Source organism: Pseudomonas sp. NFACC39-1, from assembly GCF_900110355.1.
In the GTDB taxonomy this organism is placed as follows: Bacteria; Pseudomonadota; Gammaproteobacteria; order Pseudomonadales; family Pseudomonadaceae; genus Aquipseudomonas; species Aquipseudomonas tehranensis.
Genome location: NZ_FODL01000013.1, coordinates 57,672 through 115,342 on the forward strand (window position 1 = coordinate 57,672; position 57,671 = coordinate 115,342).

Sequence of the window (57,671 nt, forward strand, 5' to 3'; positions counted from 1 at the left end):
ACTCGCTCAAGACCAAGGGATTCAGCCGCAGAAACCAGGAAAATCAGCAGAACGAACCAGTAGACGATCTTGCCGACCAAGGTCGAGATCGGCACCTGAATGCCACCGCGCGACAGCAGCTTGGTCAGGCCGGTGCCGCCCATCAGGCGGTCGAGCCCCAGTTTGGCGAGCAGTTTTGAAAGCAGGGTGTCCAGCAGCTTGGCCACCACGAACCCCAACAACAGCACCACCAGGGCGCCGAAGAGGTTGGGGATGAAATTAGCCACCTTGGTCCACAACGCGGTCATTGCCGTGACGAGGCTCTGGGTCCAGAGATCAAGTTCCATATTCAATCAGCCTTATCAGCGGTGCGAGTAACAGGTTTACGACGGGAAACCGGCGAAACATGGGCCGACCCGTTATTCAGGGCAATCATCAGCGCGGGCAACCAGCGGCCCAGCAGGCTGAACAGATCGCCGGCGCCAACCTGGCGGTTGGCGGTTTTCAGTACACGTCCCAGGCATGCATCGTCGTCCCGGCTGGACGGCGAAGCCTTGAGCATGTCGCGCAAAGACTGTTCAAACGGATCGTGCATACGCACCTCTCGTGATGTCTGTGAAAGACGCGATCAAATTTCGGCAGGTCACATGGCGCCCCGTCACACCCAGCGCAAACGGCGGAACAACCACCACTGCCCGAGGGCCACGCCGACCATCAACAGGCATGCAACCAGGAAGCCATAAGGGCTTTCGGAGAACGGAATACCGCCGACGTTGATGCCCAAAAGACCGGTGAGAAAACTCATCGGTAGAAAAATCCCGGTGATGATGCCGAAGCGGTACATGGTGCGATTCATGCGCACCGACAGACGCCGGTCCTCGGCCTCCAGCACAAGCCCCACGCGCTCTCGGGTCAATTCCAGCTCTTCGAGGTAGCGGGTCAGGCTGTTGTTCAATTCATTCCAGTAATCGCCATCATCCTCGACAAACCACGGCAGTTTGAGCCGTGTCATCTGGCCGAAAATATCCCGCTGGGGGGCCAGGAACCGCTTCAACCCGGCCGCCCTTCTGCGAATGTGCAAAATGGCATCATGCTCGGGGGTATACCGTTCGTCGGTATCAATCTTTTCTTCTTCGCTATCGACGATTTCCGAGAGCTGGGTGACCAGATCCTGCACCTTATTGGTCAGGTACTGCGCCATATAAAGGATGAGTTCCGACGCGGTCCTTGGCCCCTCGCCTTCGGCCAGTTGCGTCAACAGTTCATCGGTGGCGCGCAACGGACGCAGGCGCAGGGAGATCACTCGCTGGGGGGACGCGAAGATCCGCACCGACACCATGTCCTCCGGTTCAGCGCCCGGATTGAGGTTGACGCCCCGCAGAAACAGCAGCAGTTCGGCGTTGGGCAGCGGCAACAGGCGCGGCCGGGTGTTCTCCTCCAGCAGCAGGTCGCAGTTGAATTCGCTCAAGCCACTGGATTTGCGCAGCCAGGTGTGGGTTTGCGGATGACTGCGATCCCAGTGCAGCCACAAGCTTTCGTGGGCCTGTAACTGCAAATCGTCGAGTTCTGTCCGGGCTATCGAACGCGCGCCACCATTACCGTCCAGCACCAGGGCATGCACCAGCCCCCATTGCGCGTTTTCTTCCTCGAACATCCTCATCCCTTATGGCTTTGACGCTTCATTCAGGCATTTTCAGCGGGCTAGGCGAAACAATCACGCCGTTGTTGTCCGCATAGACATACTCGCCTGGACGAAACGTCACGCCGGCAAAGGTCACCGCGACATTGAGATCGCCGATGCCACGCTTGTCGGTTTTCATCGGATGGCTGGCCAGGGCCTGGACACCAAGGTCTGTCTGGGCGATGACGTCGACGTCGCGGATGCAACCGTAAATCACCAGCCCTTCCCAGCCGTTCTTCGCCGCTTTCTCGGCCAGCATGTCACCCAGCAGTGCCCGGCGCAGCGAGCCGCCGCCATCGACCACCAACACCTTGCCGTTTCCCTTGAGTTCCACCTGCTCCTTGACCAGGGAGTTGTCCTCGAAGCACTTGATGGTCACGATTTCGCCGCCGAAGGAATCGCGGCCACCGAAATTGCTGAACATCGGCTCCAACACTTGCACCAACTCCGGGTAGGCGTCGCACAGGTCGGGCGTGAGGTAATGGTTCATTGAACAACTCCTGTAGAGGCTGGAACGTCAGGCTGAGTGAGCAACCGTTTGTGACCGGAACCGCGTATCGCGTCATATCTTAGCCGCAAGCCGACAAGAGCGAAATGCCCTTGTCAGAGCCTTCGCTTCAAACCGCCTCGGCCAGCCTGGATGGATCCGCCAGTAGCGGTGCATGCTGATCTGCCAGCCAGCGCGCCACCAGCGGCCAGACCTCAGCATGGGCCGCTTTGCTGACCAGCATCTCGACATGGCCGAAATCGTCGGTAAAGCCCTGCTCCCGGCCCAGGCAGACAAACTGTTTGTGCGCAGAGCCGACCTGCTCGAAAAGTTTGCGGCAAGCCCAGGTCGGGTCCTGCTGGTCGCCGGTCGCGCTCACCGCCAGTACCGGCACCTGCACATCGGCCAGCCCCGCCCACCAGTTCTTCTGCGCATCACCGAAACGCCCGAACAGGCCATACCAGCGCATGCTCTCCAGCGCCAGGCCGATGGGCTCGTCCTCCGGGCCGCGCTTGAGCCGTGAACCGGACAATTGAGCAAAACGCTTGAGAATGAAACGTCCGCTCCATTCCACCGGTGGGATCTTCAGCGGCCAATAGGTGCGGCTGACCTGGGTGCCAAAAAACGCCGCCGAAGCCACAGCCGGCTCGCCCAGATAGTGGCCGCCCAACGCGGCCGCCAGGGTAATGCCGCCCAAAGAGTGGCCGATCCAGTGTGGCACCTGCCCGCTCTGCTCACGCACGAAGGCGCCGATAGCCGGCAGGTCGTAACGAGCGTAATCGGCCACGCGGTTCTTGCGGTAGTCGTGATTGCGCTGGGACAGGCCATGGCCACGCATTTCGGGAATCCACACGTCAAAGCCCAGCCGCGCAAGATAGGCCCCCAGTCCCAGGCCCTTGGGCGAATACCAGAAGCGCCGGTTGGAAAAACTGCCGTGCAGCAGGATCACGGGAACACCGCGAACCTCGCTGCCGTCGGCCATGCCCAGTCGGGTGACGGCCAGTTCAACGCTGTAGTCCGGGCTATTGCCGGGCTTCAGACGATAGACATCTTCGCTCAGATCACCACGCCGCTCGGCGCTGATCAGGGCGACAGGAAAAAGGTTGCTGCTGCTTTGCATAATGCTCTTGCACAAAAAAGGGCGGCATCCGCCTGGAGCCCGCCCTACTTCAATCAAAAGGGGCCTATGGGTCAAGCCGCGCAACCTGTGGGAGCGAGCCTGCTCGCGATTGCGGCGGGTCAGCAAAATTAATCTTGGCTGACACTCCGCGATCGCGAGCAGGCTCGCTCCCACAGGGGCTTCGCTTAACTGACCGGTATTAATCGGTCAGGCCCCTTCACTCGATCAGACCGCAGCCTGACCTTCAGCCAGGAAGAACCAGGTCTCCAGCACGGAGTCGGGGTTCAACGAAACGCTTTCGATGCCCTGCTCCATCAGCCACTTGGCCAGGTCCGGGTGGTCGGATGGGCCCTGACCGCAGATGCCGATGTACTTGCCGGCCTTGTTGCAGGCGGCAATGGCATTGGCCAGCAGCTTCTTGACCGCCGGGTTCCGCTCGTCGAACAGGTGCGCGATGATGCCGGAGTCACGGTCCAGGCCCAGGGTCAGCTGGGTCAGGTCGTTGGAGCCGATGGAGAAACCGTCGAAGAATTCAAGGAATTCTTCAGCGAGGATCGCGTTGGACGGCAGCTCGCACATCATGATCACGCGCAGGCCGTTGTCACCACGGGCCAGGCCGTTTTCCGCCAGCAGGTCGACAACCTGGCTCGCTTCGCCCAGGGTGCGCACGAACGGCACCATGATCTCGACGTTGGTCAGGCCCATCTCGTTGCGCACACGCTTGAGGGCGCGGCACTCGAGCTCGAAGCAGTCACGGAACGATTCGCTGATGTAACGCGAAGCCCCACGGAAGCCCAGCATCGGGTTTTCTTCTTCCGGCTCGTAGAGCTTGCCGCCAATCAGGTTGGCGTATTCGTTGGACTTGAAGTCCGACAGGCGCACGATGACCTTTTTCGGCCAGAACGCAGCCGCCAGGGTGCTGATGCCTTCCACCAGTTTCTCGACGTAGAAACCGACCGGATCGTTGTAACCGGCAATGCGCTTGTCGACGCTGTCCTTGATCTCCGGCGGCAAGCCGTCGTAGTTCAGCAACGCCTTGGGGTGCACGCCGATCATGCGGTTGATGATGAACTCCAGGCGGGCCAGGCCCACGCCAGCGTTCGGCAACTGCGCGAAGTCGAAAGCACGATCCGGGTTGCCGACGTTCATCATGATCTTGAACGGCAGGTCCGGCATGGCGTCCACGGAGTTCTTCTTGATGTCGAAGCCCAGTTCGCCTTCGAAGATATAGCCGGTATCGCCTTCGGCGCAGGACACGGTGACGCCCTGGCCGTCCTTGAGCAGTTGAGTGGCATTGCCGCAACCGACCACGGCCGGGATGCCCAGTTCACGGGCGATGATCGCCGCGTGGCAGGTACGTCCGCCGCGGTTGGTGACGATGGCGCTGGCGCGTTTCATCACCGGCTCCCAATCCGGGTCGGTCATGTCGGAAACCAGCACATCGCCGGCCTGGACCTTATCCATCTCCGAGACGTCCTTGATGATCCGTACCTTGCCGGCGCCGATACGTTGGCCGATGGCACGGCCTTCCACCAGCACGGTGCCGGTTTCCTTGAGCAGGTAGCGCTCCATGACATTGGCCTGGGTACGGCTCTTCACGGTTTCCGGACGGGCCTGCACGATATACAGCTTGCCGTCGTCACCGTCCTTGGCCCATTCGATGTCCATCGGGCACTTGTAGTGCTTCTCGATGATCATCGCCTGCTTGGCCAGCTCGCTGACTTCGGCGTCGCTCAGGCAGAAGCGCGCGCGCTCGGCCTTGTCCACGTCGACGGTTTTCACCGAACGACCGGCCTTGGCTTCGTCGCCGTAGACCATCTTGATGGCCTTGCTGCCCAGGTTACGGCGCAGGATGGCCGGACGACCGGCTTCCAGCGTGCCTTTATGGACATAGAACTCATCCGGGTTCACCGCGCCTTGTACGACGGTTTCACCCAGGCCGTAGGCGCCGGTGATGAATACCACGTCACGGAAACCCGATTCGGTGTCGAGCGTGAACATTACCCCGGCGGTGCCGGTTTCAGAGCGGACCATGCGCTGCACACCAGCAGACAAGGCGACCAGCTTGTGGTCAAAGCCCTGGTGCACGCGGTAGGAAATGGCACGGTCGTTAAAAAGAGAGGCGAAGACTTCCTTGGCGGCACGGATGACGTTTTCCACGCCACGGATGTTCAGGAAGGTTTCCTGCTGGCCGGCGAAGGAGGCATCCGGCAGGTCTTCGGCGGTGGCCGAAGAGCGCACAGCGACGGCAATGTCGGGATTGCCTTCGGACAGTTTGGCGAAGGCCGTGCGGATCTCGGCGTTCAGCTTCTCGGGAAATTCGGCTTCCATGATCCATTGGCGGATCTGGGCGCCGGTCCTGGCCAAGGCGTTGACGTCATCGACGTCCAGGGCATCGAGCGCGTCGTGGATCTGTTTGTTCAGGCCGCTGAGTTCCAGAAAATCACGATAAGCCTGAGCTGTCGTGGCGAAGCCACCTGGCACCGATACGCCGGCACCGGCGAGGTTACTGATCATCTCGCCCAGGGATGCGTTCTTGCCCCCCACATGCTCTACATCATGGACGCCGAGCTTATCGAGGGAAACTACGTACTCTACCAAGGTGATCTCTCCACTAACTGTGTTGGAAAAGCTCAAGGCACCGGCGGCTCCAGGGGAGCAAATACCGGCGATATGGCCTGGACCTGGAAAATAAGTGAGAATGCGGGCCACTGGCGGCCAGCAAATCGCGCCTATCATATCCAAGAATCGTCACTCGCTCACTAGGGCCCAAGGCGCAAATGAAACGATCTGCTTTCTTTATCTCCGACGGCACCGGCATCACGGCCGAAACACTGGGCCAAAGCCTGTTGGCGCAATTCGAAAACATTACCTTCGCCAAGTTCATACGTCCGTACATCGACAACGTCGACAAAGCGCGGGCCATGGTACAACAAATCAATAAAGCCGCCGAAACCGACGGTTTTCGCCCGATTATCTTCGATACCATCGTCAATCAGGACATCCGTGAGATTCTCGCAATGTCCAATGGTTTCATGATCGACATTTTTTCTACCTTCCTGGCACCTTTGGAGCAGGAGCTGAGCGAGCATTCCTCCTACTCGGTCGGCAAGTCCCATTCCATTGGTCACAACTCCAACTACATGGAGCGCATCGAGGCGGTCAACTTCGCCCTGGACAACGATGATGGCGCCCGCACGCATTATTACGACAAGGCCGATTTGATCCTAGTGGGTGTGTCGCGCTGTGGTAAGACGCCGACGTGCCTGTACATGGCGATGCAATTTGGTATCCGCGCGGCCAACTATCCGCTGACCGAGGACGACATGGAGCGCCTGCAACTGCCCAGCGCCCTGCGCGCCCACCAGCACAAGCTGTTCGGCCTGACCATTGATCCGGATCGCCTCACTGCGATCCGCAACGAGCGCAAGCCCAACAGCCGCTATTCGAGCTACGCCCAGTGCGAATTCGAAGTGCGCGAGGTAGAAAACCTGTTCCGGCGGGAGAACATTCCCCACATCAACTCCACGCATTTTTCCGTGGAAGAGATTTCGGCGAAGATCCTGGTGGAGAAAGGGGTGGAGCGGCGGTTCAAGTGAACCCGTAACAACACAAAACCCTGTGGGAGCGAGCCTGCTCGCGATTGCGGTGGATCAGCAAAGTTGATGTTGGCTGACACTCCGCTATCGCGAGCAGGCTCGCCCCCACAAGGGATTTGTGGTGCTGCTGGCTACTGCGCCAGACGCTCAACCAACGCCTGCCCCACCGCCAGCGCCGAGGCCGGATTCTGGCCGGTGATCAACTCCCGATCCGTCACCACATGGGACGTCCACGGCGAGGTGTTGCTGCTGTATTGCCCACCGGCCTGCTCCAGCGCGGTTTGTGGATAGAACTTCATGCTCCCGCCGCCCAGCAGCCCCTTGGCCAACTCTTCTTCCTGATTGCTGATCACCGTCATCTTGTACCCGGCATAGATCCAGTCGGCCTTGGCCGAGGCCTGGCCTTTGGTAGTCAACTGGCCAACGAAGCCCTTGGCATCAGGCAGGGTCGACAGCAACGCGATCGGCCCGTGGCAGACCAGCGCGGTGGTCTTGCCCTTGTCATGGAAGTGCGTCAACACCCGCCCCAGCGGTGCGCTCGTGAGCAAATCCTGCATGGGCGCATGCCCGCCGGGAATGTACAGGGCATCGAATTGTTCCAGACCGATCTGCTCGACACGAGCCAGGCTGATCACCGGTGAGTCCTTGGCCGAAGTGATGTTCAGTTGAACCAGCAACGCCTGGTAGCGCTCCAGCTCCGCCGGGTCATTGTTGAAGTACATCTTGTCCACCGAGGACCGGTCCAGCGTCGGCGCCCTGCCCTCGGGGGTGGAGAACGTCACGTGGTGACCGGCATCCAGCAACAGCTTCACCGGTTGCAGCAATTCGTTGAGGTAAAACCCGGTGGAGAAGACCTTGCCCTTGTTCAGATCCAGATGATCGGAATCCGACAGGACCACCAGCACGTTATCGGCATGGGCCGCGACGCCAATACCCGCCAGAACAACAGACGTTGCCAAGGTCGTGAGCTTTTTCATGATGACTCCAGGATGTTTCGATAAAAGATGCGCTCACTGTATTGATGCGCTCACCGGCGATAAACTGGCGCACCGGAACATCACTTGGCCTTTGGAGGCAACAATGGCCCGTCGATTCGATTATCTGGCCGACGTGGAAGCCTTCGTCACGGTCGTGGAAAAAGGCACGCTCAGCGCCGCAGCCGTGGCGCTGGGCACCACGCCTTCGGTCCTGAGCCGCGCCATCTCCCGCCTCGAAGCCCGGCTCGGGGTGCAACTGTTGCGACGCACGACCCGGCGGCTGAACCTGACCGATGCCGGCACGTTGTACCTGGAACAGTCGCGCTCGGCCTTTGCCCTGATTGACAACGCCGAGCGGCGAATCCAGGGCCAGGACGGTGTCTTGACCGGTCGCGTGCGCTTGAGCGTGCCGACCACCTACGGTCATTACCGCCTGCCATCGCTGCTGTCGCGTTTCGCCGAGGCTTACCCGCAAGTTCGGGTTGAGCTGAGTATCACCAACCGCAATGTCGATTTGGTGGCCGAGGGGTATGACCTGGCGATCCGCCTTGGGCCGCTGCCGGACAGCGGCCTGGTCGGGCGCAAGCTCGAGGACGCCCGCCTTTGCCTGGTGGCCGCGCCGCATTACCTGGAGCGCGCCGGAATACCCCGGCACGTCGATGAACTGGCTGCCCACGCCTGCCTGCCTTTCGTAATGCCCAGCAGCGGACGCATCGCACCCTGGCTGTTTAGCGACAATCATGAAGACCGGGAATGGCTGCCGGCTGGCAATGTGCAGGTGTCCGATGATGTATTGGGCATCGTGTCCCTGGCACAGGCCGGGATGGGAATCTGCCAGACCTATGAATTCATTGTCCGGGAGCGAATCGAGCGCGGGGAACTGGTGGCTTTGCTGGAGGACTTTGCCGGGCGCAGTCGACCATTTTCAATCATCTACCCGCCCCATCGGCAATTGCCGGCGGCGGCACGGGCGCTGATTGATTTTATGGCAAGAGCGGACGCCATCTGTAGGAGCGAGCCTGCTCGCGATAGCATCACCTTGGCCTGACTGGCAGACCCAGTTGCCTGCATCGCGAGCGGGCTCGCTCCCGCAACGTCCCCGGCCTACTGCGTCAATGCCGCCTGCTCGTCCATTTTCTTGCGCAGGCTCAGCGGGCGCATGTCGGTCCAGACTTCTTCGATGTAGGCCAGGCACTCCTTCTTGAAGCCGCTTTTACCGACGGTACGCCAACCCTCGGGGATGGCCTTGTAGTCTGGCCAGATCGAATATTGCTCTTCGTGGTTGACCACGACCTGAAAGACGATGTCCTCGCGGTCGAATACTGAAGTCATGGGTGTCTCTCCATCTTTGCTCGAGGTTCGCTGCGTCACATGCGCAGCCAGGATATGAAAGGAACGTACGGGGTCGGGTGAAAATTAGCTGTCTGTGACCGCCGCATGCAGGGCTCGCCCGAAAATCTCGGCGACCCGGTCGATTTCGGCCCGGGTGATGATCAACGGTGGCAGGAACCGCACCACGCCGCCCTGGCGACCGCCCAGCTCAAGGATCAGCCCGCGCTTGAGGCATTCGCGTTGCAGCCGTGGCGCCAGCTGTGCATGCACCGGCGGATGGCCCAGGGCGTCCGGCTTGCCCGCCGGGTCCACCAACTCGACACCGAGCATCAGCCCGCGACCACGGATATCGCCCAATTGCGGGAAGTCCCGCTGCAGGATGTGCAGGTGCTCACTCAGGCGTTCGCCCATGGCGGCGGCATGGGTCGGCAGGTCGTGTTCACGCAGGTAGCGCATTACCGCGGAACCGGCGGCCATGGCCATCTGATTGCCACGGAAGGTCCCGGCGTGAGCACCCGGCAACCAGGTGTCGAGCCAGTCGCGGTAAACCACTACCGCCAGCGGCAGGCTGCCGCCAATGGCCTTGGACAACACCACCACGTCCGGGATGATGCCGGCATGCTCGAAGGCAAACATTTTGCCGGTGCGGCCGAAGCCGCTCTGGATTTCGTCGACGATCAACGCCACCCCTGCCTGCTCGGTGATCCGCCGCAAGCCGCGCAGCCAGTCCAGGTCGGCGGGTATGACTCCACCCTCGCCCTGCACCACTTCGACGATGACCGCCGCCGGCAATTGCACGCCGGCCTCCGGGTCGTTCAACAGGTTTTCCAGGTAATGCAGGTTGGCCCTCACGCCCTCGACACCGCCCAGCCCGAACGGACAGCGGTAATCGTAGGGGTACGGCATGAACTGCACGCCGCTGCTGAGCAAGGCGCCCAAGGGTTTCTTCGGCCCCAGGCTGCCCATCAGGCTCAGCGCGCCCTGGCTCATGCCGTGATAACCGCCCTGGAACGACAGCACGGTGCTGCGTCCGGTGGCGGTGCGCACCAGCTTGAGGGCGGCTTCCACCGCGTCGGTACCGGTGGGGCCGCAGAACTGAATCTTCGCCTCGGCGGCCAGCTCCACCGGCAACAGGCCGAACAGGTCCTGGACGAAGCGATCCTTGACCGGCGTGGTCAGGTCCAGGGTATGCAACGGCAACTCGTCGGCCAGCACCTGCTGGATCGCGTCGATCACCACCGGGTGGTTATGCCCCAGCGCCAGCGTGCCGGCGCCGGCCAGGCAATCGATGAAGGTGCGGCCCTCGACATCCTCGACATACAACCCCTTGGCGCGCTTGAGAGCCAGGGGTATGCGCCGTGGATAGCTGCGGGCATTGGACTCCTGCCGACTCTGGCGAGCCAGCAGCGGCGACTCATTGAACTGGTAGAGCGTCTCGGCCGGCACGGGGCTGACCCGGGCCGGCTGTGCTTCGATAAGGCTATTGGCGACTGACATCTCTCGACCCCGCAGTACGTAGTGACCCAAAACGACACACCGGGCAGGTGCGCATCCGGTCGGGGCGCACATGCAGGTTTCCTGTTGTGGAAACGCATCAGCTGCGGGGGGATTTACTCGCGGGCAGCACTTTCTCCTGCGGCGCGATCAGTGGCTTGTGCATCGCAATGGCCTTGACCCCGCCAATAGCGAAGGCGTCAGCGCTTTGCTCGAACCCCAGGTGTCGATAGAACGCCTGGCTGCTACGGGTGCTGTTGAGGCGCACTCGGGCCACCCCGCGCCCGCGCAGCCAGGCCTCGATGTCCCGCACCAGCGCCTGGCCGACACCGCGGCGGAAGGACTCCGGCTGTACGTAGCAGAAGGCGATCCGGCCACTGACCGAGGCCATGGCGACACCCGCCGGCCGTCCCTGCAAACGTGCCACGGTCAGACGCAAGCGTGGGTCGACCAGCCAGGGGCGGATATGCGCGAGGGTGTTGTTGCTTACCCAGGCGGCGACGACAGTGGGATCGTTGCGGTGTTCGGCGGCACACCCGACCCGGATGGAGCGTTCGGCGATCCGGCTGATGATGCCGGCATCGCTGGGGGTGGCCGTGCAGATTTCGATGAAGGTGTCCATGGCGCGGTTTTCCTCAGTCCTTGAGTCGAGCTGAAAAAAACATAGACCCGGATAAGGCCGGGGCGCCAATGACAGGTCGTTACAGCAGATGTACAACGATCTCCCGCTGGGTGCGCCCGTAGGAGCTGACGAGTGCAACGAGGCTGCGATCTTGTCCCAGACAGTTAAATCTCAAGATCAAGATCAAGATCAAGATCAAAAGATCGCAGGCTTCGCCAGCTCCTACACAGCGGTTGCCTGCACCGGCATCGTCAATTCAACCCGCAATCCGTCCGCACGGCTGTCGAAATGCAGACCGCAACCACAACGCTGGACGATGGCCTGGACGATCGCCAACCCCAGTCCGCAGCCGGTGCTCTGGCCGTTGCGCCAGAAGCGCTGGGTCAGGTGCTGGATATCGTCGGCGGCGATGCCCGGGCCGTGGTCGCGAACCTGGAAACGCACGCGCTGGCCGATCATTTCCAGGCGCAGCTCCACATCGGTGTCATCCGGGGTATGTCGCAGCGCATTGTCCAGCAAATTGCGCAAAGCAGCGATGGAAAGCACTGCCGGCATTTGCACCGGCGCGTCGGACAGCTCGGCCGGCACGTGCAGCTTGATTCGCCGGGGTTCGCCACTGGCCGCATCCTGGATTGCCAGCCGCGCCACCTGCTCGGCGTTGCATTGCACGCCATCGTCGAACGACAGGCTGCCTTCGACCCGGGCCAGCAACAACAATTGTTCGAGGGTGCGGTGCAAGCGGTCGGCGCCCTCCTCGGCCCGGGCCAGGGACTGATCGCGGGCGACGCCTTCGGTCATGCGCGCCACTTGCAGGTGAGTCTTGATGGCCGTCAAGGGGCTGCGCAGTTCATGGGCGGCATCGCCGGTCAGCCGGCGCTCGCGCTCAATGGTCTTGCCGATACGCTGGAACAGCTGGTTCTGGGTCTCCAGCAACGGCCGCAGTTCACTGGGCAGCGGATGGATCTGCAAAGGTTCCAGGGAGTCGGCATTGCGTCGCATCAACGCATCGCGCATGCGATTGAGCGGTGCCAGGCCCTGACCGATGCCCAACCACAACAGGCACAGGCAGCCCAGCAGCGCCACGCCGACCGGCACCGAGGCCGCCAACAGTACCGACATGTTCAAGGCTTCGCGCTCGATCTGACGGTCGGCGGTGGTGATGCGCAAATCCCCTCGGGCCAGGGTAAAACTGCGCCAGGGCGCGCCGTCGATCATCTGGTCATGAAAGCCCAGTTTCTCGGCCTCCAGGGTTTGGTCAGGAGTGCCATGGCTGCGAGCCAGGATCTCCCCCCGCAAGGAGCTGACCTGGCAGGCCATGCCCCCCGGAATGCTCACGTGCTCGGTTCTCAGGTGCGTGCCTTCTCCCTTGCTGGGCAATGGCGGCATCTGCTCCAGCAGCCCGGCAACCATCCGCGCCGAAGCCACCAGCCGCTGGTCGAGGGAGAACATCATCTGGTTGCGCAGATCGCTGAGCATCCACGCCGCCGCCAGGGCCCAGATCAGGGCAAAGGCCGCACCGAGGGTCAGGCTCAGGCGCAATCGCAGGCTCATCACTTGGAAGATACCCCGTCGTCGGCCGGCCCTAGCCGATAACCCAGCCCACGGACTGTCTCGACAATGCCATTGCCGAGTTTGCGCCGCAGGTGATGGATATGAACGTTGAGGGCGTTGCTTTCCAGTTCGTCATTGAACCCGTAGACGCTGTCCTTGAGTTGCTCGGTAGACAAGACCCGACCGCGACTGTGCAACAGCGCCTGCAGCAATGACTGCTCACGCCGGGAAAGGTCCACCGGCTGTCCGCCGAGGGTGGTTTCGCGGCTGCTGGGGTCGTAAGTCAAACGACCGTGCTCGATCAGATTGACACTGCGCCCTGCCACGCGCCGCAGCAAGGTATGCAGGCGCGCCGCGAGTTCACGCAGATCGAAGGGCTTGAGCAAATAGTCATCGGCCCCGGCCTGCAAACCGTCGACCCGGTCGGTCACCGAGTCCCGGGCGGTGAGGATCAGCACCGGTATCTCCAGACCTTGCTGGCGCAATTGGCGCAACAATTTAAGGCCGTCCTCGTCAGGCAGGCCCAGGTCCAGCACCATGACGTCGAACCGGGCCACCCCCACCATCGCCCGCGCCGCCGACGCCGTGGCGACGTGCTCGACGGTCAGGCCCTGGGCCGTGAGCCCGGCGACAATCCCGCTGGCGATCAACTCATCGTCTTCGCAGACCAGTACGTGCATGGTAAGCCCCGTGGAAAAAGGTACATTAGGCCGCCGGCCGATTAAGCCGACATTATGCGACGAGTACGGCAAACATGGGCGATCATTGCTGCCTGCCGATTGTCGCCGGGTTAATCGACGGTTAATCGCCATTCGCCATCGTGCATTCCACTTGCTCCGTTCTAAGGCTTTATCCATGCGTCGATTGTTTTTGCTGTGGCTGCTCCTGATCTCGGGCCTGGCCCAGGCCGCCAATCCCTTCGAGACCAAAACCGATTTCCTACCGGTGGAAAAGGCGTTCGTGTTTACCTCCGAACGCCTGGACTCCGGTGAAACCCAGTTGTTCTGGCAGATTGCCGACGGCTACTACCTGTATCAGCAGCGACTCAAATTCGACGGTCTTGCCGAGGCGCAAAAGCCGCAACTGCCGGAAGGTGAAGCCCACAGCGACGAGTTTTTCGGCGATCAACAGGTTTATCGCCAGGCGCTAGAGCTGAAAATCCCCGCCGGCGCCACCGGCAAGATCAAGGTCGGCTTCCAAGGTTGCGCCGACGCGGGCTTGTGCTATCCGCCCCAGACCCAGGTGGTGGAGCTGGGTGGCACTGCACCAACGGTTGCCAGTGGTGAGGCGCCGGACCAGGCCCTGGCCAGCGGCCTGCAGCAACGGGCCTTGGGCTGGAGCCTGCTGGTGTTCTTTGGCCTGGGCCTGTTGCTGGCGTTTACGCCGTGCTCGCTGCCCATGCTGCCGATCCTGGCCGGGGTGGTGGTGGGCAGCGGTGCCAGCCCTCGGCGTGGATTGGCATTGGCCATCAGCTATGTGATCAGCATGGCCCTGGTGTATGCCGCCATGGGCGTACTCGCCGCGCTGTTGGGGGCCAACCTTCAGGCGCTGCTGCAGCAACCGTGGCTGCTGGGCACTTTCGCAGCGATCTTCGTGGTGTTGGCGCTGCCGATGTTCGGTTTCTTCGAGTTGCAATTGCCGGCCGCTCTGCGCGACCGCCTGGAAAGTGCCGGACGCCAGCGCCGCGGCGGCAGCCTGGTGGGCGCCGGCATTCTCGGAGCGCTGTCCGGCCTGTTGGTCGGCCCGTGCATGACCGCCCCGTTGGCCGGTGCGCTGCTGTACATCGCCCAAAGTGGCAATGCGTTGCACGGCGGGCTGATCCTGTTCGCCATGGGCGTCGGCATTGGCCTGCCGCTGTTGCTATTGGTGACCGTGGGCAATCGTTTCCTGCCCAAACCCGGCGCCTGGATGAATGTGCTCAAGGGCGTGTTCGGCTTTCTGTTCCTGGGCACCGCGATCCTCATGATCCGCCCGGTCATCGACGGCTCGCTGTGGATCGGTCTGTGGGGCGTGCTGCTGCTGATTGCCGCCTATAGCGCCTGGCGGCAGACCGAAGGCTTCGGTCGCACAGCCTATGTATGCGGCAGCGCGTCGCTGCTGTTCGGCCTGTGGGGCAGCCTGCTGGTGATCGGCGCGGCGGGGGGCGGCGATGATTTCTTCCAGCCCCTGAAGGTCTACGCCGGCACCTCGGCAAGCTCGACCGTCAGCGCCCATGATGCCTTTATCACGGTCAGCGAACCTGCCGCCCTGCAACGGGAGTTGGACGCGGCCAAGGCCCAGGGCCAATGGGTCCTGCTGGACTACTACGCCGACTGGTGCGTGTCCTGCAAGATCATGGAAAAACAGGTGTTTGGCCGCGCCGAAGTGCTGGATGCCTTGAAAGACGTACGCCTGGTGCGTATCGATGTCACCGCCGACAATGCCGCCAGTCGCGAACTGCTGGGCCGCTATCAAGTGCCGGGGCCACCGAGCCTGCTGTGGATTGGCGCCGACGGTCAAGAGCGACGCAGCCAGCGGATCACCGGGGAAGTCAATGCCAAGGAATTCCTGGAGCGTTGGAACATGACTCGGAACGCGCGCTGATGCTGACGTTTACCCTAGGCACCTTTGCCATTGCGCTTAACCATCTATTGCTGATCAGCGCGTTGGCACTGGCGACCGTGGTGGGCTGGCGAGTAGCCAAGCGCGGTGGCGAAAACCCGGAATCGGTGCTGTTCGTGCTGTTTTTGCTGGGGCTTCTGGCCGCACGGATCGGCTTCGTCGGCGCCTACTGGAACCATTACCAGGATGACCTGTGGCAGATCGTCGACCTGCGCGACGGTGGTTTCCTGGCCTGGCCGGGGATTGTCGCGCTGGTGATTGGCGCGTTGCTGTGGAGCCGGCACCGACCGGCCTTGCGCCGGCCGTTGGCTTTCGGCGTTGGCAGCGGCCTGTTGTTCTGGGTGGTGGCGACGATGTCGTTGACGATCTATGAACAAGGCACCCGACTGCCGGAAATCAATCTGCGTAACGCCAACGGCGAGACGGTGAAACTCACCGATTATCAGGGTCGGCCCCTGGTGATCAACCTCTGGGCCACCTGGTGCCCGCCCTGCCGGCGCGAAATGCCCGTGCTGGAAGAAGCCCAGCAGCAGCGCCCGGACCTGACGTTCCTGTTCGTCAACCAGGCCGAAAGCATGCAAAGCGTCAGCACTTACCTCGCCACCCAGGGCTTGAGCCTGGACAACGTGCTGTTTGATGGCAGCGGTCGCCTCGGTCAAGCCGTCGGTTCCATGGCGCTGCCAACGACCTTGTTCTACAGCGCCGACGGCCGCCTGCTGGACAGTCACTTGGGCGAATTGTCAGAAGCGAGCCTGGCCCGCGCCCTGGAGAACTTCGAAACGCCGGATTCAACATCGGCTCCCCACTCCGCCACAAGGAAACCCTCATGCCCCGCCTCCGCCACTTGCTGACCCTGGCCGTCGCCGCCACGCTGTCGCAGGCACCGCTGCTGCACGCCGAAGAACTGCCCGCGGCCATCAAGAAAATCGAAGCCAAGGGCGCGAAAATCGTCGGCACGTTCGAGGCGCCGGACGGATTGCGCGGTTACGCGGCGCAATACCAGAACCGTGGGATGGCGCTGTACCTGACACCCGATGGCCAGCATGTCTTGCTGGGCAACCTGTACGACGCCGACGGCAAGGACCTGAGCGCCGAGCCGCTGCAAAAGCTGGTCTATGCGCCAATGGCCAAGGCTATCTGGGAGAAGATGGGAGCGAGCAACTGGATCGCCGACGGCAGCAAGGACGCGCCGCGCACCGTCTATCTGTTCAGTGACCCGAACTGCCCGTACTGCAACATGTTCTGGGAACAGGCACGGCCCTGGGTCAAGGCCGGCAAAGTGCAGTTGCGCCACATCATGGTGGGTATCATCCGTGAAGACAGCCCAGGAAAATCCGCCGCATTGCTGGCGGCCAAAGACCCTGAGAAAGCCTTGGAAACCCACGAGAAGGCCGGCAAGGGCAGCGCGCTCAAACCCCTCAAAAACATACCGCCGGCCATCCAGGCAAAACTGGACGCCAACCTGCAATTGATGGAGGAGCTGGAACTGTCCGCCACCCCGGCGATTTTCTACCTGGATGACAAGGGCGAACTGCAACAGCAGCAAGGCGCACCGTCGCCGGATAAGCTGGTGAAGATTCTCGGGCCGAAGTAACGGGCCCCCACAGCAGATCTCCCCGTGGGAGCGGGCTTGCTCGCGAATGCGGTGGGTCAGTCACAGCTGTATCAACTGAACCTGCGCATTCGCGAGCAAGCCCGCTCCCACCGTTTCAGTTGGGCAAAAACTCCAGCAAGGCCCGGGTGACGAATTCCGGGTTTTCCAGATTGGAGATGTGCCCCGCCTCCGGAATCAGCACATGCGGGCAGCCGATCAGCTCAGCCATTTCCAGCGCCTCGGACGGTGGTCGCGGCTTGTCCTGATCGCCGCACATCACCAGCGTGCGCCTGGCGTCGAGCTCAGGCAGGCGCGGCAGGATATCGTCGCGACCGAAAATGATCCGTCCCAGCGGTACGATGCTGTCGCGCAAGCGCTCGGTCGGCAATGCGGCCAGTGTGGCGCGGAACTGCTGGTAGAGCGCTGACTGCGGATCGATGCCTGGCCGGAAGAAGATCGGTACGATGATGTCCAGCAACGGTTCGGGGACGCTGCCGCTGGCTTCGATCTTGTCGAACAGCGAGAAGTAATACTGGCGGGTCGGTTCCGGCTCGACGCCCACGTAGGTGTCCATCAGCACCAGCGCCTGGAGCCGCTTGGGCGCCATCAGCGCCAACCGTGCGCCCCACATCCCACCGACGGAAAGCCCCACCAGGCTGAAACAGTCGATATCCAGATGATCCATCAACGCCAATGCCTGACGAGCCAGGTCGTCCAGAGAGGTCATGCCCTCAGGCAAACGCCCGGACTGGCCGTGGCCCCACAAATCCAGGGCGATCACCCGGTAATGTCGGGACAATGCCTCGATCTGCGGTGCCCACATGGTGTGATCCCACAGGTAGCTGCTGCCCAGTAGCACCACCGGGCCCTGGCCTTGGTCCAGGTAGTGAAGTGATTGTCCATCAAGGGTTGCAAAAGGCATTGATGACCTCCTTGTTTTGAATGGAGAAAAAGCCTTGGGAGACTGAGCCGTACAGGGCGAGGCGTCAACCTTGGGCTTTGCGGTGTTAGTCATGCCGCCATCGCGAGCAGGCTCGCTCCCACAGGGGATTTGCGTCGATCACAAATCCATTGTGAGAGCGAGCCTGCTCGCGATGGGGCCTCTATAGACGCCGCAGAACTACAATCCTTCCAATTGCGCCATCAAATCATTCAACCGATCCACCTTCTCCTCGGTGATTTCGCTCGCCGCCAGCCCATCGATGTATTCGGCCAGTTCCTGCACCGTGCTGCACTCGAACATCGCCCGCAGCGGCACATTGCGTTGCAGGGCCTTTTGCACCCGCGAGGCGATTTGCGTCGCCAGTAACGAATGGCCGCCCAGTTCGAAGAAATTGTCTCGCACACCCACCCGCTCGACCTTGAGCACCTGGGCCCAGATGTCCGCCAAGGTCTGCTCCAGTGCATTACCTGGCGCCTGGTAGTCCTGGCTTTGCAACTGGCCGATTTCCAAGGCCGGCAAGGCCTTGCGGTCGAGCTTGCCGTTGGCGTTGAGGGGCAAGCGCTCAAGCCACAGCCAGTGCAGCGGCACCATGTATTCCGGAAGTTCGGCGCGTAGGCGCTGCTTGATGCGCTCCAGGCGTTCGGTCGGGTTCAGCGCCGAGTCGGCTGCGACCAGATACCCCACCAGATGCTTACCGTTGGCGCCTTCCTGCACCCCCACCGCCCCATCGCGCACCTCGGGCTGTTCATGCAACCGCGCTTCGATTTCCCCCAGTTCGATGCGGTAACCACGAATCTTCACCTGATGATCGATGCGTCCGACGTACTCCAGCACGCCGTCGCGACGCCGCCGCGCCAGGTCGCCAGTGCGGTACAAACGCTCCCCTGGCGCGCCCAACGGGTTGGGCACAAACACCGGGGCCGTGCGCAATGGGTCACTGACGTAACCGCGCCCTACCCCAGCGCCCGCCACGCACAACTCGCCCACAGCACCCAGCGGTACCAGGTCCAGCGCACCATCGAGCACGTACAAACGGTTGTTGTCGGTGGGCGTACCAATCGGCAAGTAGCTGCCACGGGTCGAGGCCATGTCGACCCGGAAGAACGCTACGTCATCGGAGCATTCCGCCGGGCCGTAGGCGTTTACCAGGCCGATGTCCGGGTAGCGCAACAACCATTGATGGGCCAGCTCCGGCGGCATCGCCTCACCAGTGGGCAGCATCCAGCGCAGGCCGTCCAGGCCGATGCGTTCCTGGGCGAGCATGCCCTGGATCAGTGACGGCACGCTTTCCAGCACCGTGATTGCCTGGCGTTGCACATGTTCGAGCAGCCCTTGCGGGTCATGGGCGATCACGTTGGGCACGATGTCCACCCGGGCGCCGAACAACGGCGCGGCGAGGAACTGCCACACGGAAATGTCGAAACTCTGGGAGGCGGTCTGGGCGATCACGTCCGTCTCGCTCAAGGCCAGGTACGGCACCTTGCTGAGCTGATTGTTGAGCATGCCGCGTTGTTCCACCATGACGCCTTTGGGCAACCCGGTGGAGCCCGAGGTGTAGATCACGTACGCCAGGTTGTCCGGGCCGCTGTAGAGGCCGGGGTTGTGCTGCGAAACATCGCTGGCCTGGACGCTTTCCCACACCAGCAACTTCGGCCGCCCGGAGCAGGCGAACTCGTCCAGCAGCGCCAGCGCCTGGGCATGACAGGCCTGGGTGCAGACCAGCAACGGCGTGCGGCTCAGCTCAATGATGCGGCTCAGACGCTGACTCGGCAGGCCCGGGTCCAGCGGCAGGTAACCGGCACCGGCCTTGAAGCTGCCGATGATCATGCCCAGCAGGTCCAGGTCGCGCTCGGCCAGCAACGCCACTGGTTGGTCGAGGCCGACGCCGGACGCGATCAAGGCATGGCCGAGGCGGTTGCTCCGTGCATTCAACTCGGCGTAGCTGTACGTCCTGTCCAGGCAGGTGGCGGCCACCCGTTGCGGATGTGCCGCGACCTGGGCCTCGAACAGCTCGACATAACTTTGCTCCAGCGCATAGGCACGCTCGCTCTGGTTGCAGCCTTGGATCAGGAAGTCCTGCTCCTCGGCGCCAATCAGTGGCAGCTCGGCCATGTCCCCGTGGAAGCCTTCCATCAGTGCCAGCAGCAAGCGCTTGAACTCACCCAGCAAGCCCTGAACAGTGGATTCATCGAAGTAGCGCTGGTCGTAGGACAGATGCAGCCCCAGGTCATCCCCCGGATAGCAGACCGCCGTGAGCGGGAAGTTGGTGTGAGTGCGGCCCGAGTCCGAGGTGGCGTTGAGGCTTTGGGCGCGATCCAGTACCGACACCTCCACCGGCGCGTTCTCAAACACGAACAGACTGTCGAACAACGGTTGCCCCTTGGGCAGCTCGCTGACTTCCTGGATGCTCACCAATGGCAGGTATTCGTACTCGCGCAGTTGCATATTGCTGTCGAGCAACGCACCGAGCCATTGGCGCACACTGCAACGCTGATGATCGTCGGGCATCCGCACGCGCAAGGCGATGCTGTTGATGAACAGGCCGACGGTGCGTTGCATTTGCGGCAGTTCCACCGGGCGCCCGGCTACGGTGACGCCGAAGAGCACGTCCCTATCGCCGCTCACCCGCCGCAGCACCAGCGCCCATGCGGCCTGAGCGAAGGTGTTGACCGTCAGTTGATGAGCCTGGGCCAGTTCCCGCAGTCGCGCACCGTCGCGGGCCTCGAGGCGGGTGTAGCAGTCACCGACCATCATGCCGCCGCTGTCACCGGCGTGTTCACGCAGCAACGGCCGGTCGGTGGGGATCGGCGTGGTCCGTTCGAAACCTTGCAGGTTACGCGTCCACCACTGCCGCGCTTCGGCCAGGCTCTGGTGTTGTAACCAGCCGATGTAGTCGCGATAACGCGGCGGCTCGGCCAGTCGCGGTTCGCGGTGTTCGCCAAGGGCCGTGTAGATCTCGAAGAAATCCTCCATCAGCAACGAACGGCACCAGGCATCGATCAGGATGTGATGGTTGCTCATCATGAACCAGTAACGCGCCGCGCTCACCCGGATCAGGCGCAAGTGGAACGGGGCCTGGTTCAAGAGATCGAAACCGGCCTCGCGCTCGCTTTTGAGCAATGCCTGGAGTTTGGCTTCCTGCTCGTCCTGGGGTACTTCACACCAATCGAGATAATCCACCGGCGTGCTGCCGGGCTTGTGGATGATTTGCAGCATGTCTTCGCCGACGTTCCAGCAGAAGGACGCGCGCAAGGCTTCATGACGGGCGATGACCGCCTGCCAGGCCTGGGCGAAACGTTGCGGGTCCAGTTCGCTGTTGATGCGGTAGCGATCCTGCATGTAGTACAGGCCCGTGCCCGGCTCCAGCAATGTGTGCAGCAGCATGCCCTCCTGCATCGGCGTCAGCGGGTAGACGTCTTCGATCTGCGCGGCCGGCACCGGCAGGCTGTCGAGTTGGGCCTGGGTCAGTTTCGCCAAGGGGAAGTCCGAGGGCGTCAAGCCGCCCGCCGCGTCCGTCAGGCAATGCTCGATCAGGCCCAGCAGCTCATCCAGGTAAGCATCGGCCAGCGCAGCGATGGCCTGGCGATCGTGCCGCTCGGCGCTGAACGTCCAGCGCAGCACCAGCTCACCGCCGCTGACCTGACTGTCGACACTCAGCTCGTTGGGCAGCGGCGCGTCGGGGTCGTGGATCGCGCCCAACGCCGCGTCCAGCGGCTGGAACAGCGCGTCGTGACCCAGGGTCTGATCGAGCTGCCCCAGATAGTTGAAGGTGATCGCTGCGTGCGGCAGGCCGGCCATCGCCTGGCGCGTCGCGGCGTCAGCCAGGTAGCGCAGCACGCCGTAACCGAGACCCTTGTGGGGCACCGTGCGCAGTTGTTCCTTGATGGCCTTGATCGAGGTGCCAAAGTCTTCACCCGACGGGCTCAGGCGCAGTGGATAAACGCTGGTGAACCAACCCACCGTACGAGTCAGGTCGATGTCATCGAACAGCGCCTCGCGGCCGTGGCCTTCGAGCTGGATCAATGCCGACTCGTGGCCGCTCCAGCGACACAGCACCCGGGCCAGCGCGGTGAGCAGCAGGTCGTTGACCTGGGTGCGGTAGGCACGCGGTGCCTGTTGCAGCAGTTGCCCGGTGCGCTCGGCGTCCAAGCGCACGCTGACGGTCTGGGCGTGACGCTCCTCACGCCCACCGTCAGGATGGGCGCAGGGCAGCGCCACCTCCGGGCCGCTCAAGCACGCTTGCCACCAACCCAGTTCCTCGCGCAGGGACTCGCTGCCGGCGTAGGCCTGCAAGCGCGCGGCCCAATCCCGGAACGGGCTGGTCTTGGCCGGCAGTTCTGCGGTATGCCCGGCGCTGATCTGGCGGTAGAGCGTTTGCAGGTCATCCATCAATACCCGCCACGACACGCCATCAACGACCAGATGATGGATCACGATCAGCAGACGTTGGCGGCCATCGGGCAACTGCGCCAGCACCGCGCGCAGCAAAGGCCCGCTCGACAGATTCAGACTGCGCTGCGTCTGGGCAAACAGCGTTTCACAGGCCTTCTCACTCTCCACGTCCACCTGCCGCAACAGCGCCGCTTCGGACAATGGTCGGTGCTCGGCGCGCCAATGCCCGGCCATTTCGGCAAAACCCAGGCGCAACGCATCGTGCTGTTGGAAAACGCTGCGCAGTGCCTGTTCCAGCACGGACGGTTGCAGGGTGATGGCCGGTTCCAGCAGCAACGCCTGGTTCCAGTGATGACGGTTGGCAATCCTGCTCTCGAAGAACCAATGCTGGATCGGCGTCAACGCCGACTCACCGGCGAGCAGCCCCTGCTCGGCGCTCACTGGCTGACTGTGGCTGGCCACACCGGCCAGGGCCTGCACGGTCTGGTGCTGGAACAGGTCGCGGGGCGTGAAATGAATGCCCTGTTGCCGGGCACGGCTGACCACCTGAATGGACAGGATCGAGTCGCCACCCAGTTCGAAGAAGTTGTCGTTCAGCCCAACCTGCTTCACGTTCAGTACGTCGCACCAGATCGCCGCCAGGGTCCGCTCCAAGGCACTGCTCGGGGCCAGGTAATGTTGGCGATTGAGTTCAGGATCCGGCATCGGCAAGGCACGCCGGTCGAGCTTGCCATTGGCGGTCAGCGGCATGCTCGCCAGCAGGATCAGGTGGGTGGGCACCATGTAGTCCGGCAGTTGGGCCTTGAGGTGATTTTTCAGCGCTTCGCGCAGGGCCGCTTGTTGCTCGGTGTCCTGTTCAACGCCGTCGGTTACCAGGTAGCCGGCCAGTTGCTTGCCGCCTGGCATATCGAGCGCCAATACCACCGCCTCGCGCACGGCGTCATGTTCCAGCAGGCGGGTTTCGATTTCCCCCAGTTCGATGCGGAAACCGCGGATCTTCACTTGATGGTCGATCCGCCCCAAATACTCCACCTGACCATCGACGCGCTGGCGCACCAGGTCACCGGTGCGGTACAGCCGTCCGCCATTGACGGCAAACGGATCGGCGACAAAGCGCTCGGCGGTCATGCCCGGACGCTGGTGATAGCCCTGGGCCAATCCCGCGCCGCCTACGTACAACTCCCCGGTGGCGCCTTGGGGCACCAGAGCCAGGTCGGCATCGAGGATATAGGCCACCCGGGCGCCGATCACGCTGCCAATCGGCACGCTCGCCGCACCCTCTTCCAGCTGTTCAGGGGCCAGGCTCGCCAGTGGCATGACCACGGTTTCGGTCGGGCCATAGGCGTTGAAGAACAGGCTCGGCTGGAACGCCGCCCGGATACGCTGCAAATGCTCGCCGGTCAGGGCTTCGCCACCGGTGATGCACATGCGCACCGGCAGGGTTTGTCCCTGGGTCGCCAGCCATTGCGCCAACTGGCTGCCGTAGCTGGGGGTAAAACCGAGGATGTTGATACGGTGCTCGCGAATCAGCCCGCAGATTTGCTCGGCGTCCCACTGCCCTTGCGCACGCAGCACCACCTGGGCACCGCTGAGCAGCGGCACCAGCAGGCGCTCGGTGGCGGCGTCGAAGTTGATGGAATAGAAATGCAGTTCGCAATCGTCCGGGCGCATGCCGAAACGCTGGATCACCGCCTGACAGTGCATGGCGATTTCACCGTGGGACACCACCACGCCCTTGGGCTTGCCGGTGGAGCCTGAGGTGTAGATCAAGTAGGCCTGATGCTGCGGCAGGTTGATCATCGGTGGTGCCTGGTCCGAATAGCCGGCCAGGGCCGCGCTGTCGTCCTCCAGGCACCAGCCCTCTACACCGGCCGGCAATGGGCCCAAGGCCTGGAACATCGCCCGGTCGCTGAGCAGCAAACCCAGGCCACTGTCTTCGATCATGTAATGCAAACGGTCCAGCGGGTATTCCGGGTCCAGCGGCACGTAGGCGCCGCCAGCCTTGAGGATCGCCAACAGGCCGACGACCATCTCCAGCGACCGCTCCAGCGCCAGGCCCACCCGCACCTGCGGCCCGACACCGCGCTCGCGCAACATCCAGGCCAGGCGGTTGGCGCGGCATTCGAGTTCGGCGTAGCTCAGGGTTTGCCCGGCAAAGGTCAGGGCCGGTGCGTCGGCGCGGGCCAGGGCCTGTTCGCTGAACAGTTGCTGGATGCATTGATCCAGGCGGTGTTCACCGGGTTCAACGCCGAGGCTGTCGAGCATCTGTTGCTGCTCGCGGGCATCGAGCAACGGCAACTCGCTCAGCCGTTGGGTCGGATCGGCCAGCAGAGCCTCCAGCAGATTGCGCCAGTGCCCGGCCATGCGGGCGATGCGCGGTTCGTCGAACAGGTCGGTGCTGTAGGTCAGGCAGCAACCCAGGCGATGGTCCAGGTCAGTGACTTCCAGATTCAGGTCGAACTTGGTGGCCCGGGCGTCGTTGGCCAGGTATTCGACGCTCATCCCGGCCAGCGTGCGGCTCTGCTGAAACTCCCAGCGCTGCACGTTGCACATCACCTGGAACAGCGGGTTGTATGCGGCACTGCGCGGTGGTTGCAGGGCTTCGACCAGATGATCGAACGGCAAATCCTGATGGGACTGGCCTTCGATCACCGTATGACGCACCTGCTCGAACAACTCGCCGACTGACATCTGCCCATCGAGCTGGCAGCGCAGCACCTGGGTGTTGAGGAACGCACCGATCAGCCCTTCGCTTTCCGGGCGGATGCGGTTAGCCACCGGCGCGCCGATGCGCAGGTCGGTCTGGCCGCTGTAGCGGTAGAGCAGCACGGCCAGGGCAGCGGTCATGGTCATGAACAGGGTCAAGCCCTGTTGCGCGTTGAAGGCGCGGACCCGGGCGGCGAGGTCATCACTGAGGTCGAAGCGGAACAATTCGCCGCGATGGCTTTGCACCGGCGGACGCGGACGGTCGCCCGGCAACTCCAGCAACGGGTGTTCGCGCCCCAGTTGCGCGGTCCAGTAGTCCAGTTGCCGTTGGCGCTCGCCAGCCTCCAGCCACTGGCGCTGCCAGACGCTGTAGTCCAGGTACTGCACCGGCAACGGTTCCAGTGGCGATTCGCGGTCGTCGATAAAGGCCTCGTACAGCGCACTCAGTTCCCGGGCAAAAATATCCATTGCCCAGCCTTCAGTGACGATGTGGTGCAGGGTCAGCACCAGGTAATGCTCCTGCTCGGCGGTCTTGACCAGACAGACCCGCAGCAGTGGCCCGGTTTCCAGGTCAAAGGGTTTGTGCGCTTCGCTGTCGGCCAGTTGCTGCACCTGCTGTTGGCGAATATCGGCGGCGAGCATCGAGAAATCCTGCCAGTCCATGCGAAGGCCGGTAGCGGCGTGCACCTGTTGCCGGGGCACGCCGTCGACGCTGGGGAAGGTAGTGCGCAGGGTTTCATGGCGCAGGACCAACGCCTGCAACGCTGCTTCGAAACGCCCGACATCCAGCACCCCCCGCAACCGTGCCATGCCGCCGACGTTGTAGGCCGGGCTGTCGGGCTCCATCTGCCAGAGGAACCACATGCGCTGTTGGGAATAAGACAACGGCACCGGTTGGCTACGATCGACTTTCTCGATCGGCGGTTGCCGGTTGGTCTGGCCGCTGGCCTGAATCAAGCGCACCTGTTCGGCGAACGCACCCAGCTCACTGGCCTCGAACAAGGTCCGCAACGGCAGCTCGATGTCACAGGCCTGGCGGGTGCGGGAAATGATCTGGGTCGCCAGCAGCGAATGGCCGCCCAAGGCAAAAAAGTCGTCCCGCAGACCGATGCGGTCGAGCCCCAGCACGTCGCGCCAGATGCCAGCGACCTGTTGCTCAAGGGCACTGACCGGCTCGACGTGTTCACGCACCTGCCATTGCGGTTCGGGCAAGGCACGACGGTCGAGTTTGCCGCTGGGGGTCAGGGGCATGGCGTCCAGGCGCAGCAATTGCGCGGGCACCATGTAGTCCGGCAGTTCGGCGGCCAGGGCGGCGTGGAGTCGGGCGTTTTCGAGGTCCTGATCGTGCGTAACATCGCAAGCGGTGTAATAGCCGATCAGTTGCGGGCCGGCCGAGGTCTCGCGTACCAACACCGCCACTTGGGCCACGCCGTCCTGGGCCAGCAGCCGCGCTTCGATTTCCTGCGGCTCGACCCGAAAGCCGCGCAGCTTGACCTGCTGGTCGAGACGGCCAAGGTATTCGATCACGCCATCGGCGCTCCAGCGCGCCCGGTCACCGGTGCGATACAGCCGCGTGCCCGCCACGCCCAGCGGGTCGGCGATAAAACGCTCGGCGCTCAAACCCGGACGCCCGAGGTAACCCCGCGCCAGCCCCAGGCCGCCAATGCACAATTCACCCGGCACACCGGCCGGCACCGGGTTGAGTTCACTGTCGAGCACACGACACAACACATTGCCCAGCGGCCGGCCGATGGGCGAGCGCTCGCCGTCGGCGACGCTGCAATGCCAGTGGGTGACGTTGATGGCGGTTTCGGTCGGGCCATAACGGTTGTGCAATTGCGCCGACGGCAGTTGCGCCAGCACGCGGTTGCGCAGTTCGGCGGGCAACGCTTCACCCCCGCAGAATACCCGGCGCAGGCTGGTGCAGCGGGCGCTCAGGGGTTCGTCGATAAACAGGCTGAGCAGCGGCGGCACAAAGTGCAGCGTGGTCACGCCAAATTGTTGGACCAACTGCGCGATGCGGTGCGGGTCACGGTGTTCGCCGGGTCCGGCCAACACCAATTGGCAGCCGGTGATCAGCGGCCAGAAGCATTCCCACACCGACACGTCGAAGCTGATCGGCGCTTTTTGCATCAGCACATCGGATTCATCCAGGACGTAAGTGGCCTGCATCCATTGCAGGCGCTCGGCCAAAGCCGCGTGGGTGTTGCCGACGCCTTTGGGCTGGCCGGTGGAGCCGGAGGTGTAAATCACGTAAGCCAGTTGATCACCGTGCAGATGCAGGCCCGGCGGATTGCTCGGCCATTGCTCCAAATGCAAGGCGTCCATGGCAATGACGCTGACGCCCTCGCAGAGGGGCAAGCGTTCAAGCAATGCGGTTTGGGTCAGCAACAGATCGACGCCGCTGTCCTTGAGCATGTAGGCCAGGCGCTCGGCCGGGTAATCGGCATCCAGCGGCACGTAGGCGCCACCGGCCTTGAGGATCGCCAGCACACCGATGAGCAACTGCGGCGAACGCTCGGCGGCAATCGCCACGCACACGTCCGGGCCGACACCTTTGTCGCGCAGGTAATGGGCCAGGCGGTTGGCCTGGGCGTGCAACTCGGCGTAGTCCAGGCGGCCATCGTCCCACCGCAGCGCAGTGCGTTGCGGCGTAAGCCGGGCCTGTTCGTTCAACAGCTCCGGCAACCACTGTGTGGCCGGCGCGCAGGGCGCCGCGCTCCACCGCTGCTGTTGCGCATGCTCATCAACGCTCAGCAACGGCACATCGCCGATGGCGTGTTGCGGATTAGCGCAGACGGCGCGCAGCAGGTTGCACAAATGCCCGGCCAACCGCGCGATGGTCGCCGCCTCGAACAGTTCGTCGGCGTAGTCGAATGAGAGTGTCAGCCGTCCGTTGCGATCCTCCTCGCTATGCAGCTGCAAGTCGAACTTGGCTTCGCGGCTGTGCCAGGGCAGTTCGTCGGCCAACAGCCCCGGCAAGCGGCGCAAGGCGCTGAGGTCACGCTGCTGATGGTTGAACATCACCTGGAACAGACCTTGTTCGCGAACCTGGGGGAACGCTTCGAGCAGTTGTTCGAACGGCAGGTCCTGATGGGCCTGGGCGCCCAACGTAGTCTCCCGGGCTTGGGCCAGCAACGCGGCGAACGACTGACGCGGATCGACCTGAGCACGCAGCACCTGGGTATTGATGAAAAAGCCGATCAGCCCCTGGGTCTCCAAGCGCGGACGGTTGGCGTTGGGCACGCCGATGCGGATGTCAGACTGGCCGGTGTAACGCTGCAACAGCGCTTGGAAGGCGGCCAGCAGCAGCATGAATAAGGTGGCGTCGTGGGCTTGGGCCACTTGGCGCAAGGCATCACCGAGGTCTTTGTCCAGACGCAGACTATGGCGTGCGGCGCTGCGCCGATGCTGAGCGCTGCGGGGATGGTCCGTGCCCAGGGCCAGGCTCGGATGTTCGTCGCCCAGTTGCTGTTTCCAGTAGGCCAGTTGCCGCTCGGCCTCCCCTTGAGCCAACCACTGGCGCTGCCAACTGCCGTAGTCGGCGTACTGCAACGGTAACGGCACCAGGGCGGCGACCTGCCCTTGGCATGCAGCCGCGTATAACCGCGAGAACTCATCGATCAGCACGTTCATCGACCAGCCGTCGGCAATGATGTGGTGCAGCGTGACCAGCAACTGATGATCAGTCTCATCGAGGCGCAGCAAAGTGACGCGCCACAGTGGGCCCTCCTGCAAATCGAACGGCATCGTGGCTTCATCGTCTCGAACCTGGCGCGCCCGGACTTCGCGCTGGTCGGCGGGCAGGTCGCCGAGGTCGATCACTCGCAGTTCGAGTTCAGCGGCCGGGTCGATCTGTTGCAGAGCGACACCCTCGCGCTCCAAAAATCGTGTGCGCAGGGCTTCGTGGCGTTCGAGCAACTGCTGGAAACTGCAGCGCAACGCTTCCTCGTTCAACTCACCACGCAGGTGCAAGCCGCCGGGAATGTTGTAGGCGCGGCTGGCCAGATCCAGTTGCCAAGTGATCCACAAACGATTCTGGGCAAGGGATTGCGGCAACGCTTCGTGGCGCGGCAACGGGCTGATCACGCCTTGGGCCTCGCCACCTGCCAACTGCTGATTCGCCACCGCTGCCGTGAACGCTGCGAGGGTCGGCGCTTCGAACAACACGCGCAGATTCAGCGCGAGCCCCAGCCTTTCTTGCAGCCGCGCGACCACTTGAGTGGCGGCGATGGAGTTACCGCCCAACAGGAAGAAATGATCGTCGCCCTGGACGTGTTCAATCTGCAACTGCTCGCACCAGACTTGGCCGATCAATGTTTGCAACGGCGATGACGAGCGAGCATCTGGGCCTGCTTCAACCTCGACTGACGGGAACAGCGCATAACTGTCGAGACTGCCGTCGGCCAATCGGGTCCGACAGGCCGAGCGTTGCAACTTGCCGCTGGAGGTCTTGGGCAACGCGCCCGGATTGAGCAGCACCACCACGCTCGGCGCTTGCTGACAGGCTTCGGCCACCGCCTGGCGAATAGCTTTGATCAACGCTTCGGGTGGCAGGATCTTCTGCACGCTGCGGCTGATTTCCGCCGCGATGCCGATGCCCTCCTCGCCGCCATTGTTGACCGCGAACGCCGCCACCCGGCCTTTGCGCACCAGCTCCACTTCCCGTTCGATGGTTTGCTCGATGTCCTGGGGGTAGAGGTTATGACCGCGCACGATCAGCAGGTCCTTCAGGCGGCCGGTAATGAACAGCTCACCGTCACGCAGGAAACCCAAGTCGCCAGTGCGCAGCCAGGTGCGGCCAGCGTGCTGGACGAATGTCGTGGCGCTGGCCTCAGGGTTTCGCCAGTAGCCATGGGCAATGCTCGGCCCGCAGGCCCAGACTTCGCCGACCCGGTTGTCGGTCAGCGGCTGCAACGTGTTGGGCTCGACGATCAGCACCGCATGCCCAGGCTGACTCACGCCGCAACTCATCACCGTACTGCCCTGCCCTGGCTCGGCACGGTTGTGCGCCAGGGCCGTGTCGTCCATCCGCAACGCCGGGATGCCTTGACTGCGTGGCGTGCCCGCGACGAACAACGTGGCTTCGGCCAGGCCATAGGACGCCATGAAACTGTCCGGCGTGAAGCCGCACGGCGCGAATTTCTCGGCAAAGCGTTCCAGGCTGTCGAGACGGATCGGCTCGGAGCCTGAATAAGCCACGCGCCAGCCGCTCAGGTCGAGGCGCTTGAGCGCCGATTCACTGACCCGCTCGCTGCACAGCCGATAGGCGAAGTCCGGGCCGCCGCTGATGGTGCCACCGTATTCACTGATCGCCTCCAGCCAGCGCAATGGCCGGGCCAGAAAGTACGCGGGCGACATCAGCACACAGGGCACACCGCTGAAAACTGGCTGCAACAGGCCACCGATCAGGCCCATGTCGTGGTACAGCGGCAGCCAGCTGACGATCACGTCGTCAGGGTGCAGATCGATGCCGAAACCGTGGCGGATCAATAATTCGTTGGCCACCAGGTTGCCATGGCTCACTTGCACACCCTTGGGCAACGCGGTGGAGCCGGAGGTGTATTGCAGGAAAGCAATGTCATGGTCCTGAAGATTCGGTTGCAGCCATTGCCCGGCGCGGGCCGGATCAAGGGTATCGACGCACAGCACGGGAGGGGCTGACTCGATGGCTTGCAGCGGCTCGCGCAGATCGCTGCGGGTGAGCAGCAGGCGCGGCTCGGCATCGGCAATGATCGACAGCAGGCGCTCCTGGTGATGGCGTCGGGCGGACTCCGGCGGGTAGGCCGGCACGGCGATCACACCCGCGTACAGGCAGCCAAAAAACGCCGCGACGTAGTCCGGACCACTGGGAAACAGCAGTACCGCACGGTCGCCGAACGCGGCTTCGGCCTGCAAGGCGGCGGCGATGGTCCGGGCACGCAGGTCCAGGTCGCGATAACTCAGCACCACACTTTGCTCCGGGGCGTCGGCAAGGAAGCGCAAGGCCACACGGTCCGGCGACAACGCGGCGCGGCGCTGAAGGGCATGAGCCAGGGTGCTGGGGAGTTCGAACGCGTCGGTCATGAGGTTTCCTGCCTGAAATTCGGCTTGCTAGTGGTATCTGGTGGCCTGCGGAATGCGGTGCGGCATCGGGACTGCCGCCCGAAACCTTCATCCCTGAGAACGGATACCGTCGGCAAATAATTAGTCAGCAACCTCTTGTTCCAGACCCGCTGACAGGCAGAACACCGTGGCAACGGGTCGCAGTTCTCGCGCTGGACTTTTCAGCATCAATAATTCTTCTTCTCAATTGACAATCATTATCATTCAGCCTAATTTGTCGCTCGATATGCAGGACGAGTCGGACAGAGCCGTCGTCCTGCTAACTTTTTGCAGCAAGGTGAATTCCATGACGGAACAAGTATCCACAAGCAGGTGCGACTCACCGTTACTTCAGGCATTCGTGGATAACCGGATGATCCTGGTCAAGATCGCAGCACGAATCACCGGTTGCCGGTCCCGGGCAGAAGACGTGGTGCAGGATGCGTTTTTCCGGCTGCAATCGGCGCCTCAGATCACCTCGTCCTTCAAGGCTCAGCTCAGCTACCTGTTTCAGATCGTGCGCAACCTGGCGATCGACCATTACCGCAAGCAGGCGCTGGAACAGAAATACTCGGGGCCGGAAGAGGAAGGGTTGAATGTGGTGATCCAGGGGGCTTCGCCAGAAACGTCACACATCAATTTCTCGACGCTGGAGCACATCGCCGACGCGCTCACTGAACTGCCCAGCCGCACCCGTTATGCCTTCGAGATGTACCGCCTGCACGGTGTGCCACAGAAGGATATCGCCAAGGAGCTGGGGGTCTCGCCGACCCTGGTGAACTTCATGATCCGCGACGCTCTGGTACATTGCCGCAAGGTGTCAGGGATTCGTGGGGATACATTCGCCCGGCGGTAACAGTGCCGTGATTTTGCGGGCCTCATCGCGAGCAGGCTCGCTCCCACAATGGATCTGGGTGTTCACGAAGTCTGTGTTCACCACAAATCCCTGTGGGAGCGAGCCTGCTCGCGATAAGGCCTTGAGGATTTAACCTCTTACATCAACCCACACCGATCAAAAAACCGCTCACGCCCCAGAATCATCAGCGCCGCGCGCTTGTGGGGGAAATCGAATTCCTTTTCACAGTGGAAACACTGGTTGTGCAGATGACCGATCATTCGGGCGTTGTCGGCTCGGGGTTCGGCCACCACGCGTTGGGTGCGCGGGTCGTCGAGAAACAGGTAGTGCACCAGCGCCGACAGCCAGCTCGCCACCTTGTGCGGGCCACGGTGCTGCTCTTCGCCCACCAGCATGTGAATGCCGCGATCATAATTGTGCACGTCGTAGAACGGCGCGATCCGATCCTCCTTGGCCCAATAGGCTTCGAAGTAGGCGAAAGGCTGGTCGTCGAAACAACCGATCAAGGTCAGCACCCGGGGATCGCGCTGCAGTGTGCTCAGATACTCGCGATGCTGTTCCAGGCTGCCCTCCTCCTGCCAGAAACTCGCCACCCGTGGGCTGTTCTGCCAGCGGTTGAAGCGCGTCAGGTCCTGTTCGATTTCCAGGGTGCGCAAGGACACCCAGGCCCCCAGGCGCGCATCGAAGCGCCGATACACCTCGCCTCGCGGCTTCATGGGCCGGCGCGGATGACGCTTGCCATCGGTGATGATCATCTGTTGCGGATAGCTGCCGTTGAACGACTCCCCCAACCAGGGTTGCGGCAGTTGCCAGAACAGAGTGCGCTCGCAGATGTACTCATCGGCGCACTCGCCGGGCGTCAGCAGTCCGCTGAGCAAGGCTTCACCGGGGCGCTCGGGCAGATGCCAAGTCAGGCGCCGGCATTCAGGATCGCGGGCGAACAGCCAATAGCAGGCCGCCCAAAGCGCCGGGCCTACGGGCCGATCATTGATTTCCTGCAAATGCACATGTAGCTCGGTACCCCGCTCCAAGCGCAGCCGGATCAGCGGCGCGCCCTCAAGCATCAGGCTCAGGTGGTGTTCGGTTTCATCGGCGCCGAGACGGCGACCACCGGGTAAAGGCAGCGTCGTCGGGTGCTTGAGGTGGGACATGGCGGGGCTCACGTAGTCGTCGGTAGTCAACGTGTGACGTGAGCCAGGCAGGGAAATTTAGTGCCCTGTTCAATGATCGTGGGCTGGCACCAGCTGTATCTGGTAGGGCTGGAAAATCGCCAGCATCTGCCCGTCGTCCCGCAGCTTTTGCAGCAGCCGATCGAACGCTTCGCCAGAGATCGGCGCCTGGGGGCGGATCAGCGCGTAATGGTGGTAAATCTGATCGATACGTTCGGATATCAGCAATTGGGGGGCGACGTCTGGATTGCGCAACACGTAATCGATGAGGTACGAACGGGTGACCAGCGCAATGTCCGCACGCCCGCGCAAGACCATCAGCAGGTTGCTGTCATGGGAATACGTCAGCGTGGCGTTGTATTGGCCGGTCAGGAACTTGGGGTCGGCGTTGAATTCGGCAAAGGCGTAGTGGTAGCCGCTGAACAGCGCCAGGCGCTTGCCCCGCAGATCAGAGAAATAGTCTTGCTGACGATCCGGTTGACGCTGGGCTACGAAGATTTCCGCGTCTTCCAGGCCCATGTCTACCGCAGTATGAGGCACATCCTTCCAGCCCCAGTCCGGGTTCTCGAAAATGGCCATGTCGACCCGCCCCTGCTTGAAATCATTGAAACGGCGCGGAATCGACGTCGGAACCAGCACGAATTGATAATCGCTTTGGGACCGGTTCAAGGCCTCGACCAACTGCGGCAGCAAACCGGTATCGGCGCCAGTTTCGGGGCGTATCGTGTAGGGCGGAAAATGCGCTGCGCCAATCCGGACCAGTTGCGCAGCCGTGGCCGGCAACGCGAACACTGCAATCAACGCAGCGAGCAAGACGCGCGAGGCTATCCCCATCGTTGAAAACGTCAAGACACCTCACTCCCCAGAAAATTAATCATCAGTGAATCCAACCAGGCATCTCAATGCACATCACGCAGGGCACGCAAGGCGACCACTCAGCGGCATTGCTGCCTCTTTTTATTTTTCTTCAAGCACCAGAATCAAGGCTTGCTCGGCCAACTCATCAAGACTCAGGCTGCCCTCGGCGCGAAACCAAGTGGTGGTCCAGGACAGGGCGCCGGTCAGGAAACGACGGGTGATGAACACGTCGCCCCGAATATACCCCGCGTCCTTGGCCTGCCCAAGAACCTCAAGCCACAGGGCCTCATAAATATCACGCAAAGCCAGCACCTGTCTTTGCCCTTGCTCGGACAACGAGCGCCATTCGTAGACCAGCACCGCCATCGCCTCGCCGCTGCCGCCCATGATCGACTGCAACTCGCAGCGGATCAGCGCCAGGACCCGCTCGCGCACGCTATCGGCCTCGGCCAGCGCCGCGCGCATCAACGCCGTGTTGTAGCGAATGGTCTCCTCCATCACCGCCCGCAGGATCTCATCCTTGCTTTTGAAATGATGAAAGATGCTGCCCGACTGAATGCCCACCGCGCTCGCCAGGTCGCGCACCGTGGTGCGCTCGAACCCTTTGTTGCGAAACAGATGGGCGGCGGTCTGGAGCAGTTTGCCGCGAGCGCTGTCAGGATCGGTCAGTTGCCCGTTATCGACCAGCTCACGCATCACGTTCAGGGCTTTTTGCTCATCCACCCATTCTCTCCTACAGTCGATCGATCAACGTCGGGCCACGCTTGCGGAACCGACGAGGTGGCGCGGGCAATTTAAGCTGGCCGGGGCACCCAAGCAAGCGCTTGGATCGAAGAACTGGCGGCCGTTTACAAACCAAGCGCTTGCTTGGTAGTCTCGGGCGACGTCGGCCGGAGGGAGCACCATGCCAAAAACGATACGTATCGGTTGTGCCAGCGCCTTCTGGGGCGATACCTGTACCGCTGCGGCGCAACTGGTCGAAGGCGCTGAACTGGACTACCTGGTGTTCGATTACCTGGCCGAGGTCACGATGTCGATCATGGCTGCCGCGCGCATGAAAGACCCTCGGGGCGGTTATGCCACGGACTTCATCGAAGTGCTCTCACCGCTGCTTCATCGTTTGCAGGAACGCAAGATCCGCGTCATCAGCAATGCTGGCGGGGTCAACCCCCAGGCCTGCGCCGCCGCTCTACAAGCGGCTTGCGACAAGGCCGGCGTGCCCTTGAAGATCGCGGTGCTGCTGGGAGACGACCTGCAACCGCGATTCGAACAGCTCGCCAGCCAGGGCATTGCCGAGATGTTCAGCGGTGCGCCCCTACCGACGGTGTGCGTGTCCACCAACGCTTACCTGGGTGCCCCCGGCATTGTCGAGGCCTTGCATCTGGGAGCCGACATCGTGATCACCGGCCGGGTGGTCGACAGCGCCGTGGTCAGCGCGGCCCTGGTGCATGAGTTTGGTTGGGCCTGGCACGACTACGACAAACTGGCCCAAGCCGCATTGGCCGGGCACCTCATTGAGTGCGGGGCCCAATGCACAGGCGGTAATTTCACCGACTGGCGGGAGGTACCGGATTACGAGCACATCGGTTTTCCCATCGTTGAAGTCAGCGCCGACGGCCAATTCATCGTCACCAAGGCCGAAGGCACCGGCGGGCTGGTCACGCCGCTGACGGTCGGGGAACAACTGCTCTATGAAATCGGCGATCCCCAAGGCTATCTCTTGCCGGACGTGATCTGCGACTTCAGCCAGGTCAGGTTGATCCAGCAAGGCAAGCACGCCGTGCGCGTCCAAGGCGCCAAGGGCTTGCCGCCCACCGATCAATACAAGGTCTGCGCCACCTGGGCCGATGGTTTTCGCTGCACTGCCCTGTGCCTGATCGCCGGCATCGATGCGGTGGCCAAGGCCGAACGGGTCAGCCAGGCGATCATCGCCAGGACTTCGCAGTTGTTCAGTTCGCGCGGCTGGGCACCCTACAGCGAGGTGAACATCGAGCTGCTGGGCAGCGAAGCGACTTACGGCCAGCACGGCCGGCGCCAGGACAGCCGCGAAGTGGTGATCAAACTGGCGGTGCGCCACCCCGACAAACAGCCGCTGGTGCTGTTTTCCAGGGAGATCGCCCAGGCCGCCACCGGCATGGTGCCGGGGCTGACCGGCCTGATGGGTGGCCGCCCGACGGTGTATCCGCTGATTCGCCTGTTCTCGTTCCTGATCGACAAGTCCGCTTGCCGGCTCGACATCGAACTCGACGGGCAGAGTCATCCTTGCCTGCTGCCCACCGTCGAAGCGCTGCAAACCCGCGACTTGCCGGTCGCTCCCGACCTGCCCAAACCCCAGGGCCGGGCTGACGCCAGCGTGCCATTGGTCAAACTGGCGGTGGCGCGCTCCGGCGACAAGGGCAGCCACAGCAACATCGGTGTGCTCGCCCGGGCCCCCGAATACTTGCCGTGGATCGCCGAGGCGCTAACGCCCCAGGTGTTGGTTGACTGGATGAGCCACGTGCTCGACCCACTGCTGGGGCGCGTCGAGCGCTGGTATCTGCCGGGCACCCACAGCCTGAACTTCGTGCTGGAAAATGCCCTTGGCGGGGGCGGTGTCGCCAGCCTGCGCATCGATCCGCAGGGCAAGGCGTTCGCTCAGCAGTTGCTGGAGATCCAGATACCGGTGCCACAGAGCATCGCCGATCAGGTCAATTAAAGGACGCTCGCCACAGCGTCGGTTCGAGCACAAGGAACACTTATGCCAGTCATCGAATCGCACCTTGACCCTCACAGCGCCGACTTCGCCCGCAACCACGCGGCCATGCTGGCTGGCGTGGCACACCTGCGTCAGATCGAACAGGCGGTGCTAGAGAAAGCCGCTCTGGCCCAGGCCAGGTTCGAGCAACGCGGCCAACTGCTGCCGCGCGAGCGTCTGAACCTGCTGCTGGACCCCGGCGCGCCGTTCCTGGAACTGGCGAGCCTGGCCGGCTACAAACTCCATGACGACAAAGATGGCAGCCAGGCCGGTGGCGGCTTGATCGCGGGGATCGGCTACGTATCCGGCGCTCAGGTATTGGTGGTGGCGAACAACAGCGCGATCAAGGGTGGGACCATCTCTCCCAGCGGCTTGAACAAGACCCTGCGTCTGCAACAGATCGCCATGGAGAACAAACTGCCGGTCATCACCTTGGCCGAAAGCGGCGGCGCCAATCTCAACTATGCCGCGCAGATTTTTGTCGAAGGTGCGCGCAGCTTCGCCAATCAGGCGCGGATGTCCGCCATGGGCTTGCCGCAGATTACCGTGGTGCATGGTTCGGCCACGGCGGGCGGGGCCTACCAGCCGGGGCTCTCGGATTACGTGGTGGTGGTGCGCGACAAAGCACGGCTGTTTCTGGCCGGGCCACCGCTGCTCAAAGCCGCCACTGGCGAAATCGCCACGGAAGAAGAACTGGGCGGTGCGCAAATGCATGCGCAGGTGGCCGGCACCGCTGAATACCTGGCCGAGAATGACGCCGATGGCATACGCCTGGCCCGGGAGATCGTCAGCCTGTTGCCCTGGAACGAGCAACAGCCGCCACAGCCTGAACGCACCTGGAAAGAGCCGCTCTACCCGGCCGATGAGTTGCTGGGGTTGATCCCCGACGACCCGAAAAAGCCCTATGACGTGCGGGAAATCGTCGCCCGTATCGCCGACGGTTCGGACTTCCTGGAATTCAAAAGCGAGTTCGATCAACAGACGATTTGTGGCCACCTGCGCATTCGTGGCCATGCCTGTGGCCTGATCGGCAACAACGGCCCGATCACACCCAAGGGCGCGAGCAAGGCCGCGCAGTTCATCCAGCTGTGCGACCAGAGCCGCACACCGCTGCTGTTCCTGCACAACACCACCGGCTTCATGGTCGGCACCGAGTCGGAACAACAAGGCGTGATCAAGCATGGGGCGAAGATGATCCAGGCCGTGGCCAACGCCCGGGTGCCGAAGCTGACGGTCGTAGTGGGCGGTTCCTACGGCGCCGGCAACTACGCCATGTGCGGCCGAGGGCTGGACCCACGCTTCATCTTCGCCTGGCCCAACAGCCACACAGCGGTGATGGGTGGTGCCCAGGCCGGCAAGGTTTTGCGCATCGTCACGCAGGCGACGCAGATCAAGAATGGCCTCACCCCCGACCCGAAGATGCTGGACCTGCTCGAACAAACCACCGCGCAGACACTCGACAGCCAGTCCACTGCGCTATACGGCAGCGCCAACCTGTGGGATGACGGGCTCATCGACCCGCGCGACACCCGCACGTTGCTAGGCTACCTGCTGGACATCTGCCACGCGGCTGAGCTGCGGCCGCTGCAACCCAACAGTTTCGGTGTGGCCCGTTTCTGAACGTGTGAAGGACTTTTGATCGCTGCCCACAGGAGAACAATAAAAATGATCTTCACCCAGGAACACGCAGCGCTGCGGCGCACCGTTCGCCAGTTTGTCGACCAGCAGATAAACCCCTATGTCGACGAATGGGAGAAGGCCGGACGGTTTCCCATCCACGAGGTTTTCCGCAAGGCCGGTGAACTGGGATTGCTGGGTATATCCAAGCCGGAGCAGTTCGGCGGCATGGGCCTGGACTACAGCTATTCGATCGTCGCCGCCGAGGAGTTCGGCACCATTCATTGCGGCGGTGTGCCGATGTCCATCGGCGTGCAGACCGACATGTGCACCCCGGCCCTGGCGCGTTTCGGCTCCGATGAGCTGCGTGAAGCATTCTTGCGCCCGGCCATCAGCGGTGAGCAGGTCGGTTGCATCGGCGTCTCGGAAGTCGGGGCCGGCTCTGATGTCGCCGGGCTCAAGACCACGGCTCGCAAGGATGGCGATGACTACGTCATCAACGGCAGCAAGATGTGGATCACCAATTCACCGAGCGCCGATTTCATGTGCCTGCTGGCCAACACGTCGGACGACAAGCCCCACATCAACAAATCACTGATCATGGTGCCGATGAACAGCCCTGGTATCAGCCTCGGCGGGCACCTGGACAAGCTCGGCATGCGCAGCTCGGAAACCGCCCAGGTGTTCTTTGACGACGTACGGGTGCCGCAACGCAATCGCGTGGGTCAGGAAGGTGCCGGATTCATGATGCAGATGTTGCAGTTCCAGGAAGAACGCCTGTTCGGCGCGGCGAACATGCTCAAGGGGCTGGAGCACTGCATCGACAGCACCGTCGAGTACTGCAAGCAGCGCAAGACCTTCGGCACCGCCCTGATCGACAACCAGGTGATCCACTTTCGCCTGGCGGAACTGGCCAGCGAAATCGAATGCCTGCGGGCGCTGGTCTACCAGGCCACCGAGCAGTACATCAACGGCCAGGATGTGACGCGGCTGGCGTCCATGGCCAAGCTCAAGGCCGGGCGCCTGGCGCGGGAAGTCACCGACAGTTGCCTGCAATACTGGGGCGGCATGGGTTTCATGTGGGACAACCCGGTGGCGCGGGCGTATCGCGACGTGCGACTGGTGTCCATCGGTGCCGGTGCGGACGAGATCATGCTGGGCATCATCTGCAAACTCATGGGCATTTTGCCGGGCAAGAAAAAATGACTACGTCGCCTGCCAGGCCGCCATCGAAATTTGACTGTGTTGACCCTCCATTGTGGGAGCGAGCCTGCTCGCGATGAGGCCCTGACAGCCACCGAAAAACCCAGGAATGACCACCATGCCCGCCTTCAGCAAGATCCTCATCGCCAACCGCGGTGAAATCGCCTGCCGGATCCAGCGTACCGCCCAGGCCCTGGGCTATCGCACCGTGGCAGTGTTCAGCGAGGCCGACGCCGACGCGCTGCATGTGCGCATGGCCGATGAAGCGGTACTCATCGGCGCGGCACCGGTGCCACAGTCCTACCTCAATCAGCCGGCCATCCTCGATGCCGCCCGGCGTACTGGCGCCGACGCCATCCACCCCGGCTACGGTTTGCTCTCGGAAAACGCCGGGTTCGCCAAGGCCTGCGAAGAGGCCGGTATCGTGTTCATCGGCCCCAGCCCCGACGCCATCGACCTGATGGGCAGTAAACGCCGCTCGAAAATCGCCATGATCGCCGCCGGCGTACCGTGCATCGCCGGTTACCAAGGCGCGGCCCAGGATGACGACACGCTGACTCGCGAAGCCGCCCGCATCGGCTATCCGTTGATGATCAAGGCCAGCGCCGGCGGTGGTGGCCGAGGTATGCGCCTGGTTTGGCGGGATGGAGACCTGCTAGAACAGTTACGCACCGCGCGCTCCGAGGCGCTGCATGGTTTTGGCAACGATGAGTTGATCCTCGAACAGGCCTTGATCAATCCGCGGCATGTGGAAATCCAGATTTTCGGTGACCATCACGGCAATCTGCTCCATTTGGGCGAAAGGGACTGCTCGATCCAGCGACGCCACCAGAAAATCATTGAAGAAGCGCCCTGCCCGGTCATGACCGCCGATCTGCGCCAGGCCATGGGTGACGCCGCGCTCAAGGCTGGCCGTGCGGTCAATTATGTGGGGGCCGGGACCGTGGAGTTTTTGCTCGCCCCGGACGGCGGTTTTTACTTTCTGGAGATGAACACGCGCCTACAGGTCGAACATCCGGTCACCGAGCTGATCACCGGACTGGACCTGGTGGCCTGGCAACTGGATGTGGCCGCCGGCCTGCCACTGCCCCTGCGCCAGAACCAGGTCCAGTTCAGTGGTCATGCCATGGAAGTACGGTTGTATGCCGAAGACCCGGCTGCGAACTTTCTGCCGCAAACCGGCCATTTGCTCAGTTGGGAACCCCCTATCCGCGACGGTGTACGCATCGACCATGGTTTGCTTGAAGGCCAGACCATCACCCCGTTCTACGACCCGATGCTGGGCAAAGTCATCGCCCACGGCGCCACCCGTGAAGAGGCCCGACGCAAATTGCTGCGAGCCGTGGAGGACTGCGTGCTCCTGGGTGTGCAGGCCAATCAGCGCTTGCTGGCGGGGTTGTTGGCTCATCCACAATTCATTGATGGAGATTTCGGCACCGGTTTCATCCAGCAACATTTCGCCGATCATCCCGCCCTGCAGATCCACGCCCCCTCGGCTGAGCAGCTCGCCATCGCCGCAGCCTTGTTCTATCAGTCCATGCATGCACGTCATGCGCCCGGCCTGGGAGGATGGAGCAACAACAGCGGCGCGGTGCGGCGCTATCGCATTGGCCTGGGCGAGCGCGACTGGCCCCTGACCCTGACCGCCGAAACCGGCGGCACGCTGCATATCCGGGTAGCCGAGCGTGTGATCGAGTTGAAGTTGCTCGAAGCTGATCAGTGCGGCGCAACGCTGATGATCGACGGCATTCGCCAACGCCATGCCTGGCACCTCGATGGTAATGACCTGTGGCTGTTCACTCGCCCCGGCGGCCTGCATTTGCAGGATCGGACCCAGGCCCCCATCACCGCCAGGACCAGCCTCAGCGATGGCTCCCTCAAGGCGCCAATGGACGGCGCTATCGTCGAAGTACTGGTCAGTGAAGGGACGGCAGTACGCCAGGGACAGCTACTGATGGTGCTCGAAGCGATGAAAATGGAGCACCCACTCAAGGCAGGTATTGATGGAGTGGTCAGGACCTTACAAGTCAAGCCAGGCGATCAGGTGAAAAACCGCCAGTTATTATTGCAGGTTGAAACAGCGCACTAGGCGGATGCGCAGGGTTTGACTACGCTCAAACCCATCAGCACGCCGATACCGGGAACCTTGCGATGCCTCACTGGCTGGTGATTGATCTGGAGGCCACCACCGATGAAGGTGGCTGGCCGGTAACCGAAATGGAAATTATCGAAATCGGCGCCACGCTGGTGAATCGGGATGGCCGCGAGCTGGACCACTTCCAGCGGTTCGTAAAGCCGTTGAGGCGTCCCTTGCTCACACCTTTCTGTCGCGAGCTGACCCATATCACCCAGGCCAATATCGACAGCGCCGCGCCTTTGACCGAGGTCTGGCCGGCGTTCGAACGCTGGCTGGCGCAGTATCACGCGAACCTGGAGAGCTGGGTCAGTTGGGGCGATTACGACCGCAAGCAATTACTTCAGGAATGGCAGCATCAGCGGTTGCACAGTTTTCTCGGCCAGGTGCCGCACATGAACCTCAAGCAGCGCTTCGCCAAAGCCCGCCGGTTGGAGCGACCGCTGGGGCTCAACGGGGCGCTGCAACTGGCCGGCCTGCAATTCTGCGGACAACAACACCGGGCCCTGGAAGATGCGCGCAATACGGCGCGGTTATTACCCCTGGTACTCCCAGGCTGAACGCGAGCCACGACGGCGGCGCGGCAGATGACGAACGTTGCAGCCTTGTGCATACTGGCCGGCCTTTTCCAGCCCCTTTTTTCGAGGAATCGCCCATGTTTAAAGTCAACGAGTACTTCGACGGCACCGTCAAGTCGATCGCTTTCGGCACTGCCGAAGGCCCTGCGACCATCGGCGTCATGGCTGCGGGCGAATACGAATTCGGCACGGCCCAGCGGGAAATCATGCATGTCGTCTCCGGCGCCCTGACCGTGAAACTGCCCGACAGCACCGACTGGGAAACCTTCGAGGCCGGCAGCCAGTTCAATGTACCGGCCAATAGCAAGTTCCAGCTCAAGGTCGCCGTCGACACCGCCTACCTGTGCGAATACCGCGGCTGAGTCTGTGGCGAGGGGATTTATCCCCGCTGGGCTGCGCAGCAGCCCCAAAAGACTGAACACAGTCAGCCTGATACACCGAGGCTGCAAATCTTTAGGCTGCTGTGCAGCCAGCGGGGATAAATCCCCTCGCCACAAAAGCCCCGGCGTGGTATCGGGAATGAAAAATACCCGTGTCCGGTGGACACGGGCATTGTTTTTTCAGAAGCGGTGTTTATTCGAGCACTTCAACCGGCATGCCCACTTCAAGCCAACCATTGCTGTCATTGACCAGGTTCTGGCCGAACATCGCACCGTCCGGTGTCGAACGATACTGCTGCAACGTGGCGAAGGGTTCGCGGTCAGGGTCGCGTTCGCCGGTTTGCGGATCGACCGTGGTCATGATGCAGCGCGAGCAGGGCTTGACCAGCCGGAACTCCACATCGCCGATACGAATGCGCTTCCAGCCATCCTCGACAAATGCCTCGCTGCCCTCGATAACCAGGTTGGGACGAAAGCGCAGCATCTCCAAAGGGCGGCCGACCCGATCGGACACGTCCTGCAAAGAGGCCTGGCCGATCAGCAGCAAGGGGAAACCGTCTGCGAACGCCACCTTGTCGTCATCCTTGCCGTAACCGGCGGCGGTGGTGCGCGCCAGTTCTACCGGAACGTGAACCAGCCGGGTGGGCTTGCCGATGAATTCGCTGACCCAGGCCGCTGCCTCGTCACCGGCATCCGGTACGCGCAAGGTGTCTCGCCAGATGATCACACCACGTCGCTGCTCTTCGTCGGCAGGTGGCAGCGGTACATCCAGCGAGGCAAAACCTGGCGCACTGAGCGTCAGACCGCCTGCCTCGTTCCACAATGCCGAGAGCTGGCTCATTTGAATCACTGCCCGCTGGGTCAGGAAACGCCCGGTGCCCTCGTCCACCAGCATCCAGCGCCGGTCACCGTCCAGGCCCAGCTTGTCCAGGCCTATGCCTTGCAGGAGCTGACCCTTGCCGGACTTCAACGGATAACGATACAACGCGCTCAGCCGCAACATGCTCGACTTCCCTGGTGACGAAAAACGCCACCTTATACGAGCCGGCCATTGAAGCAAACCATGATCAGCCTCAGTCGAGCATCAGTCGCTGGCGCACCACGTCAACCAGCTTGTCCGGCTGGAATTTGGAGAGGAAGTTGTCGCAGCCGACCTTCTTGACCATCGAATCGTTGAAGCTGCCGGACAGCGAGGTGTGCAGCACTACGTAGAGGCCCCGCAAACGAGGGTCGTTGCGGATCTCGGTGGTCAGGCGATAGCCGTCCATTTCCGGCATTTCCGCGTCGGTGAAAATCATCAGTAATTTATCGGTCATCACTTCGCCAGTATCGGCCCAGGCCTTGAGCATGTTCAGGGCTTTCAAACCGTCGCTGGCAACGTGCATTTTCACACCCAACTGACCCAGCGTATCGCGCAGTTGAGAGAGCGCGACATTGGAGTCGTCCACCAGCAGCACTTCGCGTCCGCGGGCGCGCTCCAGTACCGGATCTTCGAGTTTGTCCCGGGAAACCTTGGCGTTGTAAGGCACGATTTCAGCCAGGACTTTTTCCACGTCGATGATTTCCACCAACTGGTCATCAACCTTGCTGATCGCCGTCAGGTAGTGCTCACGTCCGGCGCTGGTCGGCGGCGGCAAGATGGCTTCCCAGTTCATATTGACGATGCGGTCCACGCCGCCCACCAGGAACGCCTGAACCGAACGGTTGTACTCGGTGACGATAATGGTGCTGTTCGGTCCCGGCACCAGCGGACGCATACCGATGGCCTGGGACAGGTCGATCACCGGCAACGTCTGGCCCCTCAGATTGACTACGCCGCACACAAACGGATGGCGCTGCGGCATCAACGTCAGCTTCGGCAACTGCAGCACTTCCTGGACCTTGAACACGTTAATGGCGAACAACTGCCGCCCCGCCAGGCGAAACATGAGAATTTCCAGGCGATTCTCACCCACCAGTTGGGTTCGTTGATCTACTGTATCGAGAATGCCGGCCATCTATGACTCCTGGGCTTGTTCGGATGAATCCATAAAGGAGATATCGGCCGTGCAGGCCGGATCTTGACCCCTGTATAAAATGTCGCGCAGGGCATTGATGTCACATTAGCATCATGCTTTACTGGCTTCACAGATTTCATCCCTCAAGTTCTGCGCGGCGCGACCTCAGCTTGCGCACAAAGTTCCCCCGTCTAGGGGTTTCCCCTAGCAACAATCAGGTGCAACCTGATATTCCCGCTATCCAATAGCCATTAATGTGACGCCATTCTCATTGCTGAACGGAGTCAGGCTTTTGTGCGCGACCGCAGGACACCGGACTTCCAGCCATTTGGCCGATCCCGCCAGTGCAATCGTTTGCGAGCATGCCTTTGTCTACGGGCGAAAGAGTGCCTGCGGGTCTTCGTTAGTTGCCGGCCGTGAATTCCTGCCGTTCGCCACACGCGATTTTCTTGCGTCTGACATGATGTTGTGGAGATAAGCATGCCGAACGATCGTAAAAACTGGAATCAGCGCCTTCCCGAATTTCTGATCGAGGCCGAAACGCTTTTGGCCAAGTCAGAGGAATGCCTAAGCCACCTGCAACTGATCAACGACGACAGGGACGCCATTGATTGCATGCTCAGTACCTTGCTGAAGCTGGCAAACAAGGCCGACGCCCTGGCGCTGGAAGCCATTTCAGAATTTTCGCTGCATATCCATGGCTTGCTCAGCAACGCGCAAAGTCACGTTGAATTGCATGATCAGGCGCTGGGCGCGCTGAAGGATTGCTTCACCCTGATGGCCTGGCAACTGGAACTGGTCGATCACACCACCGGCCAGCTCAGCCTGGACAGCAGCGAACAGACCTCGTTGATCGAAGCCTTTGCCTTCCAGGTAGGCCAGAGTCCTGGCCAGACATTGCCTGCTTCGCGCCCCCTGGGTTTGGTGCCCTACTCACAAAAACAGGCCTGAGGCCGATGAGTGCGGTTCGACCTGATGCGGCTGACACTTGGCACTTTCACGCCACCATGCTGAACGCGACCAACGAAATATGAAGTGGTACTATCTCCCGCGTCAGTGGCCTCAAGATAGTGGCATTAAGCCGCCAACTGAGGCTGCCTTCGACCTGAAACGTTTACCCGTCCCGGCCTGTCAGATACGCTGACTGGCCTGCCCGCAGCGAACATTCATTGGCTCCATCCGTCATGTACGCCAGCCTCAAGTCAATCATCACCTGGCCACCCTCCCGAGAAAATGCCCGCCGTTTCACGTTGTCGTTGTGCATCTGCTCAACCCTTGGCAGCCTGCTGGTCTACCTGTTGGCCTCTACCGTACCCCTGAGTTTGCTGGCGCTGAATATCGCGGCCACGACCTGCGTCTGGATCCAGCATCGCCTGTCACACAAATCCATCAAGTTCCAGCCCCAGGAGTTGGCCGATCGGTTGCTTGAGGTCCAGGAAAATGAGCGCCATCGGCTCAGCCGTGAATTGCACGACGATATCGGCCAGTTGCTGACTGCGGCAAAACTGCAAAGCGAATGGCTCAAGCGCCGTATTCCGGAAGAACTGCAGGGCCAGTGCACGATTCTCTGCGAGACGCTGGACGAAACGCTCAACAAGGTTCGCGACGTCTCAGCCATTCTCAACCCAAGACAACTGACCAGCCTGGGACTTGAAGCCAGCCTGCGCGCGCACCTGCTCAAGACGCTGGCTAACACACCGCTGAAATGGAGCCTGGACTGTCAACAACGCATGACCGGTATCCCTGAGGAAATGACGGTCGCCGCGTTTCGAATCACCCAGGAAGCCGTGACCAATATTTTGCGCCATGCCCAGGCGAAAAACCTGCTGGTGCGCCTGCAACGCTTGCCCGAAGGCCTGACCCTGTTGATCAGCGACGATGGCAAAGGATTCGTCCCGGCCTCCCACCCCGCTCACGAAGGACAACGCGGCATGGCCGGCATGTCGGAGCGGGTTGAACAACTGGGCGGCACCTTGAAGGTCATCAGCGAGGCCGGCAAAGGTACCCATATTGAGGCAAGCTTTCCCTGGACGCCTCGCGCCCTGGAACGGGCCAGCAAGAATAAGGTTCTCCATTGATTTGTAACTTGCTTCTGATAGATGACCACTCGCTGATCAGGGCCGGCGTGCGCGCCCTGGTCATGGATCTGCCCGGATATGCCGTGATCGGCGAAGCCAGTGACGGGACGCAATTGCTGGAATTGGTTGAACGGCTGGTTCCAGATATCGTCTTGCTGGATATATCCATGAAAGACACCTGCGGCCTGGACGCGCTGCAACAGCTCAAGCGCGTGCGTCCCCAGAGCAAAGTACTGATTCTGTCGATGCACACCGACCCGGCGTTGATCATGCAGGCACTGGAATCCGGAGCCCATGGCTATCTGCTCAAGGACACCACCGCCACCGAGCTGGAACACGCGCTGGAAGCTCTGCGCAACAACGAACGCTACCTGAGCCCTGCCATTGCCCACACCGTGATCAACCAGGCACTGACCCGCGTCCAGAAGCCGCAACCCGATCCTGGCCAGGCTCATAATTTGACCGCCCGCCAACTGGAGATCCTGCGGCTGATCGTGCGCGGCAAGTCCACCCGGGAAATCGCCAACGGCCTGAGCCTGAGCATCAAGACCATAGAAACCCACCGGGCGCAAATCATGAAACGCCTGCAGATCCATGATGTGGCCGGGCTGGTGCTGTTCGCCGTGCGTGAGCAGATCATCAGCCTGGACGATTAAGCGCCACCGAGTTACTCAGCAAAGGCGAATCGGAGGGCAGGTGAACACGCAACGCTTTCGCCCGGACAGTGAAACGCAAACTGTCGACCTGCAACGGTTCGCCATCAAGATTGATATCCAGGCCTTGAGCGACCTTGATTTCCACCCATGGCAGGCGTGCACGCACGAACATGTTGTCGATGCCCAGGCCACCGGCCAGCAAATCCTTCAGGGTGCTGACCACTTCCTGAGGCGCCGGCAGGACACTGATGTCCAGCAATCCATCATCGACCAGCGCCTCAGGGCACAGTACATGCCCCCCTCCGGCCTGCCGGCCATTGCCGATGCCCAGCGCCAGCAAATCGCCTTGCCAGTGGAAATCCGGGCCCTGCAGCTCACCGTAGGCCGCACTCAGTTCACTGAAACGTGACAAACCGGTGAACAGATAGGCGGCGCCACCCAAAACCTTTTTCAAGTCCTCGGAGGTGTTCGCCGTCACTTGGCTGCCAAAACCGCCCGTGGCCATGTTCAGGAAAATCTGACCGCCCACGTCCCCCAGGTCGATGGCCTGGGGCGTGACATCCAGCAGATCCAGGGCCTGCTCCGGCTCCAGCGGGATACCGGCGGCACGGGCAAAATCATTGGCCGTACCCAGCGGCAGCAATACCAGGCTGACCTCACTCGATTGACGCACGATCGCCTCGGCGATATCACGCAAGGTCCCGTCCCCACCGCCGGCGATCAACGTCGTGTAACCGGCATCCAGCGCCTCATCGACACAGCGTCGGGCATCGCCGGCCTCCCACGTCAGTCGGACCGCAAGGTCCCAGCCCTGCTTGCGCTTGAGCATCACTGCGGCGCGAACCTCATCGTTGAGCGCTTGCTTGCCATGCAAAATCAACAGCGCCTTGCCTTTGCTCATTGTTATCTCCGTCATGGGAAGGTTCAGAGAATGGGACCACTCACACGGCCGAAAAAGCCCGGACCGATTCAATTTAAATAAAAGACTGCGCTGCGCGCCCACGGGGAAAACCGGCGGACAGCCCGCCTGCCGCCCACTTCTCGACTCGAAGAATTTTCTTACAAGAACTGGCGAATCAGCTCAATTGACCCTTCAACGGTATTGAGACACTTTGGTGTTCTGTTGTGCTGGATCGTTTAAATGCTCATTACACAAGGATGTCTTAACCCATGGATGGATACGTCACGGCCCGCAGGGGCCGGAACAGTGGTTCGAACAGTTATGGCCAAAGGGATGAAACGCCCCATGCATAGCCATAAATACAAGCTGTCACCCCGGCAGCTCGCATCATTTGGAAGCGAACAGGCCAACGTTCAAAACGAATGCAAAAGTTGCAGTAATCCCGCAGGAGGAATTGATTTGGAACCGCGCGTCGTTGAACTGGAAACCCACCTTAAATACATCCGTAAAGACATGGATGAAATCCGAACCGATGTGAAGGTGATCCGCCACAGGCTCGCCTATTCGGCAGGCGCAGCAGCGGTGGTCTTTGGCCTGCTGGGCTGGATTGCGAACAGTCGATTCGATCAACTGGTCATGCTGCTCTCGCGATAAATTCGATGGGCATGAAAAGCCCGAGCACTCGACTCGGGCCGATACCCCCACTGCTGCAGCGCTAGCCCAGGACCTCGCTCAAGGGAATAAAACCCACTTCGTCGCCTTCGACCAGGGTTCTCCCCTCAAGCACTTCAACCAGTCCTTCAGCCCAGGCCGCGCTGCGCAACACACCTGAGCTTTGATTGCGGTAGATGATCGCCCGACCGTTCTCGATGCGACCTCGCAAGTATTCTCGTCGACCACCTGCCTTCGGCCAATCGAAGCCGGCTGGCACTTTGAACTTGAGCGGGGTTACCGCCTGAACACCCTGACGGCGTAACAAGTAAGGGCGGGCCAACAGGGCGAATGTCACCAATGTCGAGGCAGGGTTTCCGGGCAGGCCTATCACGGGCACACCACGAAAATGCCCGAACGTCAGCGGTTTCCCGGGTTTGATGGCAAGTTTCCAGAGCGCGAGTTCACCCTCTTCGCGCAAGGCGGCCCCCAGGAAGTCAGCCTCCCCCACCGATACGCCGCCAGTGGACAGGATCAGATCGACATCCGACAACTGCCCCAGACGCTGGCGGGTGGCGGGCATGTCGTCGGGCAGAATACCTGCGTCGACCACCTCACAACCCAGTTGCTGCAACCAGCCACAGAGCAGTACGCGATTGCTGTTATAGATCTGGCCAGGGCCCAGCGCCTGACCTGGCTCTACCAGTTCGTCGCCGGTGGAGAGCACTGCAACACGCACCTTGCGCACCACCTCCAGCGACGCGCAGCCAAGAGATGCCGCCAGCCCCAGTTCGATCGGCCCCAGGCGAGTACCGCAGGAGAGAACCGTTTCTCCGACAGTTGTCTCCTGCCCCTGGGGGCGGATGTTTTGCCCGCTCACCATGGGCTCGGTGAAGCGTATGCGCAGGTCATCTTCAACCACGGTGTTTTCCTGCATCTCGACGCAGTCAGCGCCGGCAGGGACAGGCGCTCCGGTGAAGATCCGTGCACAGGTTCCTGCGGCCAGCGGCTCCGGGGCCTGACCGGCGAAAATTCGCTGACTGACCACCAGCGGCTCACCTGTGCAGTCAGCCAGCCGCAAGGCGTAGCCGTCCATGGCGCTGTTGGGCCATGGCGGCAAATCAAGGGTCGATACCACATCTTCTGCAAGCACCCGGCCTTGCGCCGCGGCCAAAGGCAAACGTTCACGCTGGACAATCGGCGTAGCCGCCGCCATCTCGAGCAAACGCTCCAACGCCACCTCCACGGCCATCAGGGCACCGGCCTTGCCCGGTTTACCCACGGGATTCACAAGGCGCTGCCTGTTTCAGATGGGCCACGAAGTTACATGGACGATGCCGCGCATCCAGTTGCTCGGCCAGTATCCCGTCCCAGCCAGTGCGCACCGCGTTGGTTGAGCCAGGCAGGCAACAAACCAGCGTGCCATTGGCCAGACCTGCCAGCGCCCGAGACTGGACGGTGGAAGTGCCTATGTCCGCCACCGATATTTGGCGAAACAATTCACCGAAGCCGTCGACCTGCTTGTCCAGCAGGCACGCGACGGCTTCCGGAGTGCTATCGCGCCCCGTGAAACCGGTGCCGCCCGTAATCAGCACCACTTGCACCACGTCCTCGGCGATCCAGTTCGCGACTTGCGCGCGGATCTTGTACAAATCATCTTTGAGCAGAACCCGCGCCGCCAGGTTGTGACCGGCCGCCGTGAGTCGATCGACAAAGACCTGCCCGGATGTATCGGTTTCGAGGGTGCGGGTATCACTGACTGTCAGTACCGCGATATTGAGCGGCACGAAAGGTACATCAGCCTTGGCTTTCATAGGCTCGTCCAGTTGTAGAGGAAACAGCCCGGTGTTATATCACAGCGCTTCATTTTTTCGCCTGTGCGGAGATACGCCATGACCTCGAACACTTCCTCGCCATCATGCTCCATCCTGCTGCTGGCGGGTGGGCGCGGACAACGCATGGGCGGGCAGGACAAAGGCCTGGTGGAGTGGCAGGGCGAACCATTGATCGCCCATCTGCATAGACGGACCCGAGCACTGAGCGACGACCTGATTATCTCCTGCAACCGCAACCCGGAACGCTATGCGCTGTATGCCGATCAATTGGTGCATGACGATGAAGGGGGCTTCCCCGGCCCATTGGCAGGCATCCGGGCAGGCCTCAAGGTGGCACGATATCCGTCTCTGTTGGTGCTGCCGTGCGATGTACCGAAAATCGACTCCAGCCTGCTTGACAGCATGCTCAGCGAGGCAAGCCTGCATCCCGACAAACCCCTGATGGTACGTCACGGTGAACACTGGGAACCGCTGCTGTGCGTCATTCCTGTAGCGCTGGCACCGGCCTTCGAACAGGCCTGGAGCGAAGGCGAACGCAGCCCGGGTCGCATCATGCGGGCGCTGCATGCGGTTGCACTGCAATGCCCTGCCAACGATATTCGCCTGGCAAATCTGAACACGCCGGAACTGCTCGGCGGCCACAAAGATGTGTCAGATTGACACTAGCCAGGAACTTGCGCGCGATGTATACGTCTGAAGGTCAGTAACTTGAAGAATCCTATTTCGGAGAAACACCATGACTCAACGGACCCTCGCCACTTTCATGCTCGCACTGGGCCTCGCCACTCTCGCCGGGTGCGCATCGCCAACAGTGATTACCTTGAATGACGGTCGCGAAATCCAGGCCGTCGACACCCCCGAGTACGATGAAGACACCGGCTTCTACGAATTCGAGCAACTGGACGGTAAAGAGACTCGCGTGAACAAGGATCAGGTTCGTACCGTTAAAGACCTGTAATTTTTAACGCCACAGCCAGATACAGAAAAGCCCGCGATATTTGCGGGCTTTTTGATGCCTGTTCGGAAGTCAGCCCGATTACCACTGCAAGCTGATATCACTTTGAAATACACGTTCCTGGCCAGTGACAGGATCGACGAAACTCAACCCCTGGGCCAGCAGCTTGAGCGGGTTGGCGTAATCGTCCTCCACGTCCCGCAGCACCTCCGGGTAGAACGGATCGTTACAGATAGCCGCCCCGAGGGCATTCATATGCACTCGCAACTGGTGCTTCTTGCCCGTGACCGGAGACAGACCGTAGCGCCACAACTCGCCGTTTTTTTCCAGGACTTCGATGGCCGTTTCGGTATTGGGCTCGCCCGACCCTTCCTGCATCCGGAAGAACGGCTCGCCATCGATCATTCGGCTCTTATGCACCCGAGGGAAGGTCATCTGAGGTAACGCAGGGGCTATGGCCTGGTAGCGCTTCTCGATTTTTCGCGTTGGAAACAGCGACTGATAAGCCGAACGGGTCTGTGGGTTGGCTGAAAACAACACCAGCCCGGCCGTATGCCGGTCGATACGGTGCAAGGGCACCAGATGGGGATTGTCCAGACGTCGGATCAGACGTCGCAACAGCGTCTGCTCGACATACTCGCCGGCTGGCGTGACAGGCAGAAAATGCGGCTTGTCCGCCACCACCAGATGTTCGTCGGCATACAGAATCGATTCCACGACCGGGATCGGCTTCTCGTCAGGCACCTCACGAAAGTAGTGGATGCGCAGGCCTTCCCGATATGGCAGGTCGGCAGCAATGGCCTTGCCCTCTCCGTCCAATACCCGGCCCCGGATGATCCGGTCCAGCCACTGCTCGCGACTGATGGTGCTGAAATGCTCGCACAGGCACTCCAGCACCGTCTGCCAGGAGCCGGGCGGAAGATACAAGGTGCTGGCCTGATGGTGAGCGGCGCAAAACGATGACCGGGACATTGGAAACTCTAATCTTCTGGCAGGGTGGCATTATCCGTCAGCCGCGCAAGCCAGCCCAGCAATGATTGCTTCACGCCGGGATCGACGTCGTCTTTGCTGCCGCTTCGGTGAACTCTTTCAACCAGCGCAGCACTTCCACCGCCTCCCAGCGACCCGGATCGTACAACGCATACAACAAGCCCTGGTAACCCACCACATCCAGTTGCTTGTGGTAGCCGGCACGCTGGAACAATGCTTCGATCTCGGCGAAGCAGGTATTGAAATGCAGTTTGTTGAAGGGCGTCTTGCCTTCGGTGACCAGCCCGTCCAGGCGCAACTCCTGGACCGCCTCGCGCACAACGTCCACGGACATCCTGTTCACGCTGTTTTTCAGTTGTTCGACATTGACCAAGGGACGCACTCCAGATAGCTGTATGTACATACAGTAACCGAAGAAGGAAATTTTCGCCAATGACAGTGCCTGGAATCGACGTATGGCAGGGTTCAACTCAGGAAAGCGGCCACCTTGTCAGCATCGTCGAAAGGCCAATCCAGTTCCGCGCCAGTATCGATCCGGCGCAGGACCGGGATTCGCAGCCCATAACGTTCGGACAAGTCCTCGCTCTCGGCGATATCCACCAGTTCCACCAACAATCCATGCTCGACGAAAGACATCAACACACCTTCGGCGACTTCACAAAGATGACAACCCAGGGTGCCGAACAACTGGCATTCAGGAGGCATGGCAGGTAGACCCACAAAAAAGAGATGGTCATTCTAGGCCCCCTCCGCGAAACCGTCGAGCCGGGTAATATGATGCCCGGTGCTTCGGTAAAACGCTGATGCAAATCTTTGAGCGCCAATACTTTTCCGGCACTGCCCGGCGCTTTTTTTCCTTCTACGCTGTGTGGCGCAAACCTTGAATCGGAGTACCCCTTGTTTGCCAATCTGCTGATCATTCTTGCCTCGTCCCTGGTGGTCATCGCCCTGTTCAGGCGACTGCGCCTGCCACCGGTACTGGGTTATCTGTGTGTCGGGTTGGCGGTCGGCCCCACCGCCCTGGACTGGGTGAACGACAGCGAAGAACTGCCAGACCTGGCCGAGCTTGGGGTGGTTTTCCTGCTGTTCTCGCTGGGGCTGGAGTTCTCCCTGGCGAAGATGATCGAACTGCGCAGGGTCGTGTTCGGCCTTGGCAGCCTGCAGGTACTGTGCTCAGGGATACTGCTGGGCAGCCTGCTGCTGCTCTTCGGCGCCCCACCTGTCGCGGCCATGCTGCTCGGCGCCGGGCTGGCCTTGTCATCCACCGCGATTGTCAGCAAGGAGCTGACCAGCCTGGGGGAAATATTCAGCAGCCATGGCCAGAACGCAATCGGTGTGCTGCTGTTTCAGGATGTCGTCGCGGTGTTGCTGTTGACCCTCGTCCCCGTGTTCGCCGGCAGCAGCGAGCAACCATGGTACTGGGCGTTGCCCCTGACGCTGGGCAAGACCCTGGTGCTGTTCGGCGGTTTACTGCTGGCCAGTCGTCTGCTGCTGCCACGGCTGTTCCATGAAGTGGCCGAATCCCGGTCCGCCGAGCTGTTCGTACTGCTGGCCCTGGTGATCGTATTGCTGACAGCGTGGCTGACCCATCTGCTGGGCCTGTCACCGGCGCTTGGGGCGTTTCTGGCGGGCATGTTGTTAGGGGAAAGCCACTACCGACATCAGATCGAGGCCGACATACGGCCGTTCCGCGACATTCTGCTGGGGCTGTTTTTCGTCAGCATCGGCATGCTGATCGATCTGCAGTTGTTTGTGGAGGACGGCTTGCTGATCCTCGGGTTGACCCTGGGATTGATGCTTCTCAAAGGCTGCGTGGTCGCAATGCTGGTGAAGTGGCAAGGGGACGACGGCGAAACCTCCTGGCGCAGTGGTCTGGCCCTGGCCCAGGGCGGCGAATTCTGTTTTGCCCTGATGGCACTGATGCAGCAGAACCGCCTCATGCCCGCCGACATCAGCGGCCTGCTACTGGCAGCGACCTTCTGCTCGATGCTGCTGACGCCACTGCTGCTGCGTGCCGCGCCGCGCATTGCTGCCCGCCTGCACCGCAAACCCAACGAAGAGGCACAGCTGGACCAGATAAGCGCACTCAATGCCGATTTGTCGGGGCATGTGGTCATTTGCGGGTATGGCCGTGTCGGCCAGTCAATCGGGAGGTTTCTGCGCAGGGAACACCAGGCCTTCGTGGCCCTGGACGACGATCCGGTCATCATTCAGGAAGCCAGCGTCGGGGAAAGCTGCGTGCACTATGGAGATTCACGCCGGGGTGACCTCCTGACCGCCGTCGGGCTGAGTCGCGCCAAACTGTTGGTGATCGCCGTGGACAAAACCGACATCGCCATCAGCGTGCTCAAGGAAGCCCGCCGGCTCAATCCGCAGGTGCCGATTCTGGTGCGCACCCGCGATGACAGCCAATTGGCGGAGTTGCAGGCTGCCGGGGCCAGCGAAGTGGTCCCCGAGCTGCTGGAGTCAAGCCTGATGCTGGCCTCCCACGCCCTGATCATGCTCGGGCTGCCGAACCAGCAGGTCCAGCAGCATGTGGATCAGGTCCGCCACGACCGCTATCGCTTGCTACACGGTTTTTATCCTGGGAATCAGGACAAAGAGCCTTAGGATCAGTCCTGACTGACCGCGCCGATCTTGTGGATCGAAAGGTCGGCGCCGTAATACTCCTGCTCCTGAGTCAGCCGCAGTCCCACCACAGCCTTGATCGCACCATAGACCGCGAACCCGCCGCACAGGGCCACGACAACGCCCAGCGTGGTGCCGATCAGCTGGCTGATCAAACTGACCCCGCCCAGGCCGCCCAGAGCGCTCTGACCGAAGATGCCGCAAGCAATGCCGCCCCAGACACCACACAACCCGTGGAGCGGCCAGACACCGAGCACATCGTCGATCTTCCACTTGCCCTGGGCCGCGGTGAAAAACCAGACAAACAAGGCACCGGCGATCGCTCCGGTCACGAGTGCGCCGATCGGGTGCATCAGGTCCGAACCGGCACAGATCGCGACCAGCCCGGCCAACGGGCCGTTGTGCAGAAAGCCGGGGTCATTGCGTCCGACGACCAACGCCGCCACAGTCCCGCCGACCATGGCCATCAATGAATTGATCGCCACCAGCCCGCTCACCGCCGGCAGCGTCTGGGCGCTCATCACGTTGAAGCCGAACCAGCCGACAATCAGGATCCACGACCCCAAGGCCAGGAAAGGAATACTCGATGGCGCGAACGCCACCAGTCGACCGTCCCGGTAACGGCCGTTACGCGGCCCCAGCAAGAGCACGGCCGCCAACGCCAGCCATCCGCCCATGGCATGCACGACCACCGAGCCGGCAAAATCATGGAAGCCAGCGCCGAACTGGGCCTGCAACCAAGCCTGCAGGCCGAAATTGCCGTTCCAGACCACGCCTTCGAAGAATGGATACACAAACGCGACGATCAACACCGTGGCACACAACTGAGGCGCAAATCGGGCACGCTCGGCAATACCGCCGGAAATGATCGCTGGGATCGCGGCGGCGAATGTCAACAGGAAGAAAAACTTCACCAGGCTGTAACCGTGATCGACGTTGAGCACCGCAGCAGGTTGCAGGAAGGTCACGCCGTAGGAAACCCAGTAGCCCACGAAGAAATAGGCCAGAGTGGAGACGGCGAAATCACTGAGGATTTTCGACAGAGCATTGACCTGATTCTTCTGGCGGACGGTCCCCACTTCAAGGAAGGCGAAACCGGCGTGCATCGCCAGAACCATGACCGCACCGAGCAAAATGAACAGTGTGTTGGAGCTGTGGACCAGAGTGTCCACAGCGCTTTGAATATTTTCCATGGTGTTGGCAGACCTGAAAAGTTGAGAAAAGCACCAAACCAGTTCATTCGCCCTGCCCGCGCACCAAGTCGAAACATCGCCTCGAAGAATCGATGAACCGAATGAGTGCACAAAAACCGACAAGACGGTGTTCCGCTGGGAGTGCTTCGCGGATTCTGATTTTCTGGGTTAAGGTTTTACGGGCTGACGCCCAGCTTCAGCGCACAGGCGCAGGGGGACGCACCAGTACACGGCAAAACCCTGAGCAAAAGTTGTACCAGTCAGTTTCACTGAACCTTCCGGTATGGCTCATACTCGAACGCTTCAGACGTCCTTACGGAGATTCCCCCATGGCCAGAACCCAGGCAAAGACTGCTCAAGAAATCCTGATGGAAGATTTTCAGACGCTGGTCAGCGACACCGAACGGCTGTTGGATCACACCGCGACACTGGCTGGCGACCAGGCCGATGAACTGCGCAGTCAGATCCATGAAACCCTCCTGCGCGCCCGCGAGACCCTGAAGTTGACCGAAGACTCAGTGCGTGAGCGCGGCCAGGCGGCGGTGATCGCCACCGAGGAATATGTTCAGGCCAATCCTTGGCAATCCGTCGGCATCGCCGCGGGCGTGGGCTTTCTGATCGGCCTGCTGGCGACACGGCGCTAATGATGGGCATTGACGAATCCGGCTCGTCCGAAGCGGGCACACAACCTACAGCACGCCGCCTGGGCGCAGCGTTTCTCGGATTACTGCACAGCCATGTCGAGTTGTTCGGCATCGAATTGCAGGAACAGAAGGCACGCACAGTCAGCCTGTTGTTGTTCGCAGGGCTGGCGCTGGTGTTTGCGCTGTTGCTGCTGGTCGGGCTGTCGGCGCTGGTACTGATCCTGGTATGGGATACCTATCGTCTGGCGGGAATTATTGGCCTGTGTCTGTTTTATCTGCTGGCCGCCCTGTTCTGCGGTCTGCGACTCAAGGCAGCGATCTATGATGAGTCCTCACCCTTCCATGCCACTCTGGAAGAATTGGCCAACGACCGGGAGCGCCTGTTGCCATGAGTCTGCCTGATATTCCTCAAGCCCGGACACGACAGGAAATGCGCAAGGCGCTGGTACGTC

The 57,671-nt window shown here is 61.7% G+C and carries 48 protein-coding genes (2 of these 48 cut by a window edge); 22 read left to right on the forward strand and 26 right to left on the reverse strand.

The features are described from left to right. From BMY45_RS22645 to ppsA, 6 genes are all read right to left on the reverse strand, one after another. Positions 1-326, reverse strand: the beginning of a protein-coding gene (locus BMY45_RS22645; RefSeq protein ID WP_047227144.1) for a mechanosensitive ion channel family protein. 499 nt of this gene lie to the left of the window's left edge; the window shows 326 of its 825 coding nt (coding positions 1-326); the start codon lies at positions 324-326; its stop codon lies beyond the left edge, outside the window. Positions 327-328: 2 nt separating this feature from the next. Then, positions 329-574: a hypothetical protein gene (locus BMY45_RS22650; RefSeq protein WP_014337331.1), complete on the reverse strand. Its 246-nt coding sequence runs from the start codon at positions 572-574 to the stop codon at positions 329-331. Between the two features lie 63 nt (positions 575-637). After that, complete coding sequence (locus BMY45_RS22655) at positions 638-1,633, reverse strand: zinc transporter ZntB (protein WP_047227143.1); 996 nt, start codon at positions 1,631-1,633, stop codon at positions 638-640. A 25-nt stretch (positions 1,634-1,658) separates the two neighbouring features. Then, positions 1,659-2,150 carry a ribonuclease E activity regulator RraA gene (gene rraA, locus BMY45_RS22660; protein WP_047227142.1) on the reverse strand — a complete coding sequence of 164 codons (492 nt, stop codon included), beginning with the start codon at positions 2,148-2,150 and terminating at the stop codon, positions 1,659-1,661. A gap of 127 nt (positions 2,151-2,277) precedes the next feature. Continuing rightward, positions 2,278-3,267 carry an alpha/beta fold hydrolase gene (locus BMY45_RS22665; protein ID WP_092401782.1) on the reverse strand — a complete coding sequence of 330 codons (990 nt, stop codon included), beginning with the start codon at positions 3,265-3,267 and terminating at the stop codon, positions 2,278-2,280. 225 nt (positions 3,268-3,492) lie between these two features. Next, positions 3,493-5,868, reverse strand: coding sequence for a phosphoenolpyruvate synthase (gene ppsA, locus BMY45_RS22670; protein WP_092401785.1), 2,376 nt, complete (start codon positions 5,866-5,868; stop codon positions 3,493-3,495). A 179-nt stretch (positions 5,869-6,047) separates the two neighbouring features. Here ppsA and BMY45_RS22680 point away from each other — a divergent pair, with 179 nt between their 5' ends. Then, complete coding sequence (locus tag BMY45_RS22680) at positions 6,048-6,866, forward strand: posphoenolpyruvate synthetase regulatory kinase/phosphorylase PpsR (protein ID WP_092401788.1); 819 nt, start codon at positions 6,048-6,050, stop codon at positions 6,864-6,866. Positions 6,867-6,997: 131 nt separating this feature from the next. Here the strand turns inward: BMY45_RS22680 and BMY45_RS22685 are convergent, their stop codons facing one another. Then, positions 6,998-7,843 carry a type 1 glutamine amidotransferase domain-containing protein gene (locus BMY45_RS22685; protein WP_092401791.1) on the reverse strand — a complete coding sequence of 282 codons (846 nt, stop codon included), beginning with the start codon at positions 7,841-7,843 and terminating at the stop codon, positions 6,998-7,000. 103 nt (positions 7,844-7,946) lie between these two features. Here BMY45_RS22685 and BMY45_RS22690 point away from each other — a divergent pair, with 103 nt between their 5' ends. Then, on the forward strand, positions 7,947-8,891 hold the full coding sequence (locus BMY45_RS22690; RefSeq protein WP_092401794.1) for a LysR family transcriptional regulator: 945 nt from the start codon (positions 7,947-7,949) through the stop codon (positions 8,889-8,891). Positions 8,892-8,947: 56 nt separating this feature from the next. Here BMY45_RS22690 and BMY45_RS22695 read toward each other — a convergent pair whose 3' ends face one another. From BMY45_RS22695 to BMY45_RS22715, 5 genes are all read right to left on the reverse strand, one after another. Further along, entirely contained in the window at positions 8,948-9,175 is a 228-nt protein-coding gene (locus BMY45_RS22695; RefSeq protein ID WP_092401797.1) for an MbtH family protein, read from the reverse strand. 84 nt (positions 9,176-9,259) lie between these two features. Further along, positions 9,260-10,672 (reverse strand): aspartate aminotransferase family protein, encoded by a 1,413-nt coding sequence (locus tag BMY45_RS22700; protein WP_092401800.1) that lies wholly within the window; start codon positions 10,670-10,672, stop codon positions 9,260-9,262. A gap of 97 nt (positions 10,673-10,769) precedes the next feature. Then, on the reverse strand, positions 10,770-11,291 hold the full coding sequence (locus BMY45_RS22705) for a GNAT family N-acetyltransferase (RefSeq protein ID WP_092401803.1): 522 nt from the start codon (positions 11,289-11,291) through the stop codon (positions 10,770-10,772). Positions 11,292-11,513: 222 nt separating this feature from the next. After that, positions 11,514-12,845 (reverse strand): ATP-binding protein, encoded by a 1,332-nt coding sequence (locus BMY45_RS22710; RefSeq protein WP_092401806.1) that lies wholly within the window; start codon positions 12,843-12,845, stop codon positions 11,514-11,516. Then, complete coding sequence (locus BMY45_RS22715) at positions 12,842-13,522, reverse strand: response regulator (protein ID WP_092401809.1); 681 nt, start codon at positions 13,520-13,522, stop codon at positions 12,842-12,844. The genes BMY45_RS22710 and BMY45_RS22715 overlap by 4 nt, the downstream gene beginning before the upstream one ends. A 175-nt stretch (positions 13,523-13,697) precedes the next feature. Between BMY45_RS22715 and dsbD the strand changes: the two genes are divergently transcribed. From dsbD to dsbG, 3 genes are read left to right on the forward strand one after another with little or no spacing between them, the layout of a single operon-like run. Next, positions 13,698-15,425 carry a protein-disulfide reductase DsbD gene (gene dsbD, locus BMY45_RS22720; RefSeq protein ID WP_092401812.1) on the forward strand — a complete coding sequence of 576 codons (1,728 nt, stop codon included), beginning with the start codon at positions 13,698-13,700 and terminating at the stop codon, positions 15,423-15,425. Further along, complete coding sequence (locus tag BMY45_RS22725; protein WP_092401815.1) at positions 15,425-16,294, forward strand: TlpA family protein disulfide reductase; 870 nt, start codon at positions 15,425-15,427, stop codon at positions 16,292-16,294. Before dsbD ends, BMY45_RS22725 begins: the two co-directional genes overlap by 1 nt. Further along, complete coding sequence (gene dsbG / locus BMY45_RS22730; protein ID WP_092401818.1) at positions 16,270-17,037, forward strand: thiol:disulfide interchange protein DsbG; 768 nt, start codon at positions 16,270-16,272, stop codon at positions 17,035-17,037. The genes BMY45_RS22725 and dsbG overlap by 25 nt, the downstream gene beginning before the upstream one ends. Before the next feature lie 115 nt (positions 17,038-17,152). On the opposite strand, the gene BMY45_RS22735 is transcribed toward dsbG, so the two are convergent. After that, complete coding sequence (locus BMY45_RS22735) at positions 17,153-17,959, reverse strand: alpha/beta fold hydrolase (RefSeq protein ID WP_092401821.1); 807 nt, start codon at positions 17,957-17,959, stop codon at positions 17,153-17,155. Positions 17,960-18,157: 198 nt separating this feature from the next. Then, positions 18,158-31,144 (reverse strand): non-ribosomal peptide synthetase, encoded by a 12,987-nt coding sequence (locus BMY45_RS22740; RefSeq protein WP_092401824.1) that lies wholly within the window; start codon positions 31,142-31,144, stop codon positions 18,158-18,160. 325 nt (positions 31,145-31,469) lie between these two features. Here BMY45_RS22740 and BMY45_RS22745 point away from each other — a divergent pair, with 325 nt between their 5' ends. Beyond that, the gene (locus BMY45_RS22745; RefSeq protein ID WP_092401827.1) at positions 31,470-32,018 is read left to right on the forward strand and encodes an RNA polymerase factor sigma-70; all 549 of its coding nucleotides are present in this window, start codon (positions 31,470-31,472) and stop codon (positions 32,016-32,018) included. Between the two features lie 137 nt (positions 32,019-32,155). Here the strand turns inward: BMY45_RS22745 and BMY45_RS22750 are convergent, their stop codons facing one another. The 3 genes from BMY45_RS22750 to BMY45_RS22760 all read right to left on the reverse strand — a co-directional run bounded on the left by BMY45_RS22750 (position 32,156) and on the right by BMY45_RS22760 (position 34,768). Next, a complete protein-coding gene (locus BMY45_RS22750; RefSeq protein WP_092401830.1) occupies positions 32,156-33,169 on the reverse strand; it encodes a GNAT family N-acetyltransferase in 1,014 nt (337 codons plus the stop codon). Positions 33,170-33,238: 69 nt separating this feature from the next. After that, complete coding sequence (locus BMY45_RS22755; protein WP_177193381.1) at positions 33,239-34,021, reverse strand: substrate-binding periplasmic protein; 783 nt, start codon at positions 34,019-34,021, stop codon at positions 33,239-33,241. A gap of 123 nt (positions 34,022-34,144) precedes the next feature. Beyond that, positions 34,145-34,768 (reverse strand): TetR/AcrR family transcriptional regulator, encoded by a 624-nt coding sequence (locus BMY45_RS22760; protein WP_047226408.1) that lies wholly within the window; start codon positions 34,766-34,768, stop codon positions 34,145-34,147. 181 nt (positions 34,769-34,949) lie between these two features. On the opposite strand from BMY45_RS22760, the gene BMY45_RS22765 reads away from it, so the two are divergent. The 6 genes from BMY45_RS22765 to BMY45_RS22790 all read left to right on the forward strand — a co-directional run bounded on the left by BMY45_RS22765 (position 34,950) and on the right by BMY45_RS22790 (position 42,673). Further along, positions 34,950-36,740: an acyclic terpene utilization AtuA family protein gene (locus BMY45_RS22765; RefSeq protein WP_092401836.1), complete on the forward strand. Its 1,791-nt coding sequence runs from the start codon at positions 34,950-34,952 to the stop codon at positions 36,738-36,740. Positions 36,741-36,782: 42 nt separating this feature from the next. Continuing rightward, positions 36,783-38,399 carry a geranyl-CoA carboxylase subunit beta gene (gene atuC, locus BMY45_RS22770; protein WP_092401839.1) on the forward strand — a complete coding sequence of 539 codons (1,617 nt, stop codon included), beginning with the start codon at positions 36,783-36,785 and terminating at the stop codon, positions 38,397-38,399. A 45-nt stretch (positions 38,400-38,444) separates the two neighbouring features. Beyond that, positions 38,445-39,602, forward strand: a complete 1,158-nt coding sequence (gene atuD, locus BMY45_RS22775) for a citronellyl-CoA dehydrogenase (protein WP_092401842.1) — start codon at positions 38,445-38,447, stop codon at positions 39,600-39,602. Between the two features lie 115 nt (positions 39,603-39,717). Further along, the gene (locus BMY45_RS22780) at positions 39,718-41,688 is read left to right on the forward strand and encodes an acetyl/propionyl/methylcrotonyl-CoA carboxylase subunit alpha (protein ID WP_092401845.1); all 1,971 of its coding nucleotides are present in this window, start codon (positions 39,718-39,720) and stop codon (positions 41,686-41,688) included. A gap of 62 nt (positions 41,689-41,750) precedes the next feature. Beyond that, positions 41,751-42,293, forward strand: a complete 543-nt coding sequence (locus BMY45_RS22785; protein WP_047226403.1) for a 3'-5' exonuclease — start codon at positions 41,751-41,753, stop codon at positions 42,291-42,293. 95 nt (positions 42,294-42,388) lie between these two features. Next, complete coding sequence (locus BMY45_RS22790) at positions 42,389-42,673, forward strand: pyrimidine/purine nucleoside phosphorylase (protein ID WP_047226402.1); 285 nt, start codon at positions 42,389-42,391, stop codon at positions 42,671-42,673. A 211-nt stretch (positions 42,674-42,884) separates the two neighbouring features. Here the strand turns inward: BMY45_RS22790 and BMY45_RS22795 are convergent, their stop codons facing one another. Then, a complete protein-coding gene (locus BMY45_RS22795; RefSeq protein WP_092401848.1) occupies positions 42,885-43,694 on the reverse strand; it encodes an MOSC domain-containing protein in 810 nt (269 codons plus the stop codon). A gap of 70 nt (positions 43,695-43,764) precedes the next feature. Continuing rightward, positions 43,765-44,688, reverse strand: a complete 924-nt coding sequence (locus tag BMY45_RS22800; RefSeq protein ID WP_092401851.1) for a chemotaxis protein CheV — start codon at positions 44,686-44,688, stop codon at positions 43,765-43,767. A 480-nt stretch (positions 44,689-45,168) separates the two neighbouring features. Between BMY45_RS22800 and BMY45_RS22805 the strand changes: the two genes are divergently transcribed. From BMY45_RS22805 to BMY45_RS22815, 3 genes are all read left to right on the forward strand, one after another. Beyond that, on the forward strand, positions 45,169-45,639 hold the full coding sequence (locus BMY45_RS22805) for a hypothetical protein (protein WP_092401854.1): 471 nt from the start codon (positions 45,169-45,171) through the stop codon (positions 45,637-45,639). 233 nt (positions 45,640-45,872) lie between these two features. Next, the gene (locus tag BMY45_RS22810; RefSeq protein WP_092401857.1) at positions 45,873-46,766 is read left to right on the forward strand and encodes a sensor histidine kinase; all 894 of its coding nucleotides are present in this window, start codon (positions 45,873-45,875) and stop codon (positions 46,764-46,766) included. Next, entirely contained in the window at positions 46,763-47,422 is a 660-nt protein-coding gene (locus BMY45_RS22815; RefSeq protein WP_092401859.1) for a response regulator, read from the forward strand. The genes BMY45_RS22810 and BMY45_RS22815 overlap by 4 nt, the downstream gene beginning before the upstream one ends. On the opposite strand, the gene yegS is transcribed toward BMY45_RS22815, so the two are convergent. Next, complete coding sequence (gene yegS, locus BMY45_RS22820) at positions 47,406-48,323, reverse strand: lipid kinase YegS (RefSeq protein WP_092401862.1); 918 nt, start codon at positions 48,321-48,323, stop codon at positions 47,406-47,408. The genes BMY45_RS22815 and yegS overlap by 17 nt on opposite strands. Positions 48,324-48,668: 345 nt before the next feature. On the opposite strand from yegS, the gene BMY45_RS28465 reads away from it, so the two are divergent. Further along, the gene (locus BMY45_RS28465; protein WP_225248412.1) at positions 48,669-48,977 is read left to right on the forward strand and encodes a hypothetical protein; all 309 of its coding nucleotides are present in this window, start codon (positions 48,669-48,671) and stop codon (positions 48,975-48,977) included. A gap of 61 nt (positions 48,978-49,038) precedes the next feature. Here the strand turns inward: BMY45_RS28465 and glp are convergent, their stop codons facing one another. After that, the gene (gene glp, locus BMY45_RS22830) at positions 49,039-50,265 is read right to left on the reverse strand and encodes a molybdopterin molybdotransferase MoeA (protein ID WP_092401865.1); all 1,227 of its coding nucleotides are present in this window, start codon (positions 50,263-50,265) and stop codon (positions 49,039-49,041) included. Beyond that, a complete protein-coding gene (gene moaB, locus BMY45_RS22835; protein ID WP_047226393.1) occupies positions 50,249-50,788 on the reverse strand; it encodes a molybdenum cofactor biosynthesis protein B in 540 nt (179 codons plus the stop codon). Before moaB ends, glp begins: the two co-directional genes overlap by 17 nt. A gap of 78 nt (positions 50,789-50,866) precedes the next feature. Here moaB and mobA point away from each other — a divergent pair, with 78 nt between their 5' ends. Continuing rightward, on the forward strand, positions 50,867-51,469 hold the full coding sequence (gene mobA / locus BMY45_RS22840) for a molybdenum cofactor guanylyltransferase MobA (RefSeq protein WP_092401868.1): 603 nt from the start codon (positions 50,867-50,869) through the stop codon (positions 51,467-51,469). Positions 51,470-51,545: 76 nt separating this feature from the next. After that, on the forward strand, positions 51,546-51,767 hold the full coding sequence (locus BMY45_RS22845; protein WP_047226391.1) for a YgdI/YgdR family lipoprotein: 222 nt from the start codon (positions 51,546-51,548) through the stop codon (positions 51,765-51,767). Between the two features lie 78 nt (positions 51,768-51,845). On the opposite strand, the gene BMY45_RS22850 is transcribed toward BMY45_RS22845, so the two are convergent. The 3 genes from BMY45_RS22850 to BMY45_RS22860 form a co-directional block, all read right to left on the reverse strand. Beyond that, positions 51,846-52,736, reverse strand: a complete 891-nt coding sequence (locus BMY45_RS22850; protein ID WP_092401871.1) for a pseudouridine synthase — start codon at positions 52,734-52,736, stop codon at positions 51,846-51,848. 70 nt (positions 52,737-52,806) lie between these two features. Next, positions 52,807-53,127: a transcriptional regulator gene (locus BMY45_RS22855; RefSeq protein ID WP_047226389.1), complete on the reverse strand. Its 321-nt coding sequence runs from the start codon at positions 53,125-53,127 to the stop codon at positions 52,807-52,809. Positions 53,128-53,219: 92 nt separating this feature from the next. Next, a complete protein-coding gene (locus tag BMY45_RS22860; RefSeq protein WP_092401874.1) occupies positions 53,220-53,459 on the reverse strand; it encodes a glutaredoxin family protein in 240 nt (79 codons plus the stop codon). Positions 53,460-53,651: 192 nt separating this feature from the next. Here BMY45_RS22860 and BMY45_RS22865 point away from each other — a divergent pair, with 192 nt between their 5' ends. Next, positions 53,652-55,364, forward strand: a complete 1,713-nt coding sequence (locus BMY45_RS22865; protein ID WP_092401877.1) for a cation:proton antiporter — start codon at positions 53,652-53,654, stop codon at positions 55,362-55,364. 2 nt (positions 55,365-55,366) lie between these two features. On the opposite strand, the gene BMY45_RS22870 is transcribed toward BMY45_RS22865, so the two are convergent. Further along, complete coding sequence (locus BMY45_RS22870; RefSeq protein ID WP_092401880.1) at positions 55,367-56,575, reverse strand: ammonium transporter; 1,209 nt, start codon at positions 56,573-56,575, stop codon at positions 55,367-55,369. Between the two features lie 329 nt (positions 56,576-56,904). On the opposite strand from BMY45_RS22870, the gene BMY45_RS22875 reads away from it, so the two are divergent. The 3 genes in view from BMY45_RS22875 to BMY45_RS22885 are tightly spaced (at most 2 nt apart) and all read left to right on the forward strand, a layout consistent with a single transcriptional unit that may run on beyond the window. Further along, positions 56,905-57,219, forward strand: coding sequence for an ElaB/YgaM/YqjD family protein (locus BMY45_RS22875; protein WP_047226385.1), 315 nt, complete (start codon positions 56,905-56,907; stop codon positions 57,217-57,219). A gap of 2 nt (positions 57,220-57,221) precedes the next feature. Beyond that, entirely contained in the window at positions 57,222-57,611 is a 390-nt protein-coding gene (locus tag BMY45_RS22880) for a phage holin family protein (RefSeq protein ID WP_047226384.1), read from the forward strand. Continuing rightward, positions 57,608-57,671, forward strand: partial view of a hypothetical protein gene (locus BMY45_RS22885; RefSeq protein WP_047226383.1) — the start only. 272 nt of this gene lie beyond the right edge of the window; 64 of the gene's 336 nt are visible here — the first part of the coding sequence; its start codon is at positions 57,608-57,610; the stop codon falls past the right edge of the window. Before BMY45_RS22880 ends, BMY45_RS22885 begins: the two co-directional genes overlap by 4 nt.

What these genes read in the sequence shown, in the direction of transcription:
- BMY45_RS22650 (WP_014337331.1), bottom strand. Translation starts at nt 574, where the DNA reads ATGCACGATCCGTTTGAACAGTCTTTGCGCGACATGCTCAAGGCTTCG.
- BMY45_RS22655 (WP_047227143.1), bottom strand. Translation starts at nt 1,633, where the DNA reads ATGTTCGAGGAAGAAAACGCGCAATGGGGGCTGGTGCATGCCCTGGTG.
- rraA (WP_047227142.1), bottom strand. Translation starts at nt 2,150, where the DNA reads ATGAACCATTACCTCACGCCCGACCTGTGCGACGCCTACCCGGAGTTG.
- BMY45_RS22665 (WP_092401782.1), bottom strand. Translation starts at nt 3,267, where the DNA reads ATGCAAAGCAGCAGCAACCTTTTTCCTGTCGCCCTGATCAGCGCCGAG.
- BMY45_RS22680 (WP_092401788.1), top strand. Translation starts at nt 6,048, where the DNA reads ATGAAACGATCTGCTTTCTTTATCTCCGACGGCACCGGCATCACGGCC.
- BMY45_RS22685 (WP_092401791.1), bottom strand. Translation starts at nt 7,843, where the DNA reads ATGAAAAAGCTCACGACCTTGGCAACGTCTGTTGTTCTGGCGGGTATT.
- BMY45_RS22690 (WP_092401794.1), top strand. Translation starts at nt 7,947, where the DNA reads ATGGCCCGTCGATTCGATTATCTGGCCGACGTGGAAGCCTTCGTCACG.
- BMY45_RS22695 (WP_092401797.1), bottom strand. Translation starts at nt 9,175, where the DNA reads ATGACTTCAGTATTCGACCGCGAGGACATCGTCTTTCAGGTCGTGGTC.
- BMY45_RS22700 (WP_092401800.1), bottom strand. Translation starts at nt 10,672, where the DNA reads ATGTCAGTCGCCAATAGCCTTATCGAAGCACAGCCGGCCCGGGTCAGC.
- BMY45_RS22705 (WP_092401803.1), bottom strand. Translation starts at nt 11,291, where the DNA reads ATGGACACCTTCATCGAAATCTGCACGGCCACCCCCAGCGATGCCGGC.
- BMY45_RS22715 (WP_092401809.1), bottom strand. Translation starts at nt 13,522, where the DNA reads ATGCACGTACTGGTCTGCGAAGACGATGAGTTGATCGCCAGCGGGATT.
- dsbD (WP_092401812.1), top strand. Translation starts at nt 13,698, where the DNA reads ATGCGTCGATTGTTTTTGCTGTGGCTGCTCCTGATCTCGGGCCTGGCC.
- BMY45_RS22725 (WP_092401815.1), top strand. Translation starts at nt 15,425, where the DNA reads ATGCTGACGTTTACCCTAGGCACCTTTGCCATTGCGCTTAACCATCTA.
- dsbG (WP_092401818.1), top strand. Translation starts at nt 16,270, where the DNA reads ATGCCCCGCCTCCGCCACTTGCTGACCCTGGCCGTCGCCGCCACGCTG.
- BMY45_RS22735 (WP_092401821.1), bottom strand. Translation starts at nt 17,959, where the DNA reads ATGCCTTTTGCAACCCTTGATGGACAATCACTTCACTACCTGGACCAA.
- BMY45_RS22740 (WP_092401824.1), bottom strand. Translation starts at nt 31,144, where the DNA reads ATGACCGACGCGTTCGAACTCCCCAGCACCCTGGCTCATGCCCTTCAG.
- BMY45_RS22745 (WP_092401827.1), top strand. Translation starts at nt 31,470, where the DNA reads ATGACGGAACAAGTATCCACAAGCAGGTGCGACTCACCGTTACTTCAG.
- BMY45_RS22750 (WP_092401830.1), bottom strand. Translation starts at nt 33,169, where the DNA reads ATGTCCCACCTCAAGCACCCGACGACGCTGCCTTTACCCGGTGGTCGC.
- BMY45_RS22755 (WP_177193381.1), bottom strand. Translation starts at nt 34,021, where the DNA reads ATGGGGATAGCCTCGCGCGTCTTGCTCGCTGCGTTGATTGCAGTGTTC.
- BMY45_RS22765 (WP_092401836.1), top strand. Translation starts at nt 34,950, where the DNA reads ATGCCAAAAACGATACGTATCGGTTGTGCCAGCGCCTTCTGGGGCGAT.
- atuC (WP_092401839.1), top strand. Translation starts at nt 36,783, where the DNA reads ATGCCAGTCATCGAATCGCACCTTGACCCTCACAGCGCCGACTTCGCC.
- atuD (WP_092401842.1), top strand. Translation starts at nt 38,445, where the DNA reads ATGATCTTCACCCAGGAACACGCAGCGCTGCGGCGCACCGTTCGCCAG.
- BMY45_RS22780 (WP_092401845.1), top strand. Translation starts at nt 39,718, where the DNA reads ATGCCCGCCTTCAGCAAGATCCTCATCGCCAACCGCGGTGAAATCGCC.
- BMY45_RS22785 (WP_047226403.1), top strand. Translation starts at nt 41,751, where the DNA reads ATGCCTCACTGGCTGGTGATTGATCTGGAGGCCACCACCGATGAAGGT.
- BMY45_RS22790 (WP_047226402.1), top strand. Translation starts at nt 42,389, where the DNA reads ATGTTTAAAGTCAACGAGTACTTCGACGGCACCGTCAAGTCGATCGCT.
- BMY45_RS22795 (WP_092401848.1), bottom strand. Translation starts at nt 43,694, where the DNA reads ATGTTGCGGCTGAGCGCGTTGTATCGTTATCCGTTGAAGTCCGGCAAG.
- BMY45_RS22800 (WP_092401851.1), bottom strand. Translation starts at nt 44,688, where the DNA reads ATGGCCGGCATTCTCGATACAGTAGATCAACGAACCCAACTGGTGGGT.
- BMY45_RS22805 (WP_092401854.1), top strand. Translation starts at nt 45,169, where the DNA reads ATGCCGAACGATCGTAAAAACTGGAATCAGCGCCTTCCCGAATTTCTG.
- BMY45_RS22810 (WP_092401857.1), top strand. Translation starts at nt 45,873, where the DNA reads ATGTACGCCAGCCTCAAGTCAATCATCACCTGGCCACCCTCCCGAGAA.
- yegS (WP_092401862.1), bottom strand. Translation starts at nt 48,323, where the DNA reads ATGAGCAAAGGCAAGGCGCTGTTGATTTTGCATGGCAAGCAAGCGCTC.
- BMY45_RS28465 (WP_225248412.1), top strand. Translation starts at nt 48,669, where the DNA reads ATGCATAGCCATAAATACAAGCTGTCACCCCGGCAGCTCGCATCATTT.
- moaB (WP_047226393.1), bottom strand. Translation starts at nt 50,788, where the DNA reads ATGAAAGCCAAGGCTGATGTACCTTTCGTGCCGCTCAATATCGCGGTA.
- mobA (WP_092401868.1), top strand. Translation starts at nt 50,867, where the DNA reads ATGACCTCGAACACTTCCTCGCCATCATGCTCCATCCTGCTGCTGGCG.
- BMY45_RS22845 (WP_047226391.1), top strand. Translation starts at nt 51,546, where the DNA reads ATGACTCAACGGACCCTCGCCACTTTCATGCTCGCACTGGGCCTCGCC.
- BMY45_RS22850 (WP_092401871.1), bottom strand. Translation starts at nt 52,736, where the DNA reads ATGTCCCGGTCATCGTTTTGCGCCGCTCACCATCAGGCCAGCACCTTG.
- BMY45_RS22860 (WP_092401874.1), bottom strand. Translation starts at nt 53,459, where the DNA reads ATGCCTCCTGAATGCCAGTTGTTCGGCACCCTGGGTTGTCATCTTTGT.
- BMY45_RS22870 (WP_092401880.1), bottom strand. Translation starts at nt 56,575, where the DNA reads ATGGAAAATATTCAAAGCGCTGTGGACACTCTGGTCCACAGCTCCAAC.
- BMY45_RS22875 (WP_047226385.1), top strand. Translation starts at nt 56,905, where the DNA reads ATGGCCAGAACCCAGGCAAAGACTGCTCAAGAAATCCTGATGGAAGAT.
- BMY45_RS22880 (WP_047226384.1), top strand. Translation starts at nt 57,222, where the DNA reads ATGGGCATTGACGAATCCGGCTCGTCCGAAGCGGGCACACAACCTACA.